This is a genomic window from Pseudomonas sp. AL10 (assembly GCF_029960685.1).
Lineage (GTDB): Bacteria > Pseudomonadota > Gammaproteobacteria > Pseudomonadales > Pseudomonadaceae > Aquipseudomonas > Aquipseudomonas lactis.
Map to the genome: position 1 here is coordinate 1 of NZ_JASBQZ010000012.1, position 56930 is coordinate 56930.

The 56930-nt window shown below is 60.2% G+C and carries 58 protein-coding genes; 26 read left to right on the forward strand and 32 right to left on the reverse strand.

Translation table 11 applies throughout. The features are described from left to right. Positions 1-282: 282 nt before the first annotated feature. The 3 genes from QK296_RS13930 to QK296_RS13940 all read left to right on the forward strand — a co-directional run bounded on the left by QK296_RS13930 (position 283) and on the right by QK296_RS13940 (position 3004). The gene (locus QK296_RS13930; protein WP_003193711.1) at positions 283-915 is read left to right on the forward strand and encodes a glutathione S-transferase; all 633 of its coding nucleotides are present in this window, start codon (positions 283-285) and stop codon (positions 913-915) included. A gap of 88 nt (positions 916-1003) precedes the next feature. Then, on the forward strand, positions 1004-2410 hold the full coding sequence (locus QK296_RS13935) for an MFS transporter (protein WP_169856204.1): 1407 nt from the start codon (positions 1004-1006) through the stop codon (positions 2408-2410). Between the two features lie 132 nt (positions 2411-2542). Further along, positions 2543-3004, forward strand: coding sequence for a hypothetical protein (locus tag QK296_RS13940; protein ID WP_034134344.1), 462 nt, complete (start codon positions 2543-2545; stop codon positions 3002-3004). A gap of 99 nt (positions 3005-3103) precedes the next feature. Here QK296_RS13940 and QK296_RS13945 read toward each other — a convergent pair whose 3' ends face one another. The 4 genes from QK296_RS13945 to QK296_RS13960 form a co-directional block, all read right to left on the reverse strand. Next, complete coding sequence (locus QK296_RS13945; RefSeq protein WP_057711762.1) at positions 3104-4057, reverse strand: aliphatic sulfonate ABC transporter substrate-binding protein; 954 nt, start codon at positions 4055-4057, stop codon at positions 3104-3106. A 110-nt stretch (positions 4058-4167) separates the two neighbouring features. Continuing rightward, on the reverse strand, positions 4168-4689 hold the full coding sequence (locus QK296_RS13950; RefSeq protein WP_169856206.1) for a sigma-70 family RNA polymerase sigma factor: 522 nt from the start codon (positions 4687-4689) through the stop codon (positions 4168-4170). A gap of 108 nt (positions 4690-4797) precedes the next feature. Continuing rightward, positions 4798-5589: a PhnD/SsuA/transferrin family substrate-binding protein gene (locus tag QK296_RS13955; RefSeq protein ID WP_169856208.1), complete on the reverse strand. Its 792-nt coding sequence runs from the start codon at positions 5587-5589 to the stop codon at positions 4798-4800. A gap of 9 nt (positions 5590-5598) precedes the next feature. After that, complete coding sequence (locus QK296_RS13960) at positions 5599-6528, reverse strand: fatty acid desaturase (RefSeq protein ID WP_169856209.1); 930 nt, start codon at positions 6526-6528, stop codon at positions 5599-5601. Positions 6529-6830: 302 nt separating this feature from the next. Between QK296_RS13960 and QK296_RS13965 the strand changes: the two genes are divergently transcribed. Continuing rightward, entirely contained in the window at positions 6831-7253 is a 423-nt protein-coding gene (locus tag QK296_RS13965) for a GNAT family N-acetyltransferase (RefSeq protein WP_003193728.1), read from the forward strand. Between the two features lie 120 nt (positions 7254-7373). Here QK296_RS13965 and def read toward each other — a convergent pair whose 3' ends face one another. The 3 genes from def to QK296_RS13980 all read right to left on the reverse strand — a co-directional run bounded on the left by def (position 7374) and on the right by QK296_RS13980 (position 9229). After that, entirely contained in the window at positions 7374-7913 is a 540-nt protein-coding gene (gene def, locus QK296_RS13970; protein WP_003193731.1) for a peptide deformylase, read from the reverse strand. Next, entirely contained in the window at positions 7910-8863 is a 954-nt protein-coding gene (locus tag QK296_RS13975; RefSeq protein ID WP_003193733.1) for a YihY/virulence factor BrkB family protein, read from the reverse strand. Before QK296_RS13975 ends, def begins: the two co-directional genes overlap by 4 nt. A 180-nt stretch (positions 8864-9043) precedes the next feature. Further along, positions 9044-9229 (reverse strand): CsbD family protein, encoded by a 186-nt coding sequence (locus QK296_RS13980; protein ID WP_003193737.1) that lies wholly within the window; start codon positions 9227-9229, stop codon positions 9044-9046. A 201-nt stretch (positions 9230-9430) separates the two neighbouring features. Here QK296_RS13980 and QK296_RS13985 point away from each other — a divergent pair, with 201 nt between their 5' ends. Beyond that, positions 9431-9808, forward strand: coding sequence for a hypothetical protein (locus tag QK296_RS13985; protein ID WP_034134348.1), 378 nt, complete (start codon positions 9431-9433; stop codon positions 9806-9808). Between the two features lie 163 nt (positions 9809-9971). Here the strand turns inward: QK296_RS13985 and fadD1 are convergent, their stop codons facing one another. Together fadD1 and fadD2 are read right to left on the reverse strand one after the other, a co-directional pair. Continuing rightward, complete coding sequence (gene fadD1 / locus QK296_RS13990; protein WP_003193742.1) at positions 9972-11663, reverse strand: long-chain-fatty-acid--CoA ligase FadD1; 1692 nt, start codon at positions 11661-11663, stop codon at positions 9972-9974. A gap of 382 nt (positions 11664-12045) precedes the next feature. Beyond that, positions 12046-13734 (reverse strand): long-chain-fatty-acid--CoA ligase FadD2, encoded by a 1689-nt coding sequence (fadD2, locus tag QK296_RS13995; protein WP_003193743.1) that lies wholly within the window; start codon positions 13732-13734, stop codon positions 12046-12048. A gap of 219 nt (positions 13735-13953) precedes the next feature. Between fadD2 and QK296_RS14000 the strand changes: the two genes are divergently transcribed. After that, positions 13954-14898 carry an alpha/beta hydrolase gene (locus tag QK296_RS14000; RefSeq protein ID WP_169856211.1) on the forward strand — a complete coding sequence of 315 codons (945 nt, stop codon included), beginning with the start codon at positions 13954-13956 and terminating at the stop codon, positions 14896-14898. Between the two features lie 56 nt (positions 14899-14954). Beyond that, positions 14955-15425 carry a MaoC family dehydratase gene (locus QK296_RS14005; RefSeq protein WP_003193747.1) on the forward strand — a complete coding sequence of 157 codons (471 nt, stop codon included), beginning with the start codon at positions 14955-14957 and terminating at the stop codon, positions 15423-15425. 136 nt (positions 15426-15561) lie between these two features. Here the strand turns inward: QK296_RS14005 and QK296_RS14010 are convergent, their stop codons facing one another. Then, entirely contained in the window at positions 15562-16029 is a 468-nt protein-coding gene (locus tag QK296_RS14010) for a PA2169 family four-helix-bundle protein (protein ID WP_020303130.1), read from the reverse strand. A 204-nt stretch (positions 16030-16233) separates the two neighbouring features. Between QK296_RS14010 and QK296_RS14015 the strand changes: the two genes are divergently transcribed. Next, entirely contained in the window at positions 16234-16470 is a 237-nt protein-coding gene (locus QK296_RS14015; RefSeq protein ID WP_008056784.1) for a DUF3820 family protein, read from the forward strand. Between the two features lie 11 nt (positions 16471-16481). Next, on the forward strand, positions 16482-17657 hold the full coding sequence (locus QK296_RS14020) for an aminotransferase class V-fold PLP-dependent enzyme (RefSeq protein WP_169856213.1): 1176 nt from the start codon (positions 16482-16484) through the stop codon (positions 17655-17657). Positions 17658-17861: 204 nt separating this feature from the next. Here the strand turns inward: QK296_RS14020 and QK296_RS14025 are convergent, their stop codons facing one another. Genes QK296_RS14025 through zwf form a run of 3 tightly spaced genes read right to left on the reverse strand, consistent with a single transcriptional unit; the run spans position 17862 to position 20711 of the window. Further along, the gene (locus QK296_RS14025; protein ID WP_026067364.1) at positions 17862-18527 is read right to left on the reverse strand and encodes a bifunctional 4-hydroxy-2-oxoglutarate aldolase/2-dehydro-3-deoxy-phosphogluconate aldolase; all 666 of its coding nucleotides are present in this window, start codon (positions 18525-18527) and stop codon (positions 17862-17864) included. Positions 18528-18544: 17 nt separating this feature from the next. Beyond that, positions 18545-19258, reverse strand: coding sequence for a 6-phosphogluconolactonase (pgl, locus tag QK296_RS14030; protein WP_003193755.1), 714 nt, complete (start codon positions 19256-19258; stop codon positions 18545-18547). Then, positions 19245-20711 (reverse strand): glucose-6-phosphate dehydrogenase, encoded by a 1467-nt coding sequence (gene zwf, locus QK296_RS14035; RefSeq protein WP_169856215.1) that lies wholly within the window; start codon positions 20709-20711, stop codon positions 19245-19247. The genes pgl and zwf overlap by 14 nt, the downstream gene beginning before the upstream one ends. 220 nt (positions 20712-20931) lie before the next feature. Here zwf and QK296_RS14040 point away from each other — a divergent pair, with 220 nt between their 5' ends. Further along, a complete protein-coding gene (locus tag QK296_RS14040; RefSeq protein WP_169856377.1) occupies positions 20932-21792 on the forward strand; it encodes a MurR/RpiR family transcriptional regulator in 861 nt (286 codons plus the stop codon). Between the two features lie 253 nt (positions 21793-22045). Here QK296_RS14040 and QK296_RS14045 read toward each other — a convergent pair whose 3' ends face one another. From QK296_RS14045 to QK296_RS14090, 10 genes are all read right to left on the reverse strand, one after another. Next, complete coding sequence (locus QK296_RS14045) at positions 22046-22891, reverse strand: D-hexose-6-phosphate mutarotase (RefSeq protein WP_169856218.1); 846 nt, start codon at positions 22889-22891, stop codon at positions 22046-22048. 98 nt (positions 22892-22989) lie between these two features. After that, the gene (locus tag QK296_RS14050) at positions 22990-24336 is read right to left on the reverse strand and encodes a carbohydrate porin (RefSeq protein WP_003193760.1); all 1347 of its coding nucleotides are present in this window, start codon (positions 24334-24336) and stop codon (positions 22990-22992) included. A gap of 204 nt (positions 24337-24540) precedes the next feature. After that, positions 24541-25701 carry a sn-glycerol-3-phosphate ABC transporter ATP-binding protein UgpC gene (gene ugpC / locus QK296_RS14055; protein WP_034134354.1) on the reverse strand — a complete coding sequence of 387 codons (1161 nt, stop codon included), beginning with the start codon at positions 25699-25701 and terminating at the stop codon, positions 24541-24543. Between the two features lie 2 nt (positions 25702-25703). Then, positions 25704-26549, reverse strand: coding sequence for a carbohydrate ABC transporter permease (locus QK296_RS14060; protein WP_003193763.1), 846 nt, complete (start codon positions 26547-26549; stop codon positions 25704-25706). Then, positions 26542-27450, reverse strand: coding sequence for a sugar ABC transporter permease (locus QK296_RS14065; RefSeq protein ID WP_003193765.1), 909 nt, complete (start codon positions 27448-27450; stop codon positions 26542-26544). Before QK296_RS14065 ends, QK296_RS14060 begins: the two co-directional genes overlap by 8 nt. A gap of 156 nt (positions 27451-27606) precedes the next feature. Next, a complete protein-coding gene (locus tag QK296_RS14070) occupies positions 27607-28893 on the reverse strand; it encodes an ABC transporter substrate-binding protein (RefSeq protein ID WP_003193767.1) in 1287 nt (428 codons plus the stop codon). A 104-nt stretch (positions 28894-28997) separates the two neighbouring features. Next, positions 28998-30257 carry an AGE family epimerase/isomerase gene (locus QK296_RS14075; protein ID WP_169856220.1) on the reverse strand — a complete coding sequence of 420 codons (1260 nt, stop codon included), beginning with the start codon at positions 30255-30257 and terminating at the stop codon, positions 28998-29000. A 233-nt stretch (positions 30258-30490) separates the two neighbouring features. Continuing rightward, positions 30491-31315, reverse strand: coding sequence for an ATPase (locus QK296_RS14080; protein ID WP_034134356.1), 825 nt, complete (start codon positions 31313-31315; stop codon positions 30491-30493). Between the two features lie 127 nt (positions 31316-31442). After that, entirely contained in the window at positions 31443-32441 is a 999-nt protein-coding gene (locus QK296_RS14085) for an NAD(P)-dependent oxidoreductase (RefSeq protein ID WP_003193771.1), read from the reverse strand. Between the two features lie 52 nt (positions 32442-32493). Beyond that, positions 32494-33387 (reverse strand): LysR family transcriptional regulator ArgP, encoded by an 894-nt coding sequence (locus QK296_RS14090; RefSeq protein ID WP_003193773.1) that lies wholly within the window; start codon positions 33385-33387, stop codon positions 32494-32496. 100 nt (positions 33388-33487) lie between these two features. Between QK296_RS14090 and QK296_RS14095 the strand changes: the two genes are divergently transcribed. The 6 genes from QK296_RS14095 to QK296_RS14120 all read left to right on the forward strand — a co-directional run bounded on the left by QK296_RS14095 (position 33488) and on the right by QK296_RS14120 (position 40736). Further along, positions 33488-34087: a LysE/ArgO family amino acid transporter gene (locus tag QK296_RS14095; RefSeq protein WP_032895568.1), complete on the forward strand. Its 600-nt coding sequence runs from the start codon at positions 33488-33490 to the stop codon at positions 34085-34087. Between the two features lie 178 nt (positions 34088-34265). Next, a complete protein-coding gene (locus QK296_RS14100) occupies positions 34266-34862 on the forward strand; it encodes a Fe-Mn family superoxide dismutase (RefSeq protein WP_003175739.1) in 597 nt (198 codons plus the stop codon). 150 nt (positions 34863-35012) lie between these two features. Continuing rightward, entirely contained in the window at positions 35013-35201 is a 189-nt protein-coding gene (locus QK296_RS14105) for a hypothetical protein (RefSeq protein ID WP_137203916.1), read from the forward strand. A gap of 222 nt (positions 35202-35423) precedes the next feature. After that, positions 35424-37475: a bifunctional diguanylate cyclase/phosphodiesterase gene (locus QK296_RS14110; protein ID WP_003193777.1), complete on the forward strand. Its 2052-nt coding sequence runs from the start codon at positions 35424-35426 to the stop codon at positions 37473-37475. A 126-nt stretch (positions 37476-37601) separates the two neighbouring features. Continuing rightward, on the forward strand, positions 37602-38939 hold the full coding sequence (locus tag QK296_RS14115; protein WP_282391043.1) for an imelysin family protein: 1338 nt from the start codon (positions 37602-37604) through the stop codon (positions 38937-38939). A 342-nt stretch (positions 38940-39281) separates the two neighbouring features. Next, entirely contained in the window at positions 39282-40736 is a 1455-nt protein-coding gene (locus QK296_RS14120) for a TrkH family potassium uptake protein (RefSeq protein WP_003193780.1), read from the forward strand. Here the strand turns inward: QK296_RS14120 and QK296_RS14125 are convergent. Continuing rightward, positions 40693-41751 carry an AraC family transcriptional regulator gene (locus QK296_RS14125; RefSeq protein WP_003193782.1) on the reverse strand — a complete coding sequence of 353 codons (1059 nt, stop codon included), beginning with the start codon at positions 41749-41751 and terminating at the stop codon, positions 40693-40695. The two genes, QK296_RS14120 and QK296_RS14125, sit on opposite strands and share 44 nt — an antisense overlap. Positions 41752-41911: 160 nt before the next feature. Here QK296_RS14125 and QK296_RS14130 point away from each other — a divergent pair, with 160 nt between their 5' ends. From QK296_RS14130 to QK296_RS14140, 3 genes are all read left to right on the forward strand, one after another. Continuing rightward, positions 41912-42223, forward strand: coding sequence for a DUF962 domain-containing protein (locus QK296_RS14130; RefSeq protein WP_003193783.1), 312 nt, complete (start codon positions 41912-41914; stop codon positions 42221-42223). Between the two features lie 452 nt (positions 42224-42675). After that, positions 42676-42858, forward strand: coding sequence for a hypothetical protein (locus tag QK296_RS14135; RefSeq protein ID WP_003193784.1), 183 nt, complete (start codon positions 42676-42678; stop codon positions 42856-42858). A 103-nt stretch (positions 42859-42961) separates the two neighbouring features. Then, complete coding sequence (locus QK296_RS14140) at positions 42962-44158, forward strand: MFS transporter (protein ID WP_034134359.1); 1197 nt, start codon at positions 42962-42964, stop codon at positions 44156-44158. On the opposite strand, the gene arfB is transcribed toward QK296_RS14140, so the two are convergent. Further along, positions 44155-44568, reverse strand: coding sequence for an alternative ribosome rescue aminoacyl-tRNA hydrolase ArfB (arfB, locus tag QK296_RS14145; RefSeq protein WP_003193787.1), 414 nt, complete (start codon positions 44566-44568; stop codon positions 44155-44157). The two genes, QK296_RS14140 and arfB, sit on opposite strands and share 4 nt — an antisense overlap. Before the next feature lie 107 nt (positions 44569-44675). Next, positions 44676-46094, reverse strand: coding sequence for an amino acid permease (locus QK296_RS14150; protein WP_057710461.1), 1419 nt, complete (start codon positions 46092-46094; stop codon positions 44676-44678). A 648-nt stretch (positions 46095-46742) separates the two neighbouring features. On the opposite strand from QK296_RS14150, the gene QK296_RS14155 reads away from it, so the two are divergent. After that, positions 46743-46880, forward strand: a complete 138-nt coding sequence (locus QK296_RS14155; protein ID WP_003175756.1) for a hypothetical protein — start codon at positions 46743-46745, stop codon at positions 46878-46880. Positions 46881-46953: 73 nt separating this feature from the next. Then, positions 46954-47913 carry a hypothetical protein gene (locus tag QK296_RS14160; RefSeq protein WP_003193791.1) on the forward strand — a complete coding sequence of 320 codons (960 nt, stop codon included), beginning with the start codon at positions 46954-46956 and terminating at the stop codon, positions 47911-47913. Between the two features lie 193 nt (positions 47914-48106). Here QK296_RS14160 and rluB read toward each other — a convergent pair whose 3' ends face one another. The 6 genes from rluB to QK296_RS14190 form a co-directional block, all read right to left on the reverse strand. Then, positions 48107-49315 carry a 23S rRNA pseudouridine(2605) synthase RluB gene (gene rluB / locus QK296_RS14165; RefSeq protein WP_003193792.1) on the reverse strand — a complete coding sequence of 403 codons (1209 nt, stop codon included), beginning with the start codon at positions 49313-49315 and terminating at the stop codon, positions 48107-48109. Between the two features lie 144 nt (positions 49316-49459). Beyond that, positions 49460-49651, reverse strand: a complete 192-nt coding sequence (locus tag QK296_RS14170) for a DUF1289 domain-containing protein (RefSeq protein WP_003193793.1) — start codon at positions 49649-49651, stop codon at positions 49460-49462. Between the two features lie 126 nt (positions 49652-49777). Next, positions 49778-50698 (reverse strand): SMC-Scp complex subunit ScpB, encoded by a 921-nt coding sequence (gene scpB, locus QK296_RS14175; RefSeq protein WP_003193794.1) that lies wholly within the window; start codon positions 50696-50698, stop codon positions 49778-49780. A 12-nt stretch (positions 50699-50710) separates the two neighbouring features. Continuing rightward, positions 50711-51409, reverse strand: a complete 699-nt coding sequence (locus QK296_RS14180; protein WP_164365898.1) for a ScpA family protein — start codon at positions 51407-51409, stop codon at positions 50711-50713. 120 nt (positions 51410-51529) lie between these two features. Further along, the gene (locus tag QK296_RS14185) at positions 51530-52159 is read right to left on the reverse strand and encodes an L-threonylcarbamoyladenylate synthase (RefSeq protein ID WP_003193796.1); all 630 of its coding nucleotides are present in this window, start codon (positions 52157-52159) and stop codon (positions 51530-51532) included. Positions 52160-52172: 13 nt separating this feature from the next. Next, positions 52173-53036: a PHP domain-containing protein gene (locus QK296_RS14190; RefSeq protein ID WP_003193798.1), complete on the reverse strand. Its 864-nt coding sequence runs from the start codon at positions 53034-53036 to the stop codon at positions 52173-52175. 87 nt (positions 53037-53123) lie between these two features. On the opposite strand from QK296_RS14190, the gene QK296_RS14195 reads away from it, so the two are divergent. From QK296_RS14195 to QK296_RS14215, 5 genes are all read left to right on the forward strand, one after another. Further along, on the forward strand, positions 53124-53720 hold the full coding sequence (locus QK296_RS14195) for a septation protein A (protein WP_003193799.1): 597 nt from the start codon (positions 53124-53126) through the stop codon (positions 53718-53720). Position 53721: 1 nt separating this feature from the next. After that, complete coding sequence (locus QK296_RS14200; protein ID WP_003193801.1) at positions 53722-54021, forward strand: YciI family protein; 300 nt, start codon at positions 53722-53724, stop codon at positions 54019-54021. A 100-nt stretch (positions 54022-54121) separates the two neighbouring features. Then, positions 54122-54799: a response regulator transcription factor gene (locus QK296_RS14205; protein ID WP_003193803.1), complete on the forward strand. Its 678-nt coding sequence runs from the start codon at positions 54122-54124 to the stop codon at positions 54797-54799. 251 nt (positions 54800-55050) lie between these two features. Then, positions 55051-55509, forward strand: a complete 459-nt coding sequence (locus QK296_RS14210) for an LTXXQ domain protein (protein ID WP_282391044.1) — start codon at positions 55051-55053, stop codon at positions 55507-55509. A gap of 65 nt (positions 55510-55574) precedes the next feature. Next, a complete protein-coding gene (locus tag QK296_RS14215; RefSeq protein ID WP_034134363.1) occupies positions 55575-56921 on the forward strand; it encodes a HAMP domain-containing sensor histidine kinase in 1347 nt (448 codons plus the stop codon). Positions 56922-56930: the final 9 nt, after the last annotated feature.

The following is a 56930-nucleotide window of genomic DNA, read 5'->3' on the forward strand; positions in this document are numbered from 1 at the left end:
GCCGTCTTCGCAGGCAAGCCAGCTCCCACATTTGGATCGCGGTGCGTCAGTTAGAACAGCGTCGGCTATCCGGTCGTCACGGGAGCAAGCGCCCTCGCCACAGGTCCAGCGTCGCACCAAAGTTGTGTAGATAGCGGTGTATCAGGCAACATCTTCATTGACTGACACAACGCTATCCCAGGCAAGCCAGCTCCCACATTTTCGACAGTGCCCGCTTCACACCCTCGCGGCCGTGCCCGGCTCCTGTTAGATTGGTCATTCTCCAAATGCCAGGGAAGCACCATGGGCCATTCACTGAAAATCCTGGGCCGTACCTCCTCCATCAACGTGCGCAAAGTACTGTGGACCTGCCAGGAACTGGGCATCGACTATGTGCGCGAAGACTGGGGCATCGGTTTCAAGCCTACCCAATCCCCCGATTTCCTCGCCTTGAACCCCAACGCGCAGGTGCCTGTACTGATCGACGACCATGGCGTGCTATGGGAGTCCAATACCATCTGTCGCTACCTTGTCGGCCTCTATCAGCGCCATGACTTGCTACCCGTTGAGCCTGCCTTGCGTGCACGGGTCGAACAGTGGATGGACTGGCAAGCCACCGAACTCAACCCTTCGTGGGGCTATGCGTTCCACGCACTGGTGCGTCAAAACCCGGACTATCAGGACCCGCAACGCATCCAGGCGGGTGTGCAGGCCTGGAACGACAAGATGGCCTTGCTGGAACAACAGTTGAGCAAGACCGGCGCCTACGTCGCCGGCCAAGAGTTCACCCTCGCTGACATCTTGATCGGCCTTTCGGTACATCGGTGGCAGATGACACCCATGGAGCGGCCACCCTACCCCGCCATCGCGGCGTATTACCAACGCCTCAGCCAGCACGCTGGCTTCAAGACGTTCGCGCTCGACGGCCACAATTAGAGAAGCAGTTGCGCGCTTTAAGCTCCAAGCCCAATAGCGCTTTGGCTTAAAGCTCGAAGCTTCCAACTCGCCTAACTCAAGGTTATTCATGCCCACACTCGCCGCCTGCGTCTCAGACCCCACCCGCGCCGCCCACATCAGCGCCCGCATCGACCGCCTGCCCGCCGTCGCCACTATTTGGCGCCTGGTGGCGTTACTCTCCATCGGCGGTTTTTTCGAGCTGTATGACCTGTTCCAAACCGCCTATATCAGCCCTGGCCTGATCAGCGACGGGATTTTTCATACCGGCAGCGAAGGTGTTTTCGGCTTCTCGGACCAAGCCGCTTTCGCCTCGGCCACGTTCCTGGGCCTGTTCCTCGGCGCCAGCCTGCTCAGCCCCATCGCCGACCGCTTCGGGCGCCGGGCGATTTTCACCTTTGCACTGGTCTGGTACACGGTGGCCACGGTGCTGATGGGCATCCAGACCTCGGCCGTGGGCATCATCTGCATGCGCTTTCTGGTGGGCATTGGCCTTGGCATCGAACTGGTGACCATCGACGCCTACCTTTCGGAACTGGTGCCCAAGCGCATGCGCAGTTCGGCGTTTGCCTTTGCGTTTTTTATCCAGTTTCTGTCCGTACCGGCCGTGGCGTTGATGTCGTGGTGGCTGGTGCCACAGGCGCCGTTCGGTATCGCCGGGTGGCGCTGGGTGGTGTTGAGCAGTGCAGTGTTTGCATTGTTTATCTGGCAACTGCGCAAGCGCCTGCCGGAGTCACCGCGCTGGCTTGCACAAAAGGGACGCTTCGAAGAAGCCGACACGATCCTGAACAACCTGGAGGCACGCTGCCAAAAGGATCACGGCAAGCCGCTGGACATGCCGGAGCCCGAAACGATCAGCGTGCAAGGCAGTGGCCGTTTCGCCGATATCTGGCAGCCGCCCTACCGCCGCCGCGCCTTGATGCTGATCGTGTTTCATGTATTCCAGGCCATCGGCTTCTTCGGCTTTGGCAACTGGCTGCCGGCCTTGCTCTCGGGCCAGGGGGTCAGCGTGACCCACAGCCTGCTCTACGCCTTCATCATCACCCTCGCCTACCCGCTGGGCCCGCTGTTGTTCGTCAAAGTGGCCAACCGCTTTGAGAACAAATGGCAGATTGTCGGCTCGGCCATGGGGGCGGTGATCTTCGGCAGCCTGTTTGCCCTGCAAACCACCGCGTTAGGGCTGATTTTCTGCGGGGTGATGATCACCTTCTGCAACGCCTGGCTGAGCTTCAGTTATCACTCCTACCAGAGCGAATTGTTCCCCACCAATATCCGTGCACGGGCGGTGGGGTTCTGTTATTCGTTCAGCCGTTTATCCACGGTGTTCAGCAGTTTGTTGATCGGTTTTATCCTCGAACACCTGGGCACGCCGGGTGTGTTGGCGTTTATCGCCAGCAGCATGTTGATCGTGATGATTACCATCAGTTGGTTCGGGCCACGCACGCGCAACCTGGCGCTGGAGAACATCGCTCACTGACGACAACGGTTGGCCGCACAAGGAGAAGGCTTGCCACGCCGACGACTTCCGCCCCAGTAAACACTGGGGTCTGGCACCCGGCACAGTATTTGCTCCAGCTGTCGCACCGTCTGTTTTCATAGGTGACCGATCATGCTGGTTAACAACACTCAAGCGGCGTCGAACGTGCAACAGATCACGCGACCCGACATGGACCCCGCCAACGCCGCCGCCAGTGCGCTGTACAGCGGCGCTTTGCAGGCTGCGCAACACAGCGTCACAGTGCCGGCCGCGCAGAGGGAATTGGACAAGGCCAGCGATCGCATCGACGAAGCCTTCGCCAAGACCCGCGTGCAGTTACAGGCCACGACTAACGGGGCACGTACCGAGTTCACCGAATACATGAGCAAATCCCCGGCCGAACGTATTCGTGAACAGTTGCTCAAGGAACAAGGGCTGACCGAAGAGCAAGTGCAGGCGCTGCCCCAGGAAAAACAAGACGCCATCGCCAAACAAGTGGCCGAGCGCTTGAAGGAGCAACAACAGCAGCAGGTAGCGGCGAAGGCCACGGCTTCGCCAACCCAGACACTGAAGGAAACCCTGGCCGCTATCTAAACAGGTGGGAGCTGGCTTGCCTGCGATAGCATCACCTCAGCCCAACTGATACACCGAGGTGTCTGCATCGCAGGCAAGCCAGCTCCCACATTGTTCGGTTTAGCGGTCTGACTCAATGGGCTTGAAGACCACCTGCTGCACATCGACCTTTTTCGGGATCAGGCCGTTGGCAAAAAACAGGTCGGCGGTGCGTTGCTGGTTGGCGATGTCGATGGCCGCCAAGGGGCGGATCGGTTCAGGCGAGCGATGTTCGAAGTAGCTTTTGACCACCGCCGATGGCAGCCCTAGGGTGCCGGCCATCAGCGCGATGCTCGCGTCGGGCTGATCCAGCGACAGGCGCTGTGCTTTACCAAGCGTCTGGATAATCGTGGCGATGGCCTCGGGGTGCTGCTTGGCAAACGGGTGGTTGACCACGAAGAAACTGCCCGCAGGGTTCAGCCCTTGCCCATCCCCCAGCACGCGCGCCGAGCCGTCGATCACAGCGGCCGAGTAGTACGGGTCCCACACCACCCAGGCGTCCACCTTGCCTTGTTCAAACGCGGCACGGCCGTCGGAAGGCGACAGGTACACCACGTTCACATCCTTCCACTGCAACCCGGCGCGCAGCAGGCTCTTGAGAAACAGGTTGTGCGCACTGGAGCCCTTGAGCAACGCCACGCGCTTGCCCTTGAGTTCAGCCACGGTCTGCACCGTACTGGCCTTGGGCACCAGCACCGCTTCGGCCTTGCCCTCATTAGGCTCGACGGCGAAGTATTGCAAGTCTATCCCGGCCGCCTGGGCGAAGATCGGCGGGATATCGCCAATATTGCCGATGTCCAGGCTGCCGGCGTTAAGCGCTTCGATCAGCGGCGGGCCACCGAGGAATTCGGTCCACTGCACCTGTGTACCGGGCAGCGCCGCTTCGAAGAGTTTGTGCTCACGGGCGAGCACCATGCTGACCGAGCTTTTCTGGTAGCCGATGCGCAGCGTGGAAGGTTCGGCCGCTGAGGTGGGCTGCGCCAATACCGCCAATGCCAGCAGCGAACTGCCCAGCAGGTGTTTGATTGCTTTCATAAGTTGCCTCTTGGTGGTTCGATCAGATTCAAAGTGAGCACAGTAAGCGTGGAAGCTGGCGTGCCTGCGATGGCGGCGTGTCAGGGTCAGAGGTGTTGGCTGGCTCACCGCTATCGCAGGCAAGCCAGCTCCCACATTTGATCGGTGTGGGATTCAAGGCCGGTAACAGCGCGGGCCATATAGTCACTGACCGAGCGCTGGGAAATCCCCAGTTCGGCGGCGATCTGGGGGTACGTCAGGCCGTTGACGCGGGACAACAGGAACGTCGTCTTGATCTTGGCCGGCAAGCGCTCGAGTAATAGATCGATGGCTTGCAGGGCTTCGAGTACCTGGGCCCGATCCTCGGCGCAGGCGGCATCGTCATCCAGCGCAGCGAGGTAGGCACGCTCCAGGTCACGCCGGCGCCACACCTGGTATACGAGGCGCTGGGCAATGGTGGTAAGCAATGCGCGGGGCTGTCGTATCGGCGTTAGCTGAGGTGCACTCAGGAGCTGGACAAAGGCGTCGACGGCGATGTCTTCGGCGTGGGCACGGGAGTTGAGGTAGCGGTGCAAGCGGCTGCACAGCCAAGGGTAATGAATGCGAAACAGTGAGCCCACGTAATCGCTGTGAGCACTATCGGCGCCGGACATAGTGGCTCCTTCTGAGTAGGTTGCGCGGTATGTCCGGTGTTCCGGTGGAGCGATCCTAGCAAGGCTGCTTATGCTTTAATAATATTTAAAATGCATTTTTATATAACTCTATTGAAGTTTCGGGTAGCCGACGCTGGCGGCCTGCCGTTGGTAATCCAACACCACCTGATAGTCGTCTTCGCTGGCAGGGAGCACGGTTTGCACACCCAAGGTTTGCGTCACCTGCGGCAGGTCCTGCAACGCCAGGTTCATCGCCTCACGAATCTGCGCCACCTGCACGTCGCTCAAGCCCAGCGCGCCTATGTAGGGCAAAGTCGGGCTCGGCGCGCTGCGGGTGATGACGCGCAGGCCCGCCACCTCTTCGGGGGCGAATCGGGCGAGGTAGTCGTAGGTGACGCTGTCGATGGCAGCGAGGTCGGCGCGGTCTTCACGCAGCCAGCGCAAGCTCTCGCGGTGGGCGCCGCTGATGCCGACGCTGGCGAAGAACCGCCCGTCGCGCTGCAACGGCGCCACGCAGTGACGCAGCAGATTCATGCCGCTGTTGGAGTTGTGGTCGTTGATCACGCCACGACTGCGGTAGAACTGCGCCAAGCGGGTACGCGGGTTGTCAGCGCGGGTCAACAGCAGGCTGCAATGTTCGCCGTGGCTGCTGTGGACCAACTCGTAACGGGGGCGCCCAATGATGCGTACCTGGCCGCGCAATTGGGTCATCAGCGGGTAGCCGCAGGTTTGGCTGACGAGCAATTGCGGCGAAAGCCACAGGCCGGGCAAGTCGAGGTGGTCGGCGTCAAGACGATGCAGCTTCAAGCGCTCAAGGATGCGCGCCAGCCAGCGTTGATTGGCCTGCTGGATGGGCTGGGGCGCAACGTACATGCGCAGGTCGGCGTAATGCTCACTCATGGTCGCCTCTCAGGCAAACGGGTGCCGGGGGCTGTCGATGGCCTTGAGGCCGTGGCGGCTGATCAACTGGCCGTAACCCTGCACCAGGAAACCGCCGCTGCGCGCCAGCCACTGCTCGCGCCGGGCACGGTACACCCTGGGCAGCAGGTACCACGGCAACTTTGGCAGATCGTGGTGTACCAGATGCAGATTGTTGTTGAGAAACAGCCAGGCCCAAGGCCAAGACGCTTCGTTAAGCACTGTGCGCTGTTCCGGCCGGAGATGGGGGCGGTGCTCATAGTAGGAACGGATCGAGGCCAGGGACAAGGCTGGCACGCTGACCAGCAGCAGGTAATGCCACACCGCAAGCGCGCTGTAGTAGGCGATGAAAATCAGCATCAGCACAGTGACGGCGCCGTGGGCCAGCCACATCGGCCATACCTGAGGCAGACGTTGAAATTCGTGACGTGCCAACCGGCCAATCGCCAACGGCGCTGCCAGCAGGAAGCGGCCAAGCACGGTCTTGGTCAGCCAATGCAGGCCACGTTCGAACAGCGAGCTGTTGTTCCATTGCTGCTGATTGAGGTAGCGGCTTTCCGGGTCGATGCCCGGTAGGGTCAGGTCGTGGTCGTTATGGTGCAACAGGTGGCTGTCGCGGTACAGCGTGTAGGGATACCACACCGCGAACGGGGCATAGCCGAGGAGTTTATTCAGCCATAACGAACGAGTCGGGTGGCCGTGGAGCAATTCGTGCTGCACCGATAGCCACAGGGTCACCAGCGGAATCAGCAGCAACATGCTCAGCCACAGGCCCAGCCACCAGCTGCCAAGGATCACCGCGAACCAGCCGGCATATACGCTGATCAACAGCAGCCAGGTCGGCCACTCGGTTCTTGCCACAAAGGTCGTCGCCAGGGCTTCGATTTCCCGGCGGTGGGTCGGATCAAGGTAATTGGTCATCGGCAGCTCAGAGCAGGTGTTTCCTGCTCTGTGCAATGAGGCGGGAAAATCTTGCAGATCGTTTGGTTCTAAGCGTGTAACTCAGTGACCGAACAGGCCTGCTTCGGATTTTTTGGTCTTCTTGTCCGCGCGTTTTTCATCCACGGTCTTTGCCGGTTTTTTCTTCGCGGCTTTCTTTGAATCCATACCTTTGGCCATGATGCATGCTCCACTAACAGGGGATGTAGCACTGGGTATACCACCTATTGCCCGGCAGAAGGCGCTTATAATCCCCTGCCCTGGATAACGCTTGTCTGAACCCCATGCCCCCATTGCACATCGAACCGCTGGCCGAGCCTCTGTGGCCACTGCTGAACAAGTTTTACCGCAGCCACAATTCATCGATGAAGGCGCTCAAGGGCGGCCGTTTGTGGGTAGTGCGAGATGGCGAGATCGTGGCCGGCTTGTGCTTGAGCCCGGTGGTGGGCGGGCAGTGGCTGACGGGGGTGTTTGTGGCGCCGACTCATCGTGGCCAGGGGCTGGCGGCTCGATTGATCGGCGAGGCCGTGGCGGGTATTGAGGGGACGGTTTGGTTGCTGTGCCATCCGGACCTGGAACGGTTGTATCAGAGGATGGGGTTCAGCCAGGACACGGTTTTGCCGCAATCGCTGAGTGAACGGCTGGTGCGTTACAAGCGCAATAAGCCGATGATTGCGATGGGGCTCAATGCCCAGGATAAACACTGAACCCATGTGGGAGCTGGCTTGCCTGCGATGGCGGTGGGCCAGCCAATCTATCTGTGACAGATACACCGCTATCGCAGGCAAGCCAGCTCCCACAGTTGAACTGTGGGTGTGTCAGAAGGGCTATTCGTCAGCCGTTGGGTCCAGCTCCGGGAACATCACTTCAATAAACCCGAATTTGCTGAAATCGGTAATCCGCGACGGGTACAGCCGGCCGATCAAATGGTCGCACTCATGCTGCACCACCCGCGCATGGAAACCGTCGGCAAAGCGTACGATCGGCTCGCCTTTGGGGTCGAACCCTTCGTAGCGAATCTGCTGGTAACGGTTCACGGCGCCGCGCAGGCCTGGCACCGACAGGCAACCTTCATAGCCCTCTTCCAGTACCGGGCTGAGCGGTGTGATCAGCGGGTTGATCAGGATGGTCTGCGGCACCGGCGGCGCGTCCGGGTAGCGTTCGCTGGCTTCGAAACCGAAGATCACCAGTTGCAGGTCCACCCCAATCTGCGGCGCGGCCAGGCCAACGCCGCCCACGTGCTCCATGGTCTGGAACATATCGTCGATCAGTTGCCACAGCTCCGGGCTGTCGAACATTTCCGGCGGTACCGGCGGGGCGATACGCAGCAGGCGCTCGTCGCCCATTTTCAGGATTTCACGGATCATTGTTCAGGCTCGGTCATGGGCTTGGAGTGGTCCCGGCCGAGGCCAGAGACGTGTTGTTTTTCATCGGTGTGGCCCGGCTCGCCTATTTCTTTCTCACCGGGGTCCTTGCCCTCGGCAGACATATGCTCGATGACCGCGTTCATCTCCGCGCCCAGCAGCAATACGGCGGCAGAGATGTAGAAATACAGGAGCAAGACAATGATCGCGCCGATGCTGCCATACATGGCGTTGTAGTCCGCGAAGGTCTTGACGTAGTAGCCAAAGCCCAGGGAGGCGACGATCCATACCACCACGGCCAAGACGGAGCCGGGGGTGATAAAGCGAAACTCCTGCTCAACGTCCGGCATCACGTAATACATGAGGGCCACGGCGAACATCAGCAAGATCACAATCAGCGGCCAGCGCAGGATGGTCCACAGCGTGACCACGAATTCCTGCATGCCGATCTGCCCGGCCAGCCACTCCATGACCTGTGGGCCCAGCACCATCAGCGCGGCGGCGGCCAGCAGCATGCCAGCGATGCCCACGGTGTAGAAAATCGACAGCGGGAAACGCTTCCAGATCGGCCGCCCTTCCACCACGTCGTAGGCGGCGTTCATGGCGCTCATCATCAGGCGCACGCCCGCAGAGGCCGTCCACAGTGCGATGACGATACCCACCGAGAGCAAGCCGCCCTTGGACTGCTGCAACTGATCGATCACCGGGTTGACCTGTTCCAGCGCCTGGGGAGGCAACACCAACTCCGATTGCAGGCGCAGCCAGGTGAAGAAGTCAGGCAGGTGCAGGAAACCGATCAGGGCAATGAGAAACAGCAGGAACGGAAACAAAGAGAACAGCATCTGGTAGGCCAGTGCCGAGGCGTAGGTAGGCATCTCGTCATCGACGAATTCCTTGACGGTGCGTACCAGCACCTTGTGCAGCTTGAGACCATCGAGTACCGGAAAAAGCATAGCGTCTCCTTTCGCCGCAAAGAGGTTGAGTTCGTGGGCGACTCAGGGGCCGTTTTCTACATCAAAGTAGCCCATTTGGCGACTTTGAAACAATTTCGAAAGTTTAGTTGCACCTTCAGATACAAAAACGGCCATCCGTGGATGGCCGTCGGGCTGCTGGGGGCTGCCCGCCAGGACGTGTTACTCAGTGGCTTTTTTCACTGCGTCCTTGGTCTTGCCCACTGCTTGCTGCGCTTCGCCTTTTTTCTCTTGGATCACGCCTTCAGCACGCAGTTTGTCGTTGTCTGTGACTTTACCGACGCCTTGCTTGATGTTACCCACAGCTTCGTTCGCCAAGCCCTTTACCTTATCGGAAGTGCTGCTCATGGTATTACTCCTGATAACAATCAAATGGTTTTTGGTCACTACGTAGCGGTTGACCTGAAGCGCAACGGCAGAGTTTCAATTATTTTTGCGCAAGCATTTCATCGAAAGCGGCAGGTTTGGCTTTATGTTTTGCAGCCAACCCACGAGAATGCCCGGCACATTCAGGCTGCAACGCTGAATAACAGATCCCGTAGGAAGGTTATGAAACTCAATAAAGCACAGGCCATTGCCCGCAGAAACCAGGAACTGGGCGGTGCCGTACTCGGCGTCAACAACTGCCACTTCACCGACCTGGACCGCAAACGCAACATCTGGTGGTTCGACCTGCCGGTGGGGCGCATTGCCGTGGGCCAGTACGAGTGGATCCACCTGTTGATGCACAACGCCGACACCGACCAGTTGCTGCACCTGAAGGTGCCGACCGTGTTCCTGCGTGAAAAACTCGAAGGGCTGGTGGTACGCAATGCGGGCAAGCGCAAGCCGGAGATTACCCTGGAGCTGAGTGCCGACAAGGATTCGTTCTTGAAGGACGTACGCCCCGCCGGTGCGGGTGTGAGCTTCGCGCAGTTCGTGCTGTAACCCCGGTAACCCTGTGGGAGCGGGCTTGCCCGCGATAGCAGTGAGTCAGGCGATACAGCAGTAGCCGGTGTAGCGCTATCGCAGGCAAGCCAGCTCCCACAGGGGGTAAGTGTTTCGCCAGCGCCCCCATAAAAAACCCCGCATCAGCGGGGTTTTTTATGGGTTACTTTTTAAGACCGAGTTTCTTCAGCTCTTCATCCCGCAATTCACGCCGCAAGATCTTGCCCACGTTGGTAGTCGGCAACGCATCACGGAACTCCACGGCCTTGGGCACCTTGTAGCCGGTGACGTTAGCGCGCATGTGTTCCATCACCTGGTCCTTGGTCAGGGTAGCCCCTGGCTTGACCACGATGAACAACTTGATGTGCTCACCGGATTTTTCATCCGGTACGCCGATGGCCGCACACTGCAGCACGCCCGGCAGGCCCGCCAGCACGTCTTCCAGCTCGTTGGGGTAGACGTTGAAACCGGAGACCAGAATCATGTCCTTCTTGCGGTCGACGATACGCATGTAGCCGTCTGGCTGGATGATCGCGATGTCGCCGGTTTTCAGCCAGCCTTCGCTGTCGAGCATCTCGTCGGTGGCGTCCTGGCGCTGCCAGTAGCCCTTCATCACTTGCGGACCTTTCACACACAGCTCGCCGGTTTCACCCAGTGCAAGCTCGGTGCCGTCGTCAGCGATGACTTTACACGCGGTGGAAGGCACCGGAATGCCAATGGTGCCGATCTGGATGTGCTGGATCGGGTTGACCGTGGCCACCGGGCTGGTTTCGGTCATGCCGTAGCCTTCGCAGATCGCGCAGCCGGTCACCGCCTTCCAACGCTCCGCCGCTGCCAGTTGCAACGCCATGCCCCCCGACAGGGTGACCTTCAGCGCAGAGAAGTCCAGCTTGCGGAAACCTTCGTTGTTGCACAGCGCCACAAACAGGGTGTTGAGGCCGACGAAGCCGCTGAACTTCCACTTCGACAGTTCCTTGACCATCGCCGGCAGGTCGCGCGGGTTGCTGATCAGGATGTTGTGGTTGCCGATCAGCATCATCGCCATGCAATGAAAGGTGAAGGCATAGATGTGGTACAGCGGCAGCGGCGTGATCAGGATCTCGCAGCCTTCGTTGAGGTTGGAGCCCATCAGCGCCTTGCATTGCAGCATGTTGGCCACGAGATTGCGGTGGGTCAGCATCGCGCCCTTGGCCACGCCGGTGGTACCGCCGGTGTATTGCAGCACGGCCACATCGCCGCTGGCCGGGCTGGCATCGTCGACCGGCTGGCCATGGCCCTTGGCGAGCACGTCGTTGAACTTGATGGCCTGAGGCAAGTGATAGGCCGGGACCATTTTCTTCACGTACTTGATCACGCTGTTGATCAGCACGCGCTTGAACGGCGAGAGCAGGTCGGCAACTTCGGTGACGATCACGTGCTTGACGGCGGTCTTGGGCACGACTTTTTCAGCCAGGTGCGCCATGTTGGCCAGGCAAACCAGGGCCTTGGCCCCCGAATCATTGAATTGGTGCTCCATCTCCCGCGCGGTGTACAGCGGGTTGGTGTTGACCACGATGAGGCCGGCGCGGATCGCACCGAATACAGCGACGGGGTATTGCAGAACGTTGGGCAGTTGCACGGCGATTCGATCGCCAGGCTTCAAGTCGGTATGCTGTTGCAGATACGCGGCAAATGCGCCGGACAATTCGTACAATTCACCGTAGGTGATGGTCTTGCCCAGATTGCTGAAAGCCGGTTTGTTAGCGAAGCGCTGGCAGGACTGCTTCAGTACCGCCTGAATATTCGGATACTCGTCTGGATTGATCTGTGCAGCAATCCCGGCGGGGTACTTATCCTTCCAAAAGTCTTCATTCATGGAAGCCCACTCCTCAGCGACGCGAATTCATCATCGCATTTGATGCGATTATTATTGGTGTATGTTTTTAGGTGAGTCTGGCGCTTTCAAGCAGGCCTAGAAGTCACAAAGCGCGCCGAGAGTAGCAGCTTTGCCAAGGGCCGCCTAGAGCCAAAAGAGGGCCCTACAGTCATAAACATGACTCAAGAATATCCAATGGTCACTTTTAGAGCAAAAATTCTATAACTCCAGAAATGGCTCTAGAACAGGCTTTCAAGGGCGAAAAATACAGAGTGGGAGCTGGCTTGCCTGCGACAGCGGTGGACCAGTCAATTCAACAGGTGACTGAAACACTGCTATCGCAGGCAGACCAGCTCCCACATTTTTTGTACCCGGTTTCAATTCAAGCGATGTCGCGCAGCTCCCGGCGCAGAATTTTCCCCACCGGCGTCATCGGCAACGACTCCCTCAACACAATATGCTTGGGCACCTTGTACCCGGTGAAGTTGGCCTTGCAGTACGCCTTCAGCTCCTCAAGGCTCACCCCCTGGGCCCGTGCCACCACGAATAGCTTCACCGCCTCCCCTGTGCGCTCGTCCGGCACGCCGATCACGGCGCAGTTGGCCACGGCCGGGTGGGCCATGATCACGTCTTCGATTTCGTTGGGGTACACGTTGAAACCCGAGACGATGATCAAATCCTTCTTGCGATCCACAATGCTGATGTAGCCATCGGTGTCGATCACCGCAATGTCGCCGGTCTTCAACCAGCCATCGGCGTCCAGGGTTTCGGCGGTGGCGGCCGGTTGCTGCCAGTAGCCCTTCATTACTTGTGGGCCCTGGATGCACAGCTCGCCGCGCTCGCCCAACGGCAGTTCTTGCCCCAGGTCATCCACGACTTTCATCGCCGTCCCCGGCACTGGGATGCCCACGGTACCCAGGCGCGATAGCCCGCCGTAGGGGTTGGTACTGGCTACCGGCGAGGTTTCGGTGAGGCCGTAGCCTTCGCCGATGGCGCAGCCGGTCAGCGCCTTCCAGCGTTCCGCCGTGGCCTTGACCAAGGCGGTGCCGCCGGAGTTGGTAATCTTCAGGTGGGAGAAATCCAGGGTCTTGAAATCCGGGTGGTCCATCAGCGCCACAAACAGTGTGTTCAGCCCCAACAGGCCGGAGAACTGCCACTGCTTGAGCTCCTTGATAAACCCGCCGATGTCCCGTGGGTTGGTGATCAGCACGTTGTGGTTGCCGGAGACCATCATGCACATGCAATTGGCCGTGAAGGCATAGATGTGGTACAGCGGCAGCGGTGCAATCATTACCTCCTGCCCTTCCTTGATCAGCGGATGGCCGTCGTCGCCCAGTTGCGACATGCAGGCCCGCACCTGCTGCATATTCGCCACCAGGTTGCCGTGGGTGAGCATCGCGCCCTTGGCCAGCCCAGTGGTGCCGCCGGTGTATTGCAGCACGGCGACGTCGTCCAGGGTCACCGGATGGCGCGTCACCCCAAGGCCCGCGCCCATGCGCAGGGCGCGCTTGAACGACACTGCTCGCGGCAGGTGGTAGGCCGGAACCATCTTCTTCACCTTGTCGACCACGGTGTTGACCAGCCAGCCTTTGGCGGCGGGCATGAAATCGCCCATCCTGGCTTCGATCAGGTAGTCGATCTCCGTGTCGGTGCACACCTCCTGCACACGTGAACCGAACAGGTTGAGATAGACCAGCGCCCGCACACCGGCATCCTTGAACTGGTGGCGCATCTCGCGCGGGGTATACAGCGGGTTGGTGTTGACCACGATCAGCCCGGCGCGCAGTGCGCCGAACACCGCAACCGGGTAATGCAGCACGTTGGGCAGCTGCACCGCGATGCGCTCACCGGGCTTGAGGTCGGTGTGCTGCTGCAGGTAACCGGCAAACGCCGCACTCTGGCGCTCAAGTTCAGCGTAGGTAAGCGTAATGCCCATGCTGCTGAATGCCGGACGGTCGGCAAAGGTCTTGCAGGAACGCTCGAAGACCTCGATCACCGACTTGTAGGTGCTGAGGTCGATGGCATTGGGGACTCCCGCCGCGCGTTTGTCATTCCAGAAATCAGGTTGCATTATTCTTGTCCTCTTTACCTGAGTGTGTCCGGCCGCTGCCATGCAAATGCGCAGCAATAAGAAGCGGAGCTTTGGGGAAGTTAGCAGCTATGGCCAAACAGGCAAGACACTGAACTGTGTCATTGATTGTATGAATCTTGTACCTAAGGCGTAGGCAGATACCCCGCCCCACGCCGGATGAGCTATACAATGCAACCACCCTGAGCAAAGGAAGCCGCCATGAACCACAGCACCTTCTGGCTGACCGCGAACGACCACACCCGCCTGTACGTCAACCAATGGATGCCCGACGGCTCGCCCAAGGCCGTGGTGATGATTTCCCATGGCATGGCCGAGCACGGCGGCCGCTATGCACGCCTGGCGCAGGCATTGTGTGCAGCAGGCCTGGGTGTGTATGCGCTGGACCAGCGTGGGCATGGCCGTACCGCCGAGGCCGGCACCGTTGGGTTGTATGCTGAAACGGACGGCTGGAACAAAGTGGTGGGCGATCTGGCCAGCCTCAATCAGCATATCGGCCAACAGCATTCAGGGCTGCCGATCATCCTGCTGGGCCACAGCATGGGCAGCTACATCTCCCAGGCGTACTTGCTGCATCACAGTGCCAGCCTGCATGGGGCAATTCTCAGCGGTTCGAATTTCCAGCCGGTGGCCCTCTACCGTGCAGCGCAAATCATTGCGCGCATCGAGCGAGCACGCCAAGGCCTGCGAGGACGCAGTGCGTTGATCGACTTCCTGTCGTTCGGCTCATTCAACAAAGCCTTCAAACCCAATCGCACCCAGTTCGACTGGCTCAGCCGCGACCCGGTTGAAGTGGACAACTACATCAACGACCCACTCTGTGGCTTTCGTTGCACCAATCAATTGTGGATCGACCTGTTGGGCGGCTTGCAGCAGATCAGCAAAGTCTCCAACCTGGCGCAGATCGACCCCGGCCTGCCGATCCTGGTGATGGGCGGCGATTGTGATCCGGTGAGTGAAGGCAAGCGTCTCAAGGATCTGGCCCATGCCCTGCGTGAGGCCGGTTGCCAGGACGTGCAATTGACGCTCTACCCGCAGGCGCGTCATGAAGTGTTCAACGAAACCAACCGGGATGAAGTCACCGCCGACCTGCTGGCCTGGCTCGACCAGGCGCTGGCGTTGCGCAGGCCCACCCGCTGCGAATAATTTTTGCTTTAAAATCAGCCGATTAATTACCGTTAAGCCACAGGATGCACCTTGAGATGACCCAGGTAACCAACACCCCGTACGAAGCGCTTGAAGTGGGCCAGACTGCCAGCTTCAGCAAAACCGTCGAAGAGCGCGATATCCAGCTGTTCGCCGCCATGTCGGGTGACCACAACCCGGTGCACCTGGACGCTGAATACGCCAAGGCGACCATGTTCAAGGAGCGGATTGCCCACGGCATGTTCAGCGGTGCGCTGATCAGCGCGGCGGTGGCCTGCGAGCTGCCTGGGCCGGGCACGATTTATATCGGCCAGCAGATGACCTTCCAGAAGCCGGTGAAGATTGGCGACACCCTGACCGTGCGTTTGGAAATCCTCGAGAAACTACCGAAGTTTCGCGTGCGCATTGCCACTCGGGTGTTCAACCAGCGTGATGAGTTGGTGGTGGATGGCGAGGCGGAGATTCTGGCGCCACGTAAGCAGCAAGTCGTGACCCTGACCGAATTGCCACCCATCAGCATCGGCTGACCTAGATTCCAGCCTGTGCATAAAACACATGTGGGAGCGGGCTTGCCCGCGAATGCAGTGTGTCAGTCAATACAACCGTGACTGATCCACCGCTTTCGCGGGCAAGCCCGCTCCCACACTAAGCCCAGCGTGGGGCTTACGACTGAGCGCGAGCCTGGTTACGCAGGGCTTTTACCTGGTCGTGGTTGCGCTGTACCCCGTGGTACTGACGCTCAACCAAGTCACGAATGCCCACCAGGTTGTGCTTGTTGATCTTCTCGATGGCTTCCTTGTAAGCCTTCAATGCGTGGTCTTCACCGCGCTCGGCTTCGTTCAATACGGCCTCTTCGTCCTTGCCGGTGACCATCGACTTCACGTCGACCCAACCACGGTGCAGGGCGCCGGCCATGCTGCCGGAATCTTCAGGATCGCCACCCAAGGCACGCACAGCCGTTTTCAGTTCTTCGGCAGCGGTACCGCAATCAACGGCACGCTTGGCAAACAGTGCCTTGAGTTCTGGATGCTTGATGTCTTCAGCGCATTCCTTGAAACCCTTTTGGCCGTCGATGCTGGTCTCGATCAGGTCGTTCAGTACGGAGATCGATTCTTTGTTGATATCAGTCATTTTTCAATTCCTTGTACGGGTTAGAAGGTTGCCTTGGTTATTGCAGCGCCCGTGCCAGGTTTTGAAAAATAATTTTTATGTTTAATTTCAACATGTTACGAATTATTGAACCATCTGTATCTTGGTTATTTGCATGATCTGTCATTTGGCCTTCATGCAGAATGCCTGTATTTTCGAAAGCCTGGCCTCAACCCTGCGACGCTCATGAATCCCGAAAAACTCGAACTGCTCATCACCCGCCAAATGCCCTTCGGCAAATACAAGGGCCGGATCATTGCCGACCTGCCTGGGCCCTACCTGAATTGGTTCGCCCGCGAAGGTTTCCCCCACGGCGAACTGGGCGGTTTGCTGGCCTTGATGCAGGAAATCGACCACAACGGCCTATCCGAATTGCTCGAACCGCTGCGCGCCAAACACGGTAAACCTGCCCCCCGCCACTAAAGAGATTCGCCATGCCAAGGAATGCTGATAACGAACCGCACTGGCACGCCATTGCCCAGCGCTATGAGTGCGAGCCCGGCCCGATCAACCTGGAAAACGGCTACTTCGGGCGCATGAGCCGGGCGGTGCAGGCCCAGTACCTTGAGCACATCAGCTTTATCAACCGCAGCAACGCGGTGCACGTGCGCCAGCGCTTTGAGCAGGGCGAAAACATCGAGATACGCCGCCAGTTGGCCGGGTTGATTGACGTCGACCCCGAGTCGGTCGCGTTTACCCGCAACGCCACCGAAGCCTTGCAGTCGCTGATCCGCAACTACAACCGCCTGCAACCGGGCGACCAGGTGCTGATCAGCGACCTGGAGTACGACACGGTCAAAGGCGCCATGCGCTGGCTGGCAGCGACTCGCGGCGTGGAAGTGATAGAGGTGGCCCACACCCACCCGGCCAGTTTCGACAGCCTGGTGCAAACTTACCACGACGCCTTCGCGCAGTACCCGCGCCTGAAATTAATGGCCCTGACCCATGTGACCCACCGTACCGGCCTGGTCATGCCGGTTGCGGCCATTGCCAAGGCCGCGCGCGAACGCGCAATCGACGTGATCCTCGACGGCGCTCATGCACTGGGCCAGATCGAATTCAACCTGGCCGAACTGGGCATTCAGTTCGCAGGCTTCAACCTGCACAAGTGGATCGGCGCGCCGCTGACCCTGGGCTTTTTGTACATTGCACCGGAGCGCCTGGCCGATATCGACCCGGACATGGGCGAATTCCACTACCCGGCCACGGATGTGCGAGCGCGTACGTCCTACAGCACGCCGAACTTCCCCGCGCTGATGACCCTGCCTTTGGTGTTTGACGAGCATCGGCAATTGGGTGGCGCTGCGGCCAAGGGCGCACGCGTCAATTACCTGCGCAACCTGTGGGTAAACCAGGTGCGACCGTTGCCGGGGATTGAAGTGCTGACCTCGGATGACCCCAGACTGTATTGCGGGATCACAGCCTTCAAGTTCATCGGGCGTGATCAGCAGACGATGGTGGACAGGCTGCTCAAGGAGCACGGCCTGTTCACCACTACGCGCACGGGGGCAGCGTTTGGCACCTGTATCCGGGTGACGCCGGGGCTGGTGACGTCGGCGGCGGACATCAACGCGCTGGTCCACGCGATCACCCAACTAAACACCGTTTAAAACTGTGGGAGCTGGCTTGCCTGCGATAACGGTGTATCAGCCAAAGATGGGCTAACTGATAAATAGCTATCGCAGGCAAGCCAGCTCCCACCTTCAGAACGGCGATGTGTTTGAGGTTTTTTACAGGCAAAAAAAAGCGGCACACCGACCAAGTGCGCCGCAAAAATGCCGTTAAGCACAGCAACAACGATTCGATAAATCAGTTCAGTCCAGCAGCGCCAGCGCCTGGGCAGTGACTTCCTGGATACGCGCCCAGTCGCCATTCTTGACCCACTCCGGATCCAGCATCCAGCTGCCGCCCACGCACATCACGTTTTTCAACGCCATGTAGCTCTTGATATTGGCCGGCCCAACGCCGCCAGTCGGGCAGAATTTCACTTCCCCGAACGGGCCGCCGAGCGCCTTGATGGCAGCAACACCACCGCTGACTTCAGCCGGGAACAGCTTGAAGCGGCGATAACCCAGGCCGTAGCCTTCCATGATGCCGGAGGCGTTGCTGATGCCCGGCAGCAGCGGGATCGGGCTGTGCACCGAGGCTTCCAGCAAGTCGCGGGTGATGCCGGGGGTGACGATAAATTGCGAGCCTGCCACTTCTGCCGCTTCGAGCATGTGACGGTCTAGCACGGTACCTGCACCGGTGCACAGTTCAGGACGCTGCTCGCGCAAGACCTGAATGGCTTTAAGGCCGAACTCGGAACGCAGGGTCACTTCCAACGCGGTCAAACCGCCGGCTGCCAGGGCGTCGGCCAACGGCAGGATGTCCTGCTCGCGGGCGATGGTGATCACCGGCAGGATCCGCGCCTTGGCGCAGAGGCTGTCGATCAAGGCAACTTTATCCGCCATGGACACGGTCGGTTGAGGGCTTTTCATAGCGGCTGATCCTTGGCTCATGGGCACCAGTAAATCTCTAAAGTAGGTTGCAAAAACGCGCGAATCGGCATGGCAGCAACATCGTCGCTGGCCAGGGCGGCGCTCAAGGTCGTCAATTTCGAACTGCCGGAAATCGACAGCACGGTGTAGTCGGCCGTGGCCAGCAACGCACGACTCATGGTCAGGCGCTGGTGCGGCACAGTGGGCGCCAGCATCGGCCAGCAACGGCGGGTACCGTCGGCCTTCAGCGCTTCACTCAGGTTGGGGCTGTTGGGGAACAGCGATGCGGTGTGGCCGTCATCGCCCATGCCCAGCACCAGCACATCAATGGCTGGCAACTCACCCAGCAGGCGATCGGCCTGCTCGGCAGCGTCTTCAAGGTTGGCGGCAGGGCTGTACAGGCTCAAGAACTTCGCCTTGGCCGCCGGGCCTTGCAGCAAATGTTGCTTCAACAGGCCAGCATTGCTGTCGGCATGTTCGACCGGCACCCAGCGCTCATCGGCCAGGGTGATGGTGACCTTGGACCAGTCCAGGTCCTGCTTGGCCAGGTTCTGGAAAAACGCCACGGGGCTGCGGCCGCCGGACACCACCAACGTCGCCTCGCCACGGGCAGTGATGGCCCCCCGCAGTTGCTCGGCCACGTCATTGGCCAGGCCATCGGCCAGCAGCGCAGGCGTACGGTACTCATGGGCAGTAACGCCCTGAGGCAGTTTCAATTCAGATATCGCCATACCACGACCTCCCATCCCGCGTGATCAGTGCAATCGAGCTCATCGGCCCCCAGGACCCCGCCGCATACGGCTTGGGCGCATCACCGGATTTTTTCCACCCGGCGATCAACTGGTCACACCACTTCCACGCGGCTTCGATTTCATCTTTGCGAACAAACAGGTTCTGATTGCCGCGCATCACTTCCAGCAACAACCGCTCGTAGGCATCGGGGATGCGTGCGCTGCGATAGGTGTCGGAAAAATTCAATTGCAGTGGCCCGCTGCGCAGTTGCATGCCTTTGTCCAGGCCCTGCTCCTTGGTCATCACACGCAAGGAAATACCTTCGTCCGGCTGCAGGCGGATGATCAGCTTGTTGCTGATCTGCAGGCGCTGCTCGGGGGCGAAGATGTAGTGGGACGGTTCCTTGAAGTGGATGACAATCTGCGACAGCTTTTGCGGCATACGCTTGCCAGTACGCAGGTAGAACGGCACGCCGGCCCAGCGCCAGTTACGGATATCGGCACGCAGGGCAACGAACGTCTCGGTGTCGCTCTGGGTGTTGGAATTGTCTTCTTCCAGGTAACCCGGCACGGCTTTACCGGCGCTGTAGCCGGCGATGTACTGGCCGCGCACCACTTGAGTGGTGAGGCCCTCGGGGCTGATCGGCGCCAGGGCCTTGAGCACCTTGACCTTCTCGTCACGGATGCTGTCGGCGGACAGGTCGGCCGGCGGGTCCATGGCAATCAGGCAAAGCAGTTGCAACAGATGGTTCTGGATCATGTCGCGCAGCTGGCCGGCCTTGTCGAAGTAACCCCAACGGCCTTCGATACCAACCTGCTCGGCCACGGTGATTTCCACGTGGGAGATGTAATTCTGGTTCCACTGGGTTTCGAACAGGCTGTTGGCAAAACGCAGGGCGATCAGGTTCTGCACCGTCTCTTTGCCCAGGTAGTGGTCGATGCGGTAGGTGCGGTTTTCCGGGAAAAACTGCGCCACGGCGTCGTTGACCTTGCGCGACGACTCCAGGTCCGAACCGATGGGTTTTTCCAGCACCACGCGGGTATTTTCCGCCAGGCCGACCTTGGACAGGTTTTCGCAGATCGCGCCGTACACCGCCGCCGGGGTGGCGAAGTAGGCGATCAGGCGTTGATCGCTGCCGACTTTTTCGGCCAGGGCAACGTAGTCGTCGGCCTTCATGAAGTCGACATGCACATACGAAAGGCGCGCGAGGAAACGCTGGGCCACGGCTTGGTCGAGTTCCTTGCCGACGTATTTACGCAATTCTTTTTCGATATGGGCCAGGTGTTGCTGCTCGGAGCCAGCTTCACGGGCCAGGGCCAGGATGCGTGTGTCGTCGTGCAGCAACCCGGCGCCATCGAGCTGATAAAGGGCAGGAAATAACTTGCGCAGCGCCAGATCACCCAAGGCGCCAAACAGGGCAAAGGTGCAGGGTTCCACGGTTATCGAAGGCATGATGTTTGTTCTTTTATCAAGTTAAGCTACAAATACCTTTTTTCAAGGCATCACTCAAGGAAAAATGTAGTAATAACCACAACATTTTCCGGAAATACGCATTGCGAGTGGTGGTGTTCAGCTACCCTCAGTAGGATAGGCCACCGCGAAAAGCCACTCATCGATTGGTTACCGCCTTTTTATTTGCATCGTCGCCCGAAGGAAAGACTGAATGGACCGCGTGCGAAATCTTCTGGAACAGATCCGGAACCGCCTCGAAGAATTGAACAAGGCCGAGCGCAAAGTCGCTGAAGTGATCCTGCTCAACCCGCAGCAGGCCACACGCTTCTCGATCGCCGCCCTCGCCCAGGCCGCCTCGGTCAGTGAACCGACGGTCAACCGTTTCTGCCGCTCGTTCGGTGTCAGCGGTTACCCTGAACTTAAATTGCAATTGGCGCAAAGCCTGGCCAGTGGCGCCGCGTATGTCAGCCGCGCCGTGGAGGCCGATGATAACCCCGAGGCCTACACCCAGAAGATCTTTGGCAGCGCCATTGCCTCTCTGGACAGCGCGTGCCAGGCCCTGGACCCGGCGCTGATCAGCAAGGCCGTGGACTTGTTGATCCAGGCACGGCAGATCCACTTCTTTGGCCTCGGCGCTTCGGCTCCCGTGGCCATGGATGCGCTGCACAAGTTCTTCCGCTTCAACCTGGCAGTGACCGCCCACGCCGACGTGCTGATGCAACGCATGATCGCCTCGGTGGCGCACACCGGAGAGTTGTTCGTGATCATCTCCTACACCGGCCGTACCCGCGAGCTGGTGGAAGTGGCGCGTATCGCTCGGGAAAACGGTGCGTCAGTGCTGGGCGTGACCGCCGAGAACTCGCCGCTGGCCAAAGCCAGTACGGTGAGCCTGAACATCCCGTTGCCGGAAGACACGGATATCTACATGCCGATGACTTCTCGGATTATCCAGTTGACGGTGCTGGATGTGTTGGCGACCGGCATGACGTTGCGCCGTGGCGTAGATTTTCAGCCGCATTTGCGGAAAATCAAAGAGAGCTTGAATGACAGCCGATATCCGGTGGGGGATGAATTCAACTAAATCCGTGTCAACTGATCGTTCCCACGCTCCGCGTGGGAATGCCTCACTGGACGCTCTGCGTCTGCCTTTAGCGTCGTGACGCGGAGCGTCATAGCCTGCATTCCCACGCGGAGCGTGGGAACGATCATGAATTCAACTAGCAGGCAGCTCTTCCAGCAGTACCGGCGCTATCGCAGGCAAGCCAGCTCCCACAGGGGAATGCATTCCAAAGGTGGGAGCTGGCTTGCCTGCGATAGCGCCATCAGCCACACCGCTAAACCCCTGCCCTGGCCTGCAAACTCAAGTGGGCCCTCTCCCCCGGCGCCAGGCTCGCCGCCGCCATCGCCGCCTCCACACACACAAACCCCGACGCTTCGTTAAAGCTCACGCCCAACAGCGGCCGGCTCCCCGGGTGCCACACCACCGTGTCGGCAGTGTCGCCCGTGTCGATGCACAGTTCACGCTGCCAGGCGTGGTCCTTGAGCTGCAGTTCACCCTCATGCTGGAACACCCGCTGGCATCCACCATCGACCCGCAATTCGCCTTCCTGCTGACAAACCTGGCGATTGAGCTGGTCATAACCTTGCGCTCCTTCGAGCCCAGACAGCGCTACCTCATCAACGTGACCAATACGCCAGTAAGCGTGCAATGCATGGCTCAACTGGCACGGCAGCTCGTCGTGGTGCTCGGTACTCAGGCGCAGTTCCAGGGTGTCGCCCAGGTGCGCGTGCAAGTCCACCTGCCAGTCGCACAGTTGCAATTGCCAGTGCAGGCGCACGCCGTCGTCATCGTTGCTGCTGTCGAGCAGTTTCCAGTCGATCAAGCGGGCCCAACCGTGGGAAGGCCAGGCATTTTCGCTGGGGTGGCGGCCATACCAAGGCCAGCACACCGGCACGCCGCCACGAATGGCGCCGACCTGTGGCCACTTGGCCGCGCACCACAGCCAAGGCTTCTGGCCGGTGGGCTGAAAGTGCAATAGTTGCGCGCCCTGGCGACTGAACACCGCCTGGCACAGCGGATGGTCGATCACCAACACATCGCGCATCTGAAAGCGCTCCCAGGCGAACACCGGACGCTCGCGCAGGGATTTGAAAAAGCGTTGCAGCGGTTGCTCGTGCATGTGCCCAGGTCCCGAATATCACAGTGCCACGCAAAAAAAAGCGGATAGCCATGGCTACCCGCAAATGCGCACAGAGAGAGGAGCTTATCGCAACAGCGTTAGAACGTAGACTGAATTTTCAGGCCCGCTACCAGCGCGTTGTCGACTTTATCCACGCCGCCAGGCTGGACAACGTACTGCAGGTTCGGACGCACAGTCAGCCAGTTGGTGACGTGGAAACCGTAGTTGAGTTCGACGTTGTACTCAGTCTCACGAATCGGCGTGTACAGCGGATTGTCGTAGTCGCTCACGCCCCTGGCGTCGTTGAGCAGCTCAGAGTTCTTCTTCACATCATTGTTGACATGCAGGCGAGCGACGCCAATGCCGACGTCATCTTTTGGACGCGCGTCGAATGGGCCTTTGTACACCAGCATCAACGACTGGTAGTTGTCGACCAGGTTGGTTTCCTTGTCATGGAAGGTCGCGTTGGCGGCGATGTTCAGGCCACGGGAAGCGTCGCCGTTATGGGTGGTGAGTTGCTGTTGCGCAACGAACCAGTAGCCTTTCTTGCTGCTACGGGTACGGAAGTCGGCGCCGCTGAGGACCGCATCGTTACCGTTGACGTCTTCACGTACATCCGGAGCATCGGCCGCACTTTTATAGAAGCCCACACGGTATTCGCCCGGCAGGTTATTAACCTTCGGCGACCATACCAATTCCACCGGGATCACGGTGCCCTTGGTACCACTGCCGCTGAGTTTGAAGCCGTTGCCGTGCTCCAGCTGCGAAGGGTTCTGGTTGTAGGCACCGATTTGCGCATACAGCTCAGGCGTGATGTTGTACTTCACGCGGATAGCGGCCTGGGCGACCGGCCAGTTGTACCAGGTATTGACGTAGTTACCGACCTGGGAACCGCAGAACGACAGGTTCTGGAAGTCGCAAGGGAAGGTGTTGAAGTCTTCGCCTTCACCGAAGTAACCGAGCTTCACGTCCAACTTGTTGTCGAACATCTGGTGCTGAATCCAGAACTGGGTCAGGCGCACCATGTGGCCACGGCCATACACTTCTTGCGAGGAACTCAAGGTGCCGGCACGCGGGTCGCCAATGCGGTCATTGGAGATGTTCTGGCCATTACGATTGGTCAACTGGATCTTGGCCTGAGTGTTATCCCAGCCCCACAGTTTTTGCAGGTCCAACGCCACGCCCAGACCGAACTGGTCGGAGTAACGACCGGTCTTGTCGTCGTTGTAGCCGCCGTGGGCGTTGTAGCCCATCTCGCCCACGTAGTCGGCCTTGATGTCGATACCTTGCTCGATCAGCTTGGTACGCTCGCCGCCCCAATCGCCGGTCATCCACTTGGAATCGGCGCTGAATGCATCGGCCGCCATCGCATTGGCGGACAATACAAGGGCTGCTGCCGCTGACAGTTGGCAGATCAGCCGGGTGTTGTTGTGTTGCTTTTTCATCCCTACATCCTCGTCTTTATTGTTATTAAACTGTTTTTATCTAACGCGGGTTACATTTTTTTAACTAAAACAACGAGTTAACCATCAACCACATTACTGTAGGAGCGAGCTTGCTCGCGAAAAACTCAAGGTCACTGCGCTCATCCAAGATGCCCGCGTTATCGTTAACGACCTTCGCGAGCAAGCTCGCTCCTACACGATGCTTTAGCGGCCCTTGAACTGGGTCACATTGTCGGCATGCCCCTGTGCCGGCAATGAAGCAGCCGTGCCCAACCGCTCGCCGGTCTTGGCGTCAAACAGCAATACCTTGGCCGGGTCGAACTGCAAGGTCAGGGTCTCGCCCACTTGCGGTGCCACGTCAGGCGCCAAACGGCAGCACACCTTGGTGTCGTTGAGCTGCACAAACACCAGGGTGTCCGGGCCGGTAGGCTCGGTCACCTGCACTTCGGCGCGAATGCTCGACGAGCCGTTGCCCTCGCCCGCTGCCAGCACGATCTGCTCCGGGCGCAGGCCCAGAATCACATCGCGGTCTTCCAACCCGGCGTCACTCATGCCCAACGGCAACTCGCAACGGGCCTGGCCGCTGTCGAGCACCGCCACCAGATCACCGTTCTGGCGTTTTAGGCGCATGGGAACGAAGTTCATCGGTGGTGAACCGATAAAGCTTGCCACAAACAGGTTGGCAGGGTCGTTGTAAATTTCCTTCGGCGTGCCGAATTGTTGGATGATGCCGTCCTTCATCACCGCCACTTTATCGCCCAGGGTCATCGCTTCGATCTGGTCGTGGGTCACGTAGACGGTGGTGGTTTTCAGACGCTGGTGCATCAGCTTCATTTCGGTACGCATCTCGACACGCAGCTTGGCGTCGAGGTTGGACAGCGGTTCGTCGAACAGGTAAATCTTCGGCCGTCGCGCCAGGGCACGGCCCATGGCCACGCGCTGTTGCTGACCACCGGACAACTGGCCCGGCTTGCGGTTGAGCAAGTGCTCGATTTGCAGCAATTTGGCCACGCGCGCCACTTCGGCGTCGATGTCGGCTTGCGGCATCTTGCGGATCTTGAGGCCGAACTCGATGTTCTCGCGCACGCTCATGGTCGGGTACAGCGCGTAGGACTGGAACACCATGGCGATGTCGCGGTCCTTGGGGCTCATGCCGCTCACGTCTTGATCACCGATCATGATTGCGCCGCCGGTGATGGTCTCAAGGCCGGCGATGCAGTTCATCAGCGTGGACTTACCACAGCCCGACGGGCCGACCAGGATGAGGAACTCGCCTTCTTTGATCGACAGTTCGATGTTCTTCAAGGTGTCGGGCAGGCCGGCGCCATAGGTCTTGTTTACATTGCGAAGTTCAAGCGTAGCCATGATTACCCCTTGACCGCGCCGGCCGTGAGGCCGCGCACGAAATACTTGCCTGCGATCACATAGACCAGCAGGGTCGGCAGCCCGGCGATCATCGCCGCCGCCATATCCACGTTATATTCCTTGGCCCCGGTGCTGGTGTTGACCAGGTTGTTCAGCGCCACCGTGATGGGCTGGGAGTCGCCGCTGGAGAACACCACGCCGAACAGGAAGTCGTTCCAGATCTGGGTGAACTGCCAGATCAGGCAGACCATGATGATCGGCGTCGACATCGGCAGGATGATCCGGCGGAAGATGGTGAAGAACCCCGCTCCGTCCAGGCGTGCGGCCTTGATCAGCGCATCCGGGATGCTCACGTAGTAGTTACGGAAGAACAGCGTGGTGAACGCCAGGCCGTAGACCACGTGGATAAACACCAGGCCGGTGGTAGTGCTGGCCAGGCCCATCTTGCCGAGGGTGAACGACGCGGGCAGCAGCACGGTCTGGAACGGCAGGAAGCAGCCGAACAGCAGCAGGCCAAAGAACAGCTGCGAACCGCGGAAACGCCAGAACGACAACACGTAGCCGTTCAAGGCGCCGATGGCGGTAGAGATGAGCACAGCAGGAACGGTGATCTTGATCGAGTTCCAGAAGTAGCCATCCACAGTGGCCCAGGCCTTGACCCAGCCGATGCCGCTGACCACTGTGGGCCAACTCAGCAGGTTACCGGTGCTGATGTCTTCCGGGGTCTTGAAGCTGGTGAGCAACATCACCACCAGCGGCACCAGGTACAGCAGCACCGCCAGGATCAGCACCGCGTAGATCGCGATGCGGCTCAGGCTGATGGCAGGTTTGGCGGCGAGACTAGTCATTGCGCTTGGTCCTCAGCTCGGAATACAGGTACGGCACGATGATCGCGAGGATCGCACCGAGCATCAGGATTGCACTGGCCGAGCCCATGCCCATCTGGCCGCGACTGAAGGTGAACGAATACATGAACATCGCCGGCAGGTCGGACGAGTAGCCCGGGCCGCCTGCGGTCATTGCCGCCACCAGGTCGAAGCTCTTGATCGCAATGTGCGCCAGGATCATCACCGCACTGAAGAACACCGGACGCAGGCTGGGCAGCACCACGCTCCAGTAGATGCGCGGCAAGCTCGCGCCATCGATCTGCGCAGCACGAATGATCGACTGATCAACGCCGCGCAGGCCGGCGAGGAACATCGCCATGATAAAGCCCGAGGCTTGCCACACAGCAGCGATCACCAGGCAGTAGACCACGCGGTCCGGGTCGATCAGCCAGTCGAGACGGAAGCCTTCCCAGCCCCAGTCCCGCAAGAGTTTGTCCAGGCCCATGCCCGGGTTGAGCAGCCATTTCCAGGCGGTACCGGTGACGATCATGGAGAGCGCCATCGGGTACAGGTAAATGGTGCGGATAAAGCCTTCGCGGCGGATTTTCTGGTCGAGGAAAATCGCCAGCAGCACACCGATCACCAGGGTGATGCCGATGAACATGCCGCCGAACACGGCCAGGTTCTTGCTCGCCACCCACCAGCGGTCGTTATCGAACAGCCGCTGATACTGCGCCAGGCCCGCCCATTTGTAGCTGGGCAGGAAGGTCGAGGTGGTGAACGACAGCACGAACGTCCACAGGATGTAGCCATAAAAGCCCACCAGCACGATGAACATGCTCGGCGCCAGCACCAGTTTAGGGAGCCAGCGCTGCAACACATCGAATGGCGAGGCCTTGCTGAACACAGCAACAGAACTCATGGGAAAATCCAGTACAGGGAAAAAGGACTAGCAGCTGAACCGAACCCTGTAGGAGCGAGCTTGCTCGCGAAGGACTTCAACGATAACGCGTGCATACAGGATGAACGCGGTGACCTTGAGTTTTTCGCGAGCAAGCTCGCTCCTACAGTGGCTGTGTTACTTGGCCGACTTGATCGCCGCGCCAAGCTTCTTGGCCGTGTCGGCCGGGTCGGCTTTCGGGTCGTTGATAAAGTTGGTCACGACATCAAAGAACGCACCCTGTACCGCCAGGGTCGTGGCCATGTTGTGGGCCATGCTTGGCTGCAGACCGCCAGTCTTGGCGTCGGCCAAAAAGTCCTTCGCGGCGGTCTGGGCGCAAGAATCAAAGCCGTAGGATTCCATCTTGGTCAGCATGTCGTTACGCACAGGGATCGAGCCCTTGTTGATGCTGAACACCTTCTGGAAGTTTTCACCCAGCACGACTTTGGCGATGTCCTGCTGACCCGCGGCAGTGCCTTTGTCTTTCTGCTTGAACACCGCCAGGGAGTCGATGTTGTAGGTGAAGGCTTTGTCGGTGCCCGGGAACGCTACGCACTCATAATCCTTGCCGGCGACTTTCTTGGCGGCGGTCCATTCGGACTTGGCCCAGTCACCCATGATCTGCATGCCGGCCTTGCCATTGATGACCTTGCCCGCTTCCAGGTTCCAGTCCTGGCCCTTGCCGTCGACGTCCATATAGGTCGCGACTTTCTTCAGCTCGGTGAGGGCCTTGACCATTTCCGGGCCGGTCAATGCGCCGTTATCCAGGTCGACCAGGGCTTTCTTGTAGCCATCAGCGCCCATTACCGAAAGCACAACCGCTTCGAACACGGTGCTGTCCTGCCAAGGCTGACCGCCGTGGGCGAGCGCAATGAAGCCTGCAGCCTTGAGCTTGTCGCCCGCTGCGTAGAATTCTTCGAGGGTGGTTGGGTTCTTGGTGATGCCGGCTTTCTTGAAGACTTCCGGGTTGATCCACAGCCAGTTCACGCGGTGGATGTTCACCGGCACGGCGACGTAGTCACCGTCGTATTTCACGGTGTCGGAGACTTTCTTGTCGAGCAGCGAATCCCACTTTTCTTCTTTGGCGACGTCTTTGAGCACGTCGGTGTCGAGCAGGCCAGTCGACGCCCACTCCTGGATGTCAGGGCCTTTGATCTGGGCAACGCCTGGCGGGTTGCCGGCGACCGCGCGGCTTTTGAGCACGGTCATGGCAGTGGCGCCACCGCCGCCTGCTACAGCACCGTCTTTCCAGGTGAAGCCGTCTTTCTCAACTTGGGCCTTCAGGACATCCACAGCCGCTTTTTCACCGCCGGAGGTCCACCAATGCACCACTTCCACCGTACCTTTGGAGTCGGCGGCAAATGCACTGAGGGGGAACAACGAGGCAATGGAAATAGCGACGGCGAGGCGATTAATCGCGTTCATCTGAGTACCTTTTCTTGTTGTTATGCATGCAAGTCTAGAGCTTGCGCTGCACGGAGTTTAAACATGGATTTTCGGGGCACAGGTAACAAAGGGACGCGCAAATGTCACCACTTGGTGACATAGCATCCACTGCCCAATGCACTGGCCAAGCTGGGTGCCAAGGGCAGTGCAGGCAGCACAACCGCTTGCCAGGCATGGTACAGGTCAGGTTTGCCGCCCCAGATTTTGCTGCTGGGTTGGTTGTGCGGGCTGAGTTCGTGATGCCAACTGCCCTGGAGCCGGTCGATGAAGTGGGTTTCGCAAAATTCCCAGAAGCGCCGGTACCAGGTTTCGTAATGAAGCTCGCCGCTACGTTTGAGCAGCGCTTGAGCGGCGGCGCTGGCTTCAGCATGGGTCCAGTGCAGGCGCTCGCGTACCACCGGGCGCTGGTTCCAATCCAAAGTGTAGACAAGGCCCGGCGCACCATCCACCGCCCAGGCGTACTCGCAGGCACTGGCGAACAGGCCTTTGGCGTCGCTCACCAGCCAGTCCGGCGTGGCCAGCTTGGCCTTGAGGCGTGCAGCTTCCAGGTGCAGCAGCAACCGCGCCCATTCAAAACCATGGCCGGGTGTGATGCCGTAAGGGCGAAAGCCATCGGCGGGGTTGTCTTGGTTGTAACCGAGCAAGGGCTTCCACTGCGCGTCGAAATGCTCGATCACCATGAACTGGTTGCCGACGGCGTGGGTGTGGATCACTCGCTCGACAATGCGCAGCGCGCGGTCCAGCCAGCATGTATCACCGCTGACATCGGCCAACGCCAGGAAGGCTTCAGTGGCGTGCATGTTGCTGTTGGCACCACGATAGGCTTCGACGCCGCTCCAGTCCCCAGCGAAGGATTCGAGCATGACGCCCTCCTCTTCGCTCCAGAAGAACTGGTCGATGATATGGATAGCGTCGTTCATTAATGTGCGCGCACCCGGCGCGCCGGCCACCACGGCAGAGCTGGCAGCGAGGGCCACGAAGGCGTGCAGGTAGGCCGCCTTACCGGTATTGCCATCAACCGCATGGGGCGCGGCGAACCAGCCACCGTGCTCGCTGTCGCGCAGAGGGCCGCTGAGCGCCGCCACACCGTGCGCCACCAACTCGGCATAACCCGGCAACCCCATGGCATGGGCCATGGCAAAGCTGTGGGTCATGCGCGCGGTGTTCATGGTTTCGGCGCGGGCATTGGCCGGCAACTGGCCTTTATCGTCAAGGTTGCCGAAACCGTCCGGCAGGCGCGATGCCTTGGCGAACGCCAGCAGCCGCTGGCCTTCGGCGGCGAGCCAGGCGTGATGGGCAGGTGCATTCAGCCAACTGCTGGCAGGCAGTGGATGGGTGGTCATGGGTGGCCCTTATTGTTTTTTTGGGATGACCGGAGTCTAAACAAGGGCGTGGGATGGGCAAGTAACGAAAGGGATGGTAAATGTCACAAAATGGTGACAATCAACAGCCTAATCCTAATGTAGGAGCGAGCTTGCTCGCGAAAAGCCAACAAGCGCCGCGCTTATCCAGGAAACCCGCGTGATCGTTAACGTTTTTCGCGAGCAAGCTCGCTCCTACAGAGGACGATTTGCGTTCATTGGCCCAGTGGTGTGGCCGCAGCCGGCGCATTAAGGCGCTGATTCAAGTTCTGCACCTGGCTTTGCAAGGTGGTGATATTGCGCGTGGTCTGGATACGGAACACGTCGAATTCCTTGTTGGTCGGCGCGTCGACGTTGACCGGCTGGTTTTCCTGGGCGCTCTTGAGTACCAGCAGGTCTTGCTCGAGACGGGCGATGGCCGCACTCGGGTTGCCTTGTTTCTTCAAGGCGGCCACATCGGTGGCCAGGCCCTTGACCTCGGCCTGTGCTGCCGTGAGGCTGGCGACCGCGTCAGTGAGGGCCTGCACCTGGCCTTGCAGCTTGGTATTGGCCGCTGTCAGTTCGGTGGTGCTGGCACTCATCTGGGCCAGGCGGGTGTCCAGTTCGGAGGCCTGCCCCGCGACGCCCAACTGTTGCTTGCCCTGCTCCTGCAACTGGGCTTCCAGCTGCTTGATCTGCAGTTTCAAGGCTTCGCTGCCGTTGTTCACATTGGCTTCGCTGGCCACGACCTTGCCGGAGATCGCCTGCAGGCGCCCCGCCGCTTCTTCGCTGATACGGGCAAAACTCTCCTGGGTGGCGACCAACTGCTGGCCCATCAGGGAGATCTGCTGAAAGCTCCACCAGGCCAGGCCCGCGAAGGCGATCAACAGCGCGCCAACCAATGCCCACAACGGCCCGGTGCTGGCGCTCTTGACCTTGACCACGGGCGTCGTTCGCGAACGCACCGACGTCGCGGCGGTCGGCACGAAATCATCGTCATCCCCAGTATCGGCCCGCAGGCTGGGAACGTTGTCGAAGTCGTCTTTAGCATCGTTACGCATGAATCTACCCTGAATCAATGAGATGGCTGGCTGCAAGGCCGAGCGGCAGGAGTATAAACCGCACTCCCGGCGCATGGATCGACTCGGAACCTGCAATTGGGTTCCCGAAGTGTTGCTGCTTATGAGCTTATTGGCGGCCCGGGTCCTGGGCTTTCCACCAGCTGCAGAACTCGTCGAGCGCGGCCCACAGGCTGACCTTGGGCTCGTAGTCGAGATAATGCCTGGCGCGGCTGATGTCGAGGGTGAAATCTTTGTTCATCACCTGCATGCCCAGGCGCGACAACGCCGGTTCCGGCCGCCCCGGCCATATCGCGCAGAAGGCTTCATTCAAGGCTGCCACGCTGTAAGACACACCGTAGGAGCGGTAACGGGTCACCTGAGGCAGCTCCATTTGCCGCATCACGTAGTTCACCACATCCCAGATCGGCACCGGTGCGCCGTTGCTGATGTTGTAGGCTTTGCCCAGCGCAGAGCCGGTGGCGAGCAAACTGCTGAGCAGCGCCTCGTTAAGGTTATGCACGCTGGTGAAGTCGACTTTGTTCAAGCCGTCGCCGACGATCGCCAGGCGGTTCTTGCGCTGCATTTTCAGCAGGCGCGGGAAGATGCTCATATCGCCGGCCCCGGTGACAAAGCGCGGGCGCAGGGCGATCACTTGCAGGCCGAACTCCTGAGCGCCAAAGACCTTCTGCTCAGCCAGGTACTTGGTAGCGGCATAGGGATGCTTGAAACGCTTGGGCACTTGTTCTTCGGTGAGCCCCAGATGGTCGCGACCGTCAAAGTAGATCGACGGCGACGACAGGTGCACCAGGCGCCCGACGCGCTGTTTCAGGCAGGCCTCGACGACGTTTTCGGTGACCAGCACATTGTTCTGGTGGAAGTCCTGGTACTTGCCCCACAGCCCGACGGCGCCGGCGCAATGCACCACGGCTTCGACATCGCGGCACAGGTCGCGCACCAGGTCGGCGTCATTCAAGTCACCCTGGATAAACTCGGCACCACGCCGTACCAGGTGCTCCACACCCTCGGCGCGCCGCCCGTTGACCCGCACGTCCAGGCCCTGTTCAAGGGCGAAGCGCGCAAAGCGCCCGCCGATGAAGCCGCTTGCGCCGGTGACCAGAATTTTCATGTAGTACTCCGTGTTCTTTCGTTTTTCATCGCTGTTGCCTTGACGCGCGCTATCACTCCAACGGCACCAACCAATGGCCACACACATCGGCCAGATGGTCGGTCAACAAGCCCAACAGTTGCCCGCCACTGCGCCAATGATGCCAGTACAGCGGCACATCGATGGGCTTATCTGGCAATAACTCGACCAATACGCCGGTTTCCAACTGGTCACGCACCTGTAATTCAGGCACCAGGCCCCAACCCAAGCCGGCTTCCGTCAGGCGGATAAATCCTTCGGATGACGGGCATAGATGGTGTTCGAAACCACCGTCCACGCCTAGGGACGCCAGGTAGCGGTGCTGCAGGAAATCATCCGGGCCGAACACCAGCGCAGGCGTGCGCGCCAATTGGTCGGCCCGCACACCTCCAGGAAAATGCCGCGCCAGAAAGGCCGGGCTGGCCAGCGCCCGATAACGCATGGCGCCCAGCAACAGGCTGCGAGCCCCGGCCACGGGACGTTCGCTGGCACAAATGCAGGCCGCCACTTCACCGGCGCGCATGCGTTTGAGGCCCACGGTCTGGTCTTCGACCACCAGGTCCAGCAGCAAATGCTGTTCGGCGCAGAAGTCGCTGACCGCCTCGGCCCACCAGGTGGCGAGGCTGTCGGCATTCAGGGCAATGCGCAGACGCTCGGGCATACCCTCCTCGTCCAGGGCCGGTACCTGGCTTTGCAGGTCACGCTCCAGCAAACGCACCTGCTGCACATGGTTGAGCAGGCGCCGGCCGATATCGGTGGGCGTTGGCGGCGAGGCCCGTATCAACACCGGCTGGCCGATGCGCGCCTCCAATAGCTTGATGCGTTGGGAGATGGCTGACTGCGACAGCCCCAACACCTGGGCACCGCGCTCAAAGCCGGCTTGTTCCACCACCGCCGCCAGGGCAGAAAGCAATTTATAGTCGAACATCAGTTTCTCTAATGAGCGATCAGCAATATTGGTTTTTCTTATACAACCTTGAGCGGCACCATAGCCAGCATCGTTTGAGCATCAACAAGGATCTCCTTCTATGTGGCAAAGCTATATGAACGGTTTGCTGGTGGCCCTCGGGTTGATCATGGCAATCGGCAGCCAAAATGCATTCGTACTCGCCCAAAGTCTGCGCCGCGAACATCACTTACCCGTGGCGGCGTTGTGTGTGATCTGCGACGCACTGTTAGTGGCCGCCGGGGTATTCGGGCTGGCCACCGTGCTGGCGCAGAGCCCGATACTGCTGGCGGTGGCACGCTGGGGCGGCGCTGCGTTCTTGCTCTGGTACGGCGCGTGCGCGCTGCGCAGGGCCTGCTCGAAACAGAGCCTGGACCAAAGCGACAGCCTCAAGACGCGCTCATTGCGCGCCGTATTGCTGAGCGCCCTGGCGGTCACCTTGCTCAACCCCCACGTTTACTTGGACACCGTCCTGCTGATCGGCTCCCTGGGCGCGCAACAAACCGAACCGGGTGCCTACGTAGCCGGTGCGGCCAGTGCTTCATTCCTGTGGTTCGCCACCCTGGCGCTGGGTGCGGCATGGCTGGCACCCTGGCTGGCACGCCCGGCCACCTGGCGCCTGCTGGACCTGCTGGTCGCCGCGATGATGTTCTCTGTGGCCTATCAACTGATCAGCGCCTGACGAATATTCCAAAACGTGCTGGAACCTCTATCCCACACAGTTGTTGCGTGGTTATGCCGCACCCCCGGTGCTATGATCGGCCCCCTGCGCCGCAAAGAGTACAAACTCCCCGGCGCATGTTTGGCCGCCCGTGATCGGCCTTGCGCTCACCGCAACTGACCTGATTAGGAGAATCATCATGGCTTTCGAATTGCCGCCGCTGCCCTACGCACACGATGCCCTGCAGCCGCACATCTCCAAGGAAACCTTGGAATACCACCACGACAAGCACCACAACACCTATGTCGTGAACCTGAACAACCTGGTGCCTGGCACCGAGTTCGAAGGCAAGACCCTGGAAGAGATCGTCAAGTCTTCCTCGGGCGGCATCTTCAACAACGCCGCTCAGGTCTGGAACCACACCTTCTACTGGAACTGCCTGGCGCCAAACGCCGGCGGCCAACCAACCGGCGCGCTGGCTGAAGCCATCAACGCTGCGTTCGGTTCGTTCGACAAGTTCAAGGAAGAGTTCACCAAGACTTCGGTCGGCACCTTCGGTTCCGGTTGGGGCTGGCTGGTGAAAAAGGCTGACGGTTCCCTGGCCCTGGCCAGCACCATCGGCGCCGGCAACCCGCTGACCAACGGCGACACCCCGCTGCTGACCTGCGACGTCTGGGAACACGCCTACTACATCGACTACCGCAACGTGCGTCCAAAGTATGTGGAAGCGTTCTGGAACCTGGTCAACTGGAAGTTCGTGGCTGAGCAGTTCGAAGGCAAGACCTTCACTGCCTAAGTAACGCTTGCAGTAGAAAGAGCCCGGCGATTGCCGGGCTTTTTTATGCGCGCCAGGCTGACAGCGCAGAGATACCGGAACTCAACCGTAACAATTGACCACACAAACGTCAGGAGGAATAACCCTCCTGAATCAATGTGGAGCATGACGATGGATCCTATTTCGATGGCAGCAGGGGTTGCAGGTGCGGTCCCAGTGGTAGCGGGTATTGCTGATAAAGGGCTGGACCTGGCAAAAGGCGCAATGGACTTGGCAAACAAAGCCCTGGACATGGTCAATGAAGGCTCGAAAATCGGTGGGGAACAGCAACAGCCTCAGGGCCAGATCGATTTTTCTTAAATCGTCGCCAACTCGAAGGCGGATAGCCTCCGCCTTCTCCGCTGCTGCACTCTACCCTTTCCTGTTTATGACAAGCCCGAACATCAGCGGGCGCCTACCTGCGTTTATCCAGCCCAAACCTCAATTAAGCCAAGGCCCCAATGTCCCTTTGACTGCCATCACCAGATTGCCAATACTCATGGCATATTGACGGCCACCCGCATGAGACAAGGAATGCCCCCTTTGAAGCTGGAACTCAAGAACAGCTTGTCGGTGAAGTTGCTACGGGTTGTGCTGCTGTCGGCCTTGATCGTGGGTGTGGCACTGAGCGCGGCGCAGATCGTTTTTGATGCCTACAAAACGCGCCAGGCCGTGGCAGGCGATGCCCAGCGCATTCTCGACATGTTTCGCGACCCCTCGACCCAGGCCGTGTACAGCCTGGATCGCGAGATGGGCATGCAGGTGATCGAAGGTCTGTTCCAGGACGACGCTGTGCGCATGGCTTCTATCGGCCACCCCAACGAGACCATGCTGGCGGAAAAAAACCGCCCTTTACAGCAGTCCCCCAGCCGCTGGTTGACCGATCTGATTCTTGGCCAGGAACGCTCCTTTACCACTTCGTTGGTGGGCAAGGGCCCCTATAGCGAATACTACGGCGACCTCAGCATCACCCTCGACACCGCCACCTACGGCCGAAGTTTCCTGGTCAGCTCGGTCATCATCTTTATCTCGGGCGTATTGCGCGCCCTGGTCATGGGGCTGGTGTTGTACCTGGTGTATCACTGGATGCTGACCAAACCGCTGTCGCGGATGATCGGGCACCTGACCTCGATCAACCCGGACCGTCCCAGCGAGCACAAGATCCCTCAGCTCAAGGGCCACGAACGCAACGAACTGGGGCAGTGGATAAACACCGCCAACCAATTGCTCGAATCCATCGAGCGCAATACCCACTTGCGCCACGAGGCCGAGTCGAGCCTGTTGCGCATGGCCCAATACGACTTCCTGACCGGCCTGCCGAACCGCCAGAAGTTGCAGGCGCAACTGGACAAGATCCTCACGGACGCCGGACGCCGGCAACGCCGTGTCGCGGTGTTGTGCGTGGGGCTGGATGACTTCAAGAGCGTCAACGAGCAGTTCACCTACCAGGCCGGCGACAAACTGCTGCTGGCCCTGGCCGACCGTCTGCGCGCCCACAGCGGCCGCCTGGGTACGCTCGCCCGTCTGGGCGGTGACCAGTTCGCCCTGGTGCAAGCCGATATCGACCAGCCCTACGAAGCCGCCGAACTGGCGCAAAGTATTCTCGATGACCTGGAGGCTGAATTCGCCCTCGACCACGACCTGATCCGCCTACGCGCCACCATTGGCATTACGCTGTTCCCGGAGGATGGCGACAGCACCGAGAAGTTGCTGCAAAAAGCCGAGCAAACCATGACCCTGGCCAAGAGCCGCTCGCGCAACCGTTATCAGTTTTATATCGCCAGCGTCGACAGCGAAATGCGCCGGCGCCGTGAATTGGAGAAAGACCTGCGCGATGCGCTGAGCCGCGAGCAGTTGCACCTGGTGTACCAACCGCAAATCAGTTACCGCGACCATCAGGTGGTGGGCGTGGAAGCCCTGCTACGCTGGCAACACCCTGAGCACGGGCTGGTACCGCCGGATTTGTTTATCCCGCTGGCGGAACAGAACGGCACCATTATTCCCATTGGCGAATGGGTGCTGGACCAGGCGTGCCGGCAACTGCGCGAATGGCATGACCAGGGCTTCACGGCGCTGCGCATGGCCGTCAACCTGTCCACGGTGCAACTGCACCACACCGAGTTGCCGCGGGTGGTCAACAACCTGATGCAGATCTATCGCCTGCCGCCGCGCAGCCTGGAGCTGGAAGTGACCGAGACCGGCCTGATGGAAGACATCAGCACCGCCGCCCAGCACCTGTTGAGCCTGCGCCGCTCCGGGGCGCTGATCGCCATTGATGACTTCGGCACTGGCTACTCATCCCTGAGTTACCTCAAAAGCCTGCCCCTGGACAAGATCAAGATCGACAAGAGCTTCGTCCAGGACCTGCAGGACGACGACGATGACGCAACCATCGTGCGTGCCATTATCCAACTGGGCAAAAGCCTGGGCATGCAGGTGATTGCCGAAGGAGTGGAGACTGCCGAACAGGAGGCCTATGTCATCTCCGAGGGGTGCCATGAGGGGCAGGGTTATCACTACAGCAAACCGCTGCAGGCCCGGGAGTTGACGGCTTATTTGAAGCAGGCCGAGCGCAATAACGCCGTGAGTCTTTGAATTTACACTTCGATACTCAATATTTCCCGCGTATAAGCCTTTACACAAAATGCAAATCTTTCGCATTATGTCGCAGCGTTTGCGCTCCCCGCGCGCCCTTTCAACAACCGAAGCAGGATGTTCGCCATGATTCGTATGCCCCTGGCCACCGCCAGTCTGCTGGCCATTGCCATTTCTCTCGCCGGTTGCGGCGAAGGTAAAGACAAGGCCGCCGCGCCCCAGGCACCCGCTGCCGCCAGCACTACCGCACCGGCGGCTGCCCCGGCAGGCCAGGTCGACGAAGCGGCCGCCAAGGCCGTGGTCGCGCACTACGCAGACATGGTGTTTGCGGTGTACAGCGATGCCGAATCCACCGCAAAAACCCTGCAGACCGCAATCGACACCTTCCTCGCCAACCCGAACGACGAAACCCTGAAAGCGGCCCGTACCGCCTGGATCGCCGCGCGCGTACCCTACCTGCAGAGCGAAGTGTTCCGCTTCGGCAACACCATCATCGACGACTGGGAAGGCCAGGTTAACGCCTGGCCCCTGGACGAAGGTCTGATCGACTACGTCGACAAGTCCTACGAACACGCACTGGGTAACCCAGGTGCCAACGCCAACATCATCGCCAATAACGAGATCCAGGTGGGCGAAGACAAGGTCGACGTCAAGGACATCACCCCGGAAAAACTCGCCAGCCTCAATGAACTGGGCGGTTCCGAAGCGAACGTCGCCACCGGCTACCACGCCATCGAATTCCTGCTGTGGGGCCAGGACCTCAACAGCACCGGCCCAGGCGCGGGCAACCGCCCGGCGTCGGACTACATGACCGGAGACGGTGCAACCGGCGGCCACAACGAGCGTCGCCGCACTTACCTGCGTGCGGTCACCCAACTGCTGGTCAGCGACCTGCAGGAAATGGTCGACAACTGGAAGCCCAACGTCGAAGACAACTACCGCGCCACCCTGGAGTCGGAACCGGGCACCGACGGCCTGCGTAAAATGCTGTTCGGCATGGGCAGCCTGTCCCTGGGCGAGCTCGCCGGGGAGCGCATGAAGGTGTCTCTGGAAGCCAACTCGCCGGAAGACGAACAGGACTGCTTCAGCGACAACACCCATTACTCGCACTTCTACGACGCCAAGGGCATCCGTAACGTCTACCTGGGCGAATACACCCGTGTTGACGGCACCAAGCTGACCGGCGCCAGCCTGTCGTCCCTGGTGGCCAAGGCCGACCCGGCAGCCGATGCAGCCCTCAAGGCTGACCTGGCGGCCACCGAAGCGAAGATCCAGGTGATGGTTGATCACGCCAACAACGGTGAGCATTACGACCAGTTGATCGCCGCGGACAATGAAAAGGGCAACCAGATCGTGCGTGACTCGATCGCCGCCCTGGTCAAGCAGACCGGTTCGATCGAAGCCGCTGCCGGCAAGCTGGGCATCAGCGACCTGAACCCGGACAGCGCTGATCACGAGTTCTGATCAAGCGCAGTTGAAAGAGGCGACCTGCGGGTCGCCTTTTTTATGCGCGCAATAACTGCTGCACCTATCTCTGTGGGAGCTGGCTTGCCTGCGATCCAGACAACTCGGTGATTCGGGCACACCGAGTCGATACCTTCGCAGGCAAGCCAGCTCCCACATTTGGATCGTGATGTATCAGGTAAATAGGCGCCAGTGGGTAGGTCGTCACGGGAGCAAGCTCCCTCGCCACAGCTTCAGCGTCGCTGCGAAGTTGTGTAGACCCCAAGCCACCGTAGCCCTTGGTTTACAAGACCTGCACCACAGGTAGAATGGCGCCTCTGCCCAATCACCCGAGCGAACTTCATGGCGTTGCCGACCCTGCGTATCATCGGTTTCATCATCGGCATCTTCCTGATCACCCTTGCGGTCGCCATGGTGATCCCGATGGCGACCCTGGTGATCTTCGAACGCACCAGCGACCTCCCCTCGTTCCTGTGGGCCAGCCTGATCACCTTTATCGCCGGGTTGGCGCTGGTCATCCCTGGCCGCCCCGAGCACGTGCACCTGCGCCCCAGGGACATGTACTTGCTCACGGTCAGCAGCTGGGTAGTGGTGTGCATCTTCGCCGCCCTGCCCTTTTTGCTGACCCAGCACATCAGCTACACCGACTCGTTCTTCGAAAGCATGTCCGGCATCACCGCCACAGGCTCCACCGTGTTGAGCGGGCTGGACAGCATGTCGCCAGGCATTTTGATGTGGCGTTCGCTTTTGCACTGGCTCGGCGGTATCGGCTTTATCGGCATGGCGGTGGCGATCCTGCCGCTGCTGCGCATTGGTGGCATGCGCCTGTTCCAGACCGAATCTTCGGACCGCTCGGAAAAAGTCATGCCTCGCTCGCATATGGTGGCGCGCCTGATCGTGGCGGCGTATGTGGGCATCACCATCTTCGGCAGCCTGGCCTTCTGGTGGGCCGGAATGGGCGTGTTCGATGCGATCAACCATGCCATGTCGGCGATCTCCACCGGTGGGTTTTCCACCTCGGACGAGTCCCTGGCCCATTGGAAACAACCGGCGGTGCACTGGGTCGCGGTGGTGGTGATGATCCTTGGCAGCTTGCCGTTCGCCTTGTATGTGGCCACGTTGCGCGGCAACCGTCGGGCGCTGATCAAGGACCAGCAAGTGCAAGGCTTGCTCGGCCTGTTGCTGGTGACCTGGCTGGTACTCGGCACCTGGTACTGGTGGACCACCAACCTGCATTGGCTCGATGCCTTGCGTCATGTGGCGCTGAACGTGACATCGGTGGTGACCACCACCGGCTTTGCACTGGGGGACTACAGCCTGTGGGGCAACTTCTCACTGATGCTGTTTTTCTACCTGGGCTTTATCGGCGGCTGCTCGGGCTCCACCGCAGGCGGTATCAAAATCTTCCGTTTCCAGGTGGCCTACATCCTGCTCAAGGCCAACTTGAATCAGTTGATTCATCCACGCGCGGTGATCAAGCAGAAGTACAACGGCCATCGCCTCGATGAGGAGATCGTGCGCTCGATCCTGACTTTTTCGTTTTTCTTCGCCATCACCATCTGCATGATCGCCCTGGCCCTGTCACTGCTGGGCGTTGACTGGATGACCGCGTTGACCGGCGCCGCCAGTACCGTATCCGGCGTGGGCCCCGGCCTGGGCGAAACCATCGGCCCGGCCGGCAATTTCGCCACCCTGCCGGATGCCGCCAAGTGGATCCTGTCCCTGGGCATGTTGCTGGGACGCCTGGAGATCATCACCGTGTTTGTGTTGTGCATTCCGGCGTTCTGGCGTCACTGACGGTCGACATTTGCTGCAACCGCGCCCGGTATTCGCCGGGCGTGGCATCGAACCAGCGGCGAAAGGCGCGGAAAAAGTTACTCGGGTCGGCAAACCCCAGCAGGTAGGCGATTTCCAGCAAGGTCATATTGGGTTGTGCCAGGTACTGCTCGGCCAGTTCGCGCCGGGTGTCATCGAGCAAGGCCTGGAAGCTGGTGCCCTCCTCCTGTAGCCGCCGCTGCAAGGTGCGCTGGGACAGGTGCAACGTCTGGGCCACCGCTTCGCGCTTGGGTTCGCCCTGGGGCAGCAGGCGGCACAGCACCTGACGCGCCTTGTGGGTCACGCGGCTTTCGGAAAAACGCGCCAGGTATTCTCCGGCAAAGCGATCATGCAACAGCGCCATGGCTTCATTGGCTGTGGGCAGCGGCGCCTCCATGTCGGCCTGCTCGAAAATCAACGCGTCATAGGGTGCATTGAATTGCAAAGGCGCGTGGAAGGCGTGTTGGTAGGGCGCCAAGTCCGCCGGCTGGTCGCCTTGCAGCAGCACTTTGCGCGGTTGCAGGGTGCGCCCGGTAAGCCAGCCGCACAGGGCCAGAGCGCTGGCCAGCGAGGCCTCGGCGCTTTGACGGGTGGGCGGCAGATGATCGCCATGCACCGTCAGAATCAACGCATAGCCTTCGGGTAAAAGTCGGAAACTCAAGTCAGCGCTTTCGGCGATGATGCGCTGGTAGCGCACCAAGCGCATAAAGCCTTCGGCCAGGGTGTTGCTGGACATCAACGCATAACCGGCAACATGAAACGAGGCAGGCCGTACCACCTTGCCCATGTTCAGGCCAATCGCCGGGTTGCCCGACACCTCCACCGCACGCTGCCACAGGCGGGTCATGGCGTCTTGCGGGAAGCGCGCATCGGGGTCAGTGAGGGACGCATAATCCAGGCCCAACTGCTTGAACAAGGCCCTGCAATCCAGGCCATCCATTTCCAGCGCCTTGACGATGCCCATCGCCCAGCTTGCAGAAGTTGTTCGTTCGCTCATGGCGTCTTCTTATTGAAAGCAGGCTCAAACGGCAGCCAGGAAGCCAAGGATACTAAAGTGGCATCTATTGTCACTGGCTGTTAGCACTGTTCACTCTAGACTCAAATAAGCTCCCCGCCGCGCACCCGTTGGCGGCACAACAACCAGAGGGCCGGTCACCGTGGAAAACATCAAGAAATTCAACAGTTTTGCCGAGTTCTACCCGTACTACCTCGCCGAGCATGGCAACAGCACCTGTCGACGCCTGCACTTTATCGGCACCACCCTGGTGATCGGCATTCTCGCCTATGCCATCGGCAGAGGCTCATTGGTCCTGCTGCTGGCCTTGCCGCTCGCGGGCTACAGCTTTGCCTGGATAGGCCACTTCTTCTTCGAAAAGAACCGCCCCGCCACCTTTCAGCACCCGTTTTACAGTTTGCTGGGCGACTTTGTGATGTACCGCGACATGATCCTCGGCAAGGTGCCGTTCTAAGACTTGCCCCTTGTAGGAGCGAGCTCGCTCGCGAAGCGCCCACAGACACCGCTGGCTACCTGACGCACCGAGTTATCGTTGACGCTTTTCGCGAGCAAGCTCGCTCCTACAGTCTTTTAGGAGAAAAATGGGCGAGACAGTCGAGATAAAAGTCTTTTTGTCATTTACGGTGCTGTATCCTGCCAAGGCTTTTTGAGAGCGCGGAATCACCTGCGATTGAAAAAACAGACCTTGCGAGGAGCGACCACGATGCACGAGATACCTAATCTCCCCTTCCCAAGCCTGCACCCAACTGAGCAGCCAACACCGCAGCAGGCCAGCGACAAGCAGCCTGAGGCCAAAGAAGCAAAACCAGTCGAGCGCGAAAGCCGGGACTGACGCCGTACCAGACCGTGTGGAAAGCGCGCCTTTGAGCGCTTTCCACACTGCCTGAATCATCCGAGACCTTCACTATGACCACTTCCCCTTCCGACACGCCGGACGCCGCCGTACTCGACGCTGCCTTGCAAATGGTCGAAGTCTGGAACCGCCTCAGTGCCGACAAGCAAGCGGCACTGCTCAAGCGCTTTGGCACTCAGGAAAACGCCCTGGCGGCCCTGGTGACCACCCAATTGCTGGCCCCCGCCCACGCTTGATCGGCTTTAGATCTGACGTTTTACATTTTTGCCGCCCTGCCCGGCCTGCGCGCCGGTATCATTAGCAGCCTATCTTTACCTGCTGCGACAGTGGATCTCTCCCATGCCAGATACCCAGCGCCCTATGGCGGTCACGCTGCAAGTCGTTTCCATCGTGCTGTTTACCTTTATCGGCTACCTGAATATCGGCATCCCCCTGGCCGTATTGCCCGGTTATGTGCATAGCCAACTGGGCTATGGCGCCGTTATCGCCGGGCTGGTAATCAGCGTGCAATACCTGGCTACCCTGCTGAGCCGCCCCTATGCCGGCAAGATCATCGACAACCTGGGCAGCAAGCGCGCCGTGCTGATCGGCCTGGTGGGCTGCGGTTTGAGCGGCGTATTCATGTTGCTGGCGGCGTGGTTCTCCAGCCTGCCGGCCTTCAGCCTCGGTTGCCTGCTGATCGGTCGACTGGTATTGGGCAGCGCCGAAAGCCTGGTGGGTTCGGGCGCGATTGGCTGGGGCATTGGCCGTGTCGGCGCCGCGAACACGGCCAAGGTTATTTCCTGGAACGGCATCGCCAGCTACGGCGCGCTGGCGGTCGGCGCGCCGTTGGGGGTGCTGCTGGTCAGCCAGTTGGGGCTGTGGAGCATGGGCGTCAGCATCATTCTGTTGGCCGTACTGGGTGTGGTGTTGGCCTGGAAAAAACAAGCCGCGCCGATTGTGCCCGGCATCCGTTTGCCGTTCATGAATGTACTGGGCCGCGTGCTCCCCCATGGTTGCGCGCTGGCATTGGGCTCTATCGGCTTTGGCACCATCGCCACCTTTATCACGTTGTATTACAGCACCCAGCACTGGGATAACGCGGTGTGGGCCTTGAGCCTGTTCGGTGCCAGCTTTATCGGCGCGCGCTTGCTGTTTGGTAATTTGATCAACCGCATTGGCGGGTTTCGCGTCGCCATCGCTTGCCTGTCGGTGGAAGTGCTGGGCCTGCTGTTGCTGTGGCTGGCGCCGGATGCCCAGCTGGCGTTGGCGGGTGCGGCGTTGAGCGGCTTCGGCTTTTCCCTGGTGTTCCCGGCGTTGGGGGTAGAGGCGGTCAACCTGGTGCCGGCCTCCAGCCGTGGCTCGGCGGTGGGCGCCTATTCGCTGTTTATCGATTTGTCCCTGGGCATCACCGGGCCACTGGCGGGCGCCGTGGCGGCAGGTTTTGGCTTTGCCTCGATCTTCCTGTTCGCCGCCCTCGCCGCTTTCGCCGGTTTGCTGCTGAGCGTCTACCTGTACCGGCAGGCGCCCAAGGCCCGCGAAACACGCGACGCCTAGAAGTCGACCTTGCCGCGCCCGGCCTTGATGCTGCCGCGCTTGGTCTTGGACTCCAGGCGGCGTTTCTTAGAGCCCAGGGTAGGCTTGGTCGGACGACGCTTTTTCTCGACCTTGGTGGCGCTCTGGATCAACTCCACCAGACGCTCCAGCGCATCGGCGCGGTTCTGCTCCTGGGTGCGATATTGCTGGGCCTTGAGCACCAGCACGCCTTCGCTGGTGATGCGGCTGTCACGCAGCGCCAGCAGGCGCTCCTTGTAGAACTCTGGCAACGACGAGGCCGGAATATCAAACCGCAGGTGCACCGCACTCGACACTTTATTGACGTTCTGCCCACCGGCACCCTGGGCACGAATGGCGGTCAGCTCGATCTCGGCATCGGGCAGCTGTACGTTGTTGGAAATCACCAGCATGTAACACGGTCCTCCGGAAGAAGCCCTAGGATACGCGAATGCACCTTGGCCATCCCCTCAAACAACAAACCCGGCACAAGGCCGGGTCTGCTTAACAACATTGACGCTTACTTCACCGCGGGGACCGCCATATCCATGGACTGCTGCGCCCGCTTGTTCTTGACCCAGTAACAAACGCCCATGAACGCCACCCACACCGGGATCGCGTACACCGAGCGGTCAATGCCCGGAATCATCAACATGGTGCCCAAAATAAACACCACAAACGCTACACAGATGATGTTGCCATACGGGTACCACAGCGCCTTGAACAGCGGCACCTGGCCGGTGCGGTTCATGTGCTGGCGGAACTTGAAGTGGGAGAAGCTGATCATCGCCCAGTTGATCACCAACGTGGCCACCACCAGCGACATCAGCAGTTCCAGCGCGTCATGGGGCATCAGGTAGTTCATCAGCACCGCCACCAGAGTGATCGCCGCCGAGGCCAGGATCGAACGCACCGGCACGCCGCGCTTGTCGATCTTCGCCAGGGCCTTGGGCGCGTCGCCCTGCTCGGCCATGCCCAAGAGCATACGGCTGTTGCAATAGGTACCGCTGTTGTACACCGACAGCGCGGCCGTCAGCACCACGAAGTTGAGAATATGCGCGGCCGTGTTACTGCCCAGCATCGAGAACACCTGTACGAACGGGCTACCGCTATAGGCATCGCCGGAGGCGTTGAGGGTCGCCAGCAGGCTGTCCCACGGGGTGAGCGACAGCAGTACCACCAGGGCACCGATGTAGAAAATCAGGATGCGATAGATCACCTGATTGATCGCCTTGGGGATCACGGTACGTGGCTGGTCGGCTTCGGCAGCGGTAAAGCCGAGCATTTCCAGACCGCCGAAGGAGAACATGATGATCGCCATGGCCATCACCAAGCCGCCGACGCCATGGGGGAAGAAACCACCATGCTCCCACAGGTTGCTGACCGAGGCTTGCGGGCCGCCGCTGCCGCTGACGAGCAGGTAGCTGCCCAGGGCAATCATGCCGACGATCGCCACCACCTTGATGATGGCGAACCAGAACTCGGCTTCACCGAAGACTTTGACGTTGGCCAGGTTGATCGCGTTGATCAGCACGAAGAACGCCGCCGCCGAGACCCAGGTCGGAATCTCCGGCCACCAGTAGTGCACGTACTTGCCGACGGCCGTCAGTTCCGACATACCCACCAGAATGTACAGAATCCAGCAGTTCCAGCCCGACAGGAAGCCGGCGAAACCGCCCCAGTACTTGTGGGCAAAGTGGCTGAAGGAGCCGGCGACCGGCTCCTCGACAATCATTTCGCCAAGCTGGCGCATGATCATGAAGGCGATAAAGCCGCAGATGGCATAGCCCAGGATCATCGACGGGCCGGCGGATTTGAGCACCCCGGCCGAGCCCAGGAACAGGCCGGTGCCGATGGCGCCACCGAGGGCGATCAACTGGATATGCCGGTTTTTCAGGCCGCGTTTCAGCTCGCCTGAAGAAGAATGGGGTCCACTCATGAAAAGGGTCTCACGCAAGGTTTGAAGAGTTGAATGCAGGTTGCTGCCTTGAATTACCGACTCAAGCAGCGCCGCTCAAACCCCAGCGCAGGCACCAGGAGTACAGCGTTTTTCTAATGGTCATGCGTCACCTGTTTGTTTTTATCTGTGACGAAATCGAACCCGTCCGGCTCGTGGCCAGGCGGAGTGATCAGGGGGATCAAACCCTGAGGTCTTAGCCTTTTGCGTGGGTACGCAAGGGGGGGTCACAGTAAAACGCGGCGCATTGTACACCGCTCGACAGCTTCGGCACGCACCGGGAAAGTGCACAGGCAAATCTGTCAGCTAATGCTTACATCAGCATGCCCCCCAGCAAAGCCAGGGCAGTTACGTAAATCTATCGTTACACCCCGGAAAATCTGCGTTACAGCCAGACTTTGGCAGCCTTCAACGGAATTCTGTCGGTAGGCAACGTCTGAAGAATCGCTTCAGCCAATTCACTGTTTTACCTGAATAAAAAAACTCGACAAAAAACAGAAGAAAAAATCCAAATGAAACCGTGTCAATAAATTTTTTGCATTTCGAAACACTCTCTTCTAGGTTCTTTGCACTTGCCCACGAAGCCCGTGGGTGAGCCGTTCTCAATCAACGTCCTCTAGGAGATACACCATGCAAGCACTGGAAAACGACCTGGAAACCGAACTGCAACTCGACGATTGGTTTGAAGCGCCGACCCATGAGGCCGCCGTTGAAATGATGCAAGCCGATGCCGTTGTGCCTTTTGGCACTGCGATGTGGCCTTTCTAATACCCGGCAGGCATCCGGCAGGCGCTGTGCACGGCGCCTGCCCCCTTACCCAAGGCACAGAAGGACACCCGTCATGGACAAGGCCCGCGCCGTCGAACACTTTCTCTACTACCTTGCGCACCACCCGGCCCTCAACGGCCTGAACCGCCCCACCGTGTTGCTGGGCCACACCGCGCGCTATGACGCCATCGCCCAGGCGATCACCCACGGCAGCGCCGCCCGCTTCAACTTCCAACTGCAACGCCTGGACCTGGCGCCCAGCGACACCCTGGCCCAGGCCATTCAAAGCTGCGACCTGTACCTGTTTCTCTACGATTCCTCCACGCTGCCCAACCCACGCGCCGAAGGCCCTGACTTTATCCGCGCCCTGCAAGGCGTGATGGCCGAGCACTGGAAGAAATCCCTGCTGTTCAAGGATTACGGCGACTATTTCTACGACACCTTCAGCGTCGAGCCCCAACGCATCGCCGACCTCAACGCCACACTGATCCGGCGCATGGCCCAGGCCAACGTGCTGAGCTTTACCGACAAACACGGTTCGCGCCTGGAAGCGCCGATGAGCAGCATCAAGAAGTGGACCAATATCAACGGCGTCGGCAACCACGACCTGGCGCCCGGCGAAATCGCCACCCACAGCGAAGCCATCAACGGCCAGGTGCGGTTTGTCGGCACCTTCCTCAGTACCATCCCCTTTGCACGCAAATACGGCGTGCTGCAATCGCCGCTGGAGTTATGGATCGAAAACTCCACCGTTTGCAGCGTGGCCAGTGATGTGCCGGGGCTGGCGGATGATTTCAACAAGTACCTGAATGCCAACCCGTCCAACCGTCGTGTGGAGGAGTTGGGGATTGGTACCAATGAAGGGGTCAAGGACCTGTATGCGCGCAATGCCGGGTTTGAAGAGCGCCATTGCGGGTTGCACCTGGGCTTGGGTGGCGGGCAGAAAGGCAGTCATCACCTGGACCTGATCTTTGCCAGTGGGGTGCTGGCGCTGGATGACAAGCCGGTGTTTGATGGCGCCTTTGCCTTTTAAAAATCCGTCAGACGTATAGAGATCCCTGTGGGAGCCGGGCTTGCCCGCGATAGCGGTGGGTCAGTTAGCATAAAGGTGGCTGACCCACCGCTATCGCAGGCAAGCCAGCTCCCACAGTTGATTGCATTTCAAAGGTAGATCGCAAAAAAAACGCCAACCCTAGGGTTGGCGTTTTTGTGCAGCGCTTAACGCATCACTGCGGCTTCTTGCGACCAAAACCAGGGCGCTGGCCGGAACCGGCCGGTGCGCCACGGCGCTTGCCCGACGGCTCGTCCGCGACCAGTTTCGGGCCAGGGCGCTTGTTCGCCGCTGGCTTGGCTGGACGCTTGGTGCTGGCGTTGTCGGCCGGGCGATCCGATTCACCACGGTTGCTGCGACCACCCGCCGGCGCAGGACGCGGCGTACGTGGCGCACGCTCGCCTTCTTGACGCGATGGCGCGGTGGGGCGGCGCTCGCCTTCAATGTGCGGCTGACGCGAGATACGACCGCCGGTGGCCGGTGCATCCAGCGCAGGGCGCAGGGTGCGGGCAACACGTTCGGTACGTGGCACCGGGCGCGACGATTTACGCTGCATACGCTCAAGCTTGTCTTTGCTCTTGGCGTTCATCTGCGGCATGGCAACCGGCGTCAGGCCCACTTCGGCGCTGAGGATATCGACTTCGTACTGGCTCATTTCGCGCCAGCGGCCCATCGGCAGGTCGGAGTTCAGGAACACCGGGCCAAAACGCACGCGCTTGAGGCGGCTGACCACCAGGCCCTGGGACTCCCACAGGCGACGCACTTCACGGTTACGGCCTTCCATCACCACGCAGTGGTACCAGTGGTTGAAACCTTCGCCACCTGGCGCCTGCTTGATGTCGGTGAACTTGGCCGGGCCGTCTTCGAGCACCACGCCCGCCTTGAGGCGTTCGATCATCTCGTCATCGACTTCACCACGCACACGCACGGCGTATTCACGGTCCATCTCGTAGGACGGGTGCATCAGGCGGTTGGCCAACTCACCGTCAGTGGTGAACATCAGCAAGCCGGTGGTGTTGATGTCCAGGCGGCCGATGTTGATCCAGCGGCCTTCTTTAGGCTTGGGCATCTTGTCGAACACGGTCGGACGGCCTTCCGGGTCGTCACGGGTGCAGATCTCGCCGTCGGGCTTGTTGTACATGATCACGCGGCGCACCGATTCGGCGGCCTCTTCACGCTTGATGACCTTGCCATCAATGGTGATTGCATCGTGCAGGTCGACGCGCTGGCCGAGGGTGGCCTCGACGCCGTTGACCTTGATGCGCTTCTGGGTGATCCAGGCTTCGACGTCGCGGCGCGAGCCCACGCCGATACGCGCCAGCACCTTTTGCAGTTTTTCGCCTGCTGGGCCGATTTCCTGGTCTTTCTGGTCTTGGTCATTCATCGTAAGCACCTCCCGGTGGGTCGATTCAGGCATGGCCTGAGGGGTATTGAAAGCGGGGCCTTGGCCGAATAGGTCGGCAAGGGGTCGCGAATCATACGCGCATGGCGCGTGTTGCGCATCACAGACTAGCCGATAACGCCCAGCTCATTTGCTTTTCCGCCGACCGGTGGCCCCCAGGGCCAGCAATCGCAGCTCGGCTTCGGCCAATACCGTGCGCTTGTCGGCTTTATCGAGTTTCTTCCAGGCACGGATTTCACGCTTGCTGCGGCCACAGCCGACGCAGATGTCGTCGTTGAATTTACAGATGCTGATGCACGGGTCTTTCAGGGCACTCATGGTCGATCCTCTGTGGGAGCTGGCTTGCCTGCGATGGCATCACCTCCTTGCATCTGAGAGACCGAGGCGTCTGCATCGCAGGCAAGCCAGCTCCAACATGGGTTGCGCGGTGAACGTCAGAGCCGGTCAGTCTTCGAGCTGGCGGCGCTCGTTTTCGATGGCCTCGGCCAGCGCCCGGGCTTCGTCTTCTTCGTCACTCAGGGGCGGCTGTTCGAGGGCGGCGACGGCGGCCAGGAGCTTTTCCCGGGCCTGGGCCACGCCAAGCACATCGTCTTCGGCTTCGACCTCAGGCTCGGATTCAACGTTCACCTGGGTTTCTGGCTCCGCCGCACCATCACGCAGCAAATCGTCGAAGTCGGTCTTGATCCCCTGCTCCATGTCGTCCAGTTCCAGCAACAGCGTATGGAAACTGGTCTCGTCCTTGGGCTCCTCCGGCTCGGCGCTGGCGTCGGCCAGTTCCTGCAGGCTTTGCGGCACCGGCGCGTCATCGAAGTCGAGCACCGGCTCGGCTTCCATTTCCCGCAGTTCGGCCAGGGGCGGCAGATCGTCGAGGTTTTTCAGGTTGAAGTGATCGAGGAACACCTTGGTGGTGGCGAACATCGCCGGTTTGCCCGGCACATCACGGTAGCCGACGATGCGAATCCACTCGCGCTCCAGCAGGGTCTTGACGATATGGCTGTTCACCGCCACGCCACGCACGTCTTCGATCTCGCCGCGGGTGATGGGCTGGCGATAGGCGATCAGCGCCATGGTCTCCAGCATCGCCCGGGAATATCGCTGCGGGCGCTCTTCCCACAACCGCCCGACCCACGGCGAAAACTTCTCACGGATCTGCAGGCGGTAACCCGACGCCACTTCGCGCAGTTCAAAGGCACGGCCCTCGCAGGACTTGCGCAGGATCTCCAAGGCCTTCTTGAAGACCGGCGGCTCCGGGCGTTCGGCTTCTTCAAAAAGCTCGAACAGGCGCTCCAAAGATTGCGGTTTACCCGAGGCCAGGAGAAAGGCCTCCAGCAAAGGGGCCAGTTCGCGGGGTTCAGTCAGATTCATCGATTCAGCTCGTTATTCGGCTCGCGCCCGCACGTGGATAGCCGCAAAAGGCTCATTCTGCACCAGCTCGACCAAGGACTCCTTGACCAGCTCTAGGATCGCCATAAAGGTCACCACCACGCCCAGGCGCCCTTCTTCGGCGGTGAACAACTCGACAAAGGGCACAAACCCACCGCCCTTGAGACGTTCCAGCACATCGCTCATGCGCTCGCGGGTGGACAGCGCTTCACGGCTGACCTGGTGGCTCTCGAACATATCGCCACGGCGCAGTACTTCGGCCATGGACATCAGCAATTCTTCCAGGCTCACGTCTGGCAGTAACTTGCGCGCGCGCGCCTCGGGGGCGTCGAGCTTGGGCACCACCACATCACGGCCCACACGGCTCAGGCCGTCGATGCCTTCGGCGGCGGCCTTGAAGCGTTCGTACTCCTGCAGGCGGCGGATCAACTCGGCGCGTGGGTCATCCTCTTCGGCTTCCACCGTTTCCGAGCGCGGCAGCAGCATGCGCGACTTGATCTCGGCGAGCATGGCCGCCATCACCAGGTATTCAGCGGCCAGTTCCAGGCGCACCGACTGCATCAGCTCGACATAGCCCATGTACTGGCGGGTGATTTCTGCCACCGGGATGTCGAGGATATTGATGTTCTGCTTGCGGATCAGGTACAGCAGCAAGTCCAGCGGGCCTTCGAAGGCTTCAAGGAACACCTCCAGGGCGTCCGGCGGGATGTACAGGTCCAGGGGCATTTCCATGACCGCCTGGCCGTACACCATGGCAAACGGCAGTTCCTGCTGGGCGCCGGCCTGGGGGTCAGCGGTTTCCACGGCCGACATTCAGGCCTCGACCATGAACGGAGCCGGGTCGCCACAACCCACACGCACCACTTCTGGCTCACCGTCGGCCAGGTTGATCACCGTGGAGGCCTTATTGCCGCCGTAGCCGCCGTCGATGATCAGGTCGACGTGTTTTTCCAGCAATCGGCGCATTTCGTAAGGGTCGTACAACGGCTCGGTTTCGCCGGGCAGGATCAACGACACGCTCATCAGCGGTTCGCCCAACTCGGCCAGCAGCGCCAGGGCAATCGGGTGTTCCGGCACGCGCAGGCCGATGGTGCGCTTCTTGGGGTGCAGCAACAGGCGCGGCACTTCGCGGGTGGCGTTGAGAATGAACGTGTAGGGCCCCGGCGTGTGGGCCTTGAGCAGACGGAAGGTGCCGGTGTCGACCTTCGCAAACAGCCCAAGCTGGGACAAGTCGCTGCAGATCAGCGCAAAGTTGTGCTTGTCGTCCAGCTGGCGTAGGCGCCTTACCCGCTCGACCGCGCCCTTGTCGCCGATCTGGCAGCCAATGGCGTATGACGAATCCGTCGGGTAGATGACTACACCACCGGCACGGATGATCTCTACGGCCTGCTTGATCAGGCGCGCTTGAGGGTTTTCCGGATGAATCTGGAAGAATTGACTCACGTGCTCTACCTGTTCAGACGGTGGCAATAATGGGGTCATGCTTGAATCGCCCCCACAACAGCGGCAGATCTTCCGGGACCTGGCGATACTCGCCGATCTCGGACCAGCCGCCTGGGCCATGAAAGTCACTGCCGGCACTGACCAGCAGACCAAATTCGCGGGCAAGGATCGCCAGGCTGCCGACCTGTTCGGCGGGTTGATGCCCGTTGACCACCTCGATGGCGTGGCCTCCCGCTCCAATATAGTCGCTGATCAGCTTGCGGCGCTTGCTGCGGGTGAAATCGTAATGCCAGGGATGCGCCAGGCTGACCCAGGCCCCGGAGGCCCGCAGGGTCTGAACGGTGTCTTCCAGGGTCGGCCAATGCAGCTTCACGTCGCCCAACTTGCCGGCGCCCAGCCATTTGCGAAAGGCTTCGGCGCGATCCTTCACATAGCCTTCACGCACCATCCAGTCGGCAAAGTGCGGACGGGCCGGTGCGTTGCCGCTGTCGCCCAGCTCCTGCTGGATGGCGCGGGCGCCGTCGAGGGCACCCGGCATGCCTTTAAGGCTGAGCTTGCGGCTTATTTCTTCGGACCGCAGCCAGCGGCCATCGTGCAATTGGGCAATCGCCGCCACCAAGGGCGGGGCCTTTTGATCAAAACCGTAGCCCAGTACATGGATGGTGGCGCCGCCCCAGGTGCAGGACAATTCCACCCCGTTGACCAGCTGCATGCCCAGGGAATGCGCGGCCTGGCGGGCTTCATCGAGACCCTCGAGGGTGTCGTGGTCGGTCAATGCCAAAACTCGCACGCCTTTTTCAAACGCACGCGCAACCAGTACCGCGGGCGCCAGGGCGCCGTCGGAGGCCGTGCTGTGGCAGTGCAAATCAACATTCACGGGAGTGTGTAACCTCAAGTCAGCTGGCGCTATCGCAACCAAGGATGTTTGTTATTATGCCGCCACATCCAGCTTCTGGCTCTTACTGTGAAACAATTCATCGACTTCATCCCGCTGTTGCTGTTTTTCATCGTTACCAAACTCGACCCCAGGGTCATCGAAATCGCCGGCCACGAGTTATCGTTCGGGGGCATCTACAGCGCCACCGCCGTACTGATCGTCAGCTCAATCCTGGTCTACGGCGCCATCTTCATCTCCCAGCGCAAGCTGGAAAAAAGCCAATGGCTCACCCTTATCGCCTGCCTGGTATTCGGCGGCCTGACCTTGGCCTTCCACAGCGAAACCTTCCTTAAATGGAAAGCCCCGGTGGTGAACTGGCTGTTCGCCCTGGTGTTCATCGGCAGCCACTTCATCGGTGACCGCCTGCTGATCAAGCGGATCATGGGCCATGCGCTGACCTTGCCGGAGCCGGTGTGGGTACGCCTGAACGTGGCCTGGATCGTGTTTTTCCTGTTCTGCGGCGCCGCCAACCTGTTCGTGGCGTTTACCTTCCAGGACTACTGGGTCGACTTCAAAGTGTTCGGCAGCCTGGGCATGACCGTATTGTTTTTGATCGGCCAGGGTATCTACCTGTCGCGTCACCTGCATGACACCGCTGCTACCACACCAAAAACCGAGGACTGACATGCTCTACGCCATCATTGCCACCGACGTTGCCAACTCCCTGGAAAAACGCCTGAGCGTACGCCCGGCCCATGTCGAGCGCCTCAAACAGCTGCAAGCCGAAGGCCGCATCGTACTGGCCGGCCCGCACCCGGCCGTCGACAGCAATGACCCGGGCGACGCCGGTTTCACCGGAAGCCTGATCGTGGCCGAGTTCGCTTCCCTGGCCGACGCCGAGGCCTGGGCCAAGGCTGACCCTTACGTTGCAGCAGGGGTCTACACCGATGTGGTGATCAAGCCGTTCAAGCAAGTCTTGCCTTGAGCCCGGCTGCGTCGAACCTAATCGTTTCGGCGTACTCATAATGGCTCACGGCGTCACCGGTGGGGCCTTCGCCGCCGACAATGGCTAAATTGAGTGAGTCATGAGCGAGCTGTTACTGATAGATGATGACCAGGAGCTCTGTGAGCTGCTGACCAGTTGGTTGAGCCAGGAAGGTTTCCAGGTGCGCGCCTGCCACGACGGCTTGAGCGCCCGTAAAGCCTTGGCCGACAGTGCGCCTGCGGCCGTGGTGCTCGACGTGATGTTGCCCGATGGCAGCGGCCTGGAGCTGCTCAAGCAATTGCGCAACGACCACCCGGAGTTGCCGGTGCTGATGCTCTCGGCCCGGGGCGAACCCCTGGACCGCATCCTCGGCCTGGAACTGGGCGCCGACGACTACCTGGCCAAGCCCTGCGACCCGCGTGAGCTGACGGCGCGCCTGCGCGCCGTATTACGCCGCAGCCACCCAGCCGCGGTGTCCACCCAGCTGGAACTGGGCGACCTGTGCTTCAGCCCGGTGCGCGGCGTGGTCAGCATCGATGAACAGGAGTTCGCCCTCACCGTCTCCGAAAGCCGCCTGCTTGAAGCGCTGCTGCGCCAACCCGGCGAGCCCCTGGACAAACAGGAACTGGCGCAGATCGCCCTGGGCCGCAAGTTGACCCTCTACGATCGCAGCCTGGACATGCACGTCAGCAACCTGCGCAAAAAGATCGGCCCACACCCCGATGGCCGGCCACGGATCGTGGCGTTGCGTAGTCGTGGCTACTACTACAGCCTCTAAACATCCCGCTTAACCCTGTGGGAGCTGGCTTGCCTGCGATAGCGGTGTGTCAGTCCACCGTTATGCTAACTGGCCCACCGCTATCGCAGGCAAGCCAGCTCCCACCATTGATTTCATCACCTTCAAGGGTTTTGTCAGCTCCTGTCAAACCCGTCTTTACCGAAGCTTTACCCTCCCCTGACCGCCGCTGACCTTGCGCTGCGTAACCTACTCACATCCGGACTCACCGGAATAGAGACAGGAGATACACCATGCGCAAGACCCTTATCGCTTTGATGTTCGCCACCGCCCTGCCCACCGTTGCCATGGCAATGCCGGAAGGCCCAGGCCCGATGGGCGGGCCTGAAAGCCGCATGATGGCTGGCCCAAGCCACGGTGAACACGGCCCGCGTGGCAAAGGCGGCCCGTTCAGCCAGCTGGACTTGAGCAAGGAACAGCGCGAACAGATCCGCAAGCTGATGGGTGACCAATGGCACGCCCGCAAAGACCTGACCCAAAAGTACCTGGACAAACTCCCGGCCGCTGACCAGAAAGCCATGCAGGACGAAATCGCCGCCGGCAAGCAGAAAACCCAGGCCGATATCCGTGCCGTGCTCAAGCCCGACCAGCAGAAGAAGTACGACGAAATCGTCAAGAAGCAAGCCGAGCGCCGCGCCGAATGGAAAGAGTTCCAGGCCTGGAAAGCCCAGCAAGCGCAAAAAGCGCAATAATGGCCTAGCTTCACCCCCAGCCCAGTGGTTCGCGCCGCTGGGCTTTTCCTGTTTGAGGGTTTCCTGTGCGTTCATTGTTCTGGCGTATCCTGGCGAGTTTCTGGCTGGCCATCGCCCTGGTTGCCGGGTTATCGATCCTGCTTGGGCACATGCTCAACCAGGACGCCTGGATTCTCAGCCGCCACCCTGGGCTCAACAACCTGGCCCAGGAGTGGACGCAGCTCTACGAAACCCAGGGCGAAGATGCCGCCCAGGACTTGTTGCAGCAGCGCAAACGCCAGTACCACATCGACGTGCAAGTGCTTAACGAAAGCGGCGACCCGGTGGTGCGCGGCACCTTCCCGCGCCGCGCCGCCGCGTTCGAAGCCCGCCAGAACGACAGCCAGGACGGCCACCTGCCCTGGCGGCGCCTGACCGCCGAGTACACCAGCGCCAAAACCGGCGATACCTATCTGCTGATTTACCGTATTCCTCACCCGGAGCTGGACGCCTGGCACCGCAGCAGCCTGCTGTGGCCGCTCAGTGCATTGGCGATTACCCTGGTGGTGCTGACCCTGTTCAGCCTGCTGGTGACCTTGTCCATCACCCGCCCACTCAGCCGTTTGCGCGGCGCGGTGCATGATCTGGGGCAAACCACTTATCAACAGAACAGCCTGGCGCAACTGGCCAATCGGCGCGACGAGTTCGGCGTGCTGGCCAACGACTTCAACCGCATGGGCGCGCGCCTGCAAAGCCTGATCGGCAGCCAGCGCCAGTTGCTGCGCGACGTCTCCCACGAACTGCGCTCCCCCCTGGCGCGCTTGCGTATCGCCCTGGCCCTGGCCGAACGCGCCAGCCCCGAAGAACGGGAAAAACTCTGGCCACGCCTGACCCGCGAATGCGATCGCCTGGAAGCCTTGATCAGCGAGATCCTGGTATTGGCACGGGTCGACGCCGACAACGCCAGCGCCGAAGACATCGATCTAAACCCGTTGCTCAGGGCTCTGCAAAAGGACGCCCAACTCAGTGCCCCTGAGCAAGTGGTGCAACTGACGACTGCCAATGATTTACAGCTTAAAGGCTGGCCGACCATGATCGAACGCGCCGTGGACAACCTGCTGCGCAATGCCCAGCGCTTCAACCCGGTGGGCGAGCCGATTGAATTGCAGGCCCAGCATCAAGGCGGGCGCATTCTGATCAGCGTACGCGACCACGGCCCCGGCGTTGAAGCCGAGCACCTGAGCCAATTGGGCGAGCCGTTCTACCGGGCGCCGGGCCAGACCGCCCAAGGCCATGGCCTGGGCCTGGCCATCGCCCGTCGCGCCGCCGAGCGCCATGGCGGCAACCTGATCCTGGCCAACCATCCCGAGGGCGGTTTTATCGCCAGCATCGAACTGCCCTTGATCCCTGGGGTTGCCATACCAGTGGGATGATCTTCTATA

Coding starts and splice junctions, on each gene's coding strand:
- QK296_RS14020 (WP_169856213.1), top strand. CDS start 16,482: ATGCCAAGGAATGCTGATAACGAACCGCACTGGCACGCCATTGCCCAG.
- fadD2 (WP_003193743.1), bottom strand. CDS start 13,734: ATGCAACCTGATTTCTGGAATGACAAACGCGCGGCGGGAGTCCCCAAT.
- QK296_RS14120 (WP_003193780.1), top strand. CDS start 39,282: ATGGCGTTGCCGACCCTGCGTATCATCGGTTTCATCATCGGCATCTTC.
- QK296_RS14045 (WP_169856218.1), bottom strand. CDS start 22,891: ATGCACGAGCAACCGCTGCAACGCTTTTTCAAATCCCTGCGCGAGCGT.
- QK296_RS14025 (WP_026067364.1), bottom strand. CDS start 18,527: ATGAAAAGCCCTCAACCGACCGTGTCCATGGCGGATAAAGTTGCCTTG.
- QK296_RS14010 (WP_020303130.1), bottom strand. CDS start 16,029: ATGACTGATATCAACAAAGAATCGATCTCCGTACTGAACGACCTGATC.
- QK296_RS14200 (WP_003193801.1), top strand. CDS start 53,722: ATGCTCTACGCCATCATTGCCACCGACGTTGCCAACTCCCTGGAAAAA.
- rluB (WP_003193792.1), bottom strand. CDS start 49,315: ATGAATGACCAAGACCAGAAAGACCAGGAAATCGGCCCAGCAGGCGAA.
- QK296_RS13945 (WP_057711762.1), bottom strand. CDS start 4,057: ATGAAAGCAATCAAACACCTGCTGGGCAGTTCGCTGCTGGCATTGGCG.
- QK296_RS14085 (WP_003193771.1), bottom strand. CDS start 32,441: ATGAAAATTCTGGTCACCGGCGCAAGCGGCTTCATCGGCGGGCGCTTT.
- QK296_RS13935 (WP_169856204.1), top strand. CDS start 1,004: ATGCCCACACTCGCCGCCTGCGTCTCAGACCCCACCCGCGCCGCCCAC.
- QK296_RS14005 (WP_003193747.1), top strand. CDS start 14,955: ATGACCCAGGTAACCAACACCCCGTACGAAGCGCTTGAAGTGGGCCAG.
- QK296_RS13930 (WP_003193711.1), top strand. CDS start 283: ATGGGCCATTCACTGAAAATCCTGGGCCGTACCTCCTCCATCAACGTG.
- scpB (WP_003193794.1), bottom strand. CDS start 50,698: ATGAATCTGACTGAACCCCGCGAACTGGCCCCTTTGCTGGAGGCCTTT.
- fadD1 (WP_003193742.1), bottom strand. CDS start 11,663: ATGAATGAAGACTTTTGGAAGGATAAGTACCCCGCCGGGATTGCTGCA.
- QK296_RS14015 (WP_008056784.1), top strand. CDS start 16,234: ATGAATCCCGAAAAACTCGAACTGCTCATCACCCGCCAAATGCCCTTC.
- QK296_RS13955 (WP_169856208.1), bottom strand. CDS start 5,589: ATGAGTGAGCATTACGCCGACCTGCGCATGTACGTTGCGCCCCAGCCC.
- QK296_RS14150 (WP_057710461.1), bottom strand. CDS start 46,094: ATGAGTGGACCCCATTCTTCTTCAGGCGAGCTGAAACGCGGCCTGAAA.
- pgl (WP_003193755.1), bottom strand. CDS start 19,258: ATGGCGATATCTGAATTGAAACTGCCTCAGGGCGTTACTGCCCATGAG.
- QK296_RS14065 (WP_003193765.1), bottom strand. CDS start 27,450: ATGAGTTCTGTTGCTGTGTTCAGCAAGGCCTCGCCATTCGATGTGTTG.
- QK296_RS14060 (WP_003193763.1), bottom strand. CDS start 26,549: ATGACTAGTCTCGCCGCCAAACCTGCCATCAGCCTGAGCCGCATCGCG.
- ugpC (WP_034134354.1), bottom strand. CDS start 25,701: ATGGCTACGCTTGAACTTCGCAATGTAAACAAGACCTATGGCGCCGGC.
- QK296_RS13985 (WP_034134348.1), top strand. CDS start 9,431: ATGAAACTCAATAAAGCACAGGCCATTGCCCGCAGAAACCAGGAACTG.
- QK296_RS14070 (WP_003193767.1), bottom strand. CDS start 28,893: ATGAACGCGATTAATCGCCTCGCCGTCGCTATTTCCATTGCCTCGTTG.
- QK296_RS14100 (WP_003175739.1), top strand. CDS start 34,266: ATGGCTTTCGAATTGCCGCCGCTGCCCTACGCACACGATGCCCTGCAG.
- zwf (WP_169856215.1), bottom strand. CDS start 20,711: ATGCCTTCGATAACCGTGGAACCCTGCACCTTTGCCCTGTTTGGCGCC.
- QK296_RS13980 (WP_003193737.1), bottom strand. CDS start 9,229: ATGAGCAGCACTTCCGATAAGGTAAAGGGCTTGGCGAACGAAGCTGTG.
- QK296_RS14205 (WP_003193803.1), top strand. CDS start 54,122: ATGAGCGAGCTGTTACTGATAGATGATGACCAGGAGCTCTGTGAGCTG.
- QK296_RS14080 (WP_034134356.1), bottom strand. CDS start 31,315: ATGCGTAACGATGCTAAAGACGACTTCGACAACGTTCCCAGCCTGCGG.
- QK296_RS14125 (WP_003193782.1), bottom strand. CDS start 41,751: ATGAGCGAACGAACAACTTCTGCAAGCTGGGCGATGGGCATCGTCAAG.
- QK296_RS13950 (WP_169856206.1), bottom strand. CDS start 4,689: ATGTCCGGCGCCGATAGTGCTCACAGCGATTACGTGGGCTCACTGTTT.
- QK296_RS14160 (WP_003193791.1), top strand. CDS start 46,954: ATGGACAAGGCCCGCGCCGTCGAACACTTTCTCTACTACCTTGCGCAC.
- QK296_RS14050 (WP_003193760.1), bottom strand. CDS start 24,336: ATGAAAAAGCAACACAACAACACCCGGCTGATCTGCCAACTGTCAGCG.
- QK296_RS13965 (WP_003193728.1), top strand. CDS start 6,831: ATGCCCCCATTGCACATCGAACCGCTGGCCGAGCCTCTGTGGCCACTG.
- QK296_RS14090 (WP_003193773.1), bottom strand. CDS start 33,387: ATGTTCGACTATAAATTGCTTTCTGCCCTGGCGGCGGTGGTGGAACAA.
- QK296_RS14000 (WP_169856211.1), top strand. CDS start 13,954: ATGAACCACAGCACCTTCTGGCTGACCGCGAACGACCACACCCGCCTG.
- QK296_RS14210 (WP_282391044.1), top strand. CDS start 55,051: ATGCGCAAGACCCTTATCGCTTTGATGTTCGCCACCGCCCTGCCCACC.
- QK296_RS14095 (WP_032895568.1), top strand. CDS start 33,488: ATGTGGCAAAGCTATATGAACGGTTTGCTGGTGGCCCTCGGGTTGATC.
- QK296_RS14075 (WP_169856220.1), bottom strand. CDS start 30,257: ATGACCACCCATCCACTGCCTGCCAGCAGTTGGCTGAATGCACCTGCC.
- QK296_RS13940 (WP_034134344.1), top strand. CDS start 2,543: ATGCTGGTTAACAACACTCAAGCGGCGTCGAACGTGCAACAGATCACG.
- QK296_RS14135 (WP_003193784.1), top strand. CDS start 42,676: ATGACCACTTCCCCTTCCGACACGCCGGACGCCGCCGTACTCGACGCT.
- arfB (WP_003193787.1), bottom strand. CDS start 44,568: ATGCTGGTGATTTCCAACAACGTACAGCTGCCCGATGCCGAGATCGAG.
- QK296_RS14105 (WP_137203916.1), top strand. CDS start 35,013: ATGGATCCTATTTCGATGGCAGCAGGGGTTGCAGGTGCGGTCCCAGTG.
- def (WP_003193731.1), bottom strand. CDS start 7,913: ATGATCCGTGAAATCCTGAAAATGGGCGACGAGCGCCTGCTGCGTATC.
- QK296_RS14155 (WP_003175756.1), top strand. CDS start 46,743: ATGCAAGCACTGGAAAACGACCTGGAAACCGAACTGCAACTCGACGAT.
- QK296_RS14140 (WP_034134359.1), top strand. CDS start 42,962: ATGCCAGATACCCAGCGCCCTATGGCGGTCACGCTGCAAGTCGTTTCC.
- QK296_RS14170 (WP_003193793.1), bottom strand. CDS start 49,651: ATGAGTGCCCTGAAAGACCCGTGCATCAGCATCTGTAAATTCAACGAC.
- QK296_RS14115 (WP_282391043.1), top strand. CDS start 37,602: ATGATTCGTATGCCCCTGGCCACCGCCAGTCTGCTGGCCATTGCCATT.
- QK296_RS13960 (WP_169856209.1), bottom strand. CDS start 6,528: ATGACCAATTACCTTGATCCGACCCACCGCCGGGAAATCGAAGCCCTG.
- QK296_RS13975 (WP_003193733.1), bottom strand. CDS start 8,863: ATGCTTTTTCCGGTACTCGATGGTCTCAAGCTGCACAAGGTGCTGGTA.